The 57,671-nt window shown below is 45.6% G+C and carries 32 protein-coding genes and 2 tRNA genes (1 of these 34 running past the window's edge); 12 read left to right on the plus strand and 22 right to left on the minus strand.

Features of this window, described 5'->3' with window-relative positions; all coding sequences use genetic code 11:
* The 7 genes from ICN19_RS09385 to ICN19_RS09415 all read right to left on the minus strand — a co-directional run.
* On the minus strand, positions 1-12,264 hold a 12,264-nt coding region (locus tag ICN19_RS09385; RefSeq protein WP_216247366.1), incomplete at its 3' end, for a DUF4347 domain-containing protein.
* Between the two features lie 33 nt (positions 12,265-12,297).
* Entirely contained in the window at positions 12,298-13,203 is a 906-nt protein-coding gene (locus tag ICN19_RS09390; RefSeq protein ID WP_216247368.1) for an efflux RND transporter periplasmic adaptor subunit, read from the minus strand.
* Between the two features lie 41 nt (positions 13,204-13,244).
* On the minus strand, positions 13,245-15,050 hold the full coding sequence (locus tag ICN19_RS09395; RefSeq protein WP_216247370.1) for a TolC family protein: 1,806 nt from the start codon (positions 15,048-15,050) through the stop codon (positions 13,245-13,247).
* A 340-nt stretch (positions 15,051-15,390) separates the two neighbouring features.
* Positions 15,391-25,758, minus strand: a complete 10,368-nt coding sequence (locus tag ICN19_RS09400; RefSeq protein ID WP_216247371.1) for a filamentous hemagglutinin N-terminal domain-containing protein — start codon at positions 25,756-25,758, stop codon at positions 15,391-15,393.
* A gap of 391 nt (positions 25,759-26,149) precedes the next feature.
* Positions 26,150-27,928, minus strand: a complete 1,779-nt coding sequence (locus ICN19_RS09405) for a ShlB/FhaC/HecB family hemolysin secretion/activation protein (protein WP_216247372.1) — start codon at positions 27,926-27,928, stop codon at positions 26,150-26,152.
* A gap of 251 nt (positions 27,929-28,179) precedes the next feature.
* On the minus strand, positions 28,180-29,976 hold the full coding sequence (locus tag ICN19_RS09410; RefSeq protein ID WP_216247373.1) for a ShlB/FhaC/HecB family hemolysin secretion/activation protein: 1,797 nt from the start codon (positions 29,974-29,976) through the stop codon (positions 28,180-28,182).
* Positions 29,977-30,103: 127 nt separating this feature from the next.
* Positions 30,104-31,525: a sensor histidine kinase gene (locus ICN19_RS09415; protein ID WP_216247374.1), complete on the minus strand. Its 1,422-nt coding sequence runs from the start codon at positions 31,523-31,525 to the stop codon at positions 30,104-30,106.
* Between the two features lie 126 nt (positions 31,526-31,651).
* On the opposite strand from ICN19_RS09415, the gene nadA reads away from it, so the two are divergent.
* Together nadA and nadC are read left to right on the plus strand one after the other, a co-directional pair.
* Positions 31,652-32,767, plus strand: a complete 1,116-nt coding sequence (gene nadA / locus ICN19_RS09420; RefSeq protein ID WP_216247375.1) for a quinolinate synthase NadA — start codon at positions 31,652-31,654, stop codon at positions 32,765-32,767.
* Between the two features lie 15 nt (positions 32,768-32,782).
* Entirely contained in the window at positions 32,783-33,637 is an 855-nt protein-coding gene (nadC, locus tag ICN19_RS09425) for a carboxylating nicotinate-nucleotide diphosphorylase (RefSeq protein ID WP_216247376.1), read from the plus strand.
* Between the two features lie 8 nt (positions 33,638-33,645).
* On the opposite strand, the gene ICN19_RS09430 is transcribed toward nadC, so the two are convergent.
* Together ICN19_RS09430 and ICN19_RS09435 are read right to left on the minus strand one after the other, a co-directional pair.
* A complete protein-coding gene (locus ICN19_RS09430; protein WP_076024163.1) occupies positions 33,646-33,984 on the minus strand; it encodes a DNA-binding transcriptional regulator in 339 nt (112 codons plus the stop codon).
* Positions 33,977-34,354: a type II toxin-antitoxin system RelE/ParE family toxin gene (locus tag ICN19_RS09435; RefSeq protein WP_072583586.1), complete on the minus strand. Its 378-nt coding sequence runs from the start codon at positions 34,352-34,354 to the stop codon at positions 33,977-33,979. The genes ICN19_RS09430 and ICN19_RS09435 overlap by 8 nt, the downstream gene beginning before the upstream one ends.
* A gap of 171 nt (positions 34,355-34,525) precedes the next feature.
* Between ICN19_RS09435 and ICN19_RS09440 the strand changes: the two genes are divergently transcribed.
* Positions 34,526-34,720: a DNA-binding protein gene (locus ICN19_RS09440; RefSeq protein ID WP_216247378.1), complete on the plus strand. Its 195-nt coding sequence runs from the start codon at positions 34,526-34,528 to the stop codon at positions 34,718-34,720.
* A gap of 34 nt (positions 34,721-34,754) precedes the next feature.
* On the opposite strand, the gene ICN19_RS09445 is transcribed toward ICN19_RS09440, so the two are convergent.
* From ICN19_RS09445 to acs, 11 genes are all read right to left on the minus strand, one after another.
* Positions 34,755-36,134 (minus strand): TAXI family TRAP transporter solute-binding subunit, encoded by a 1,380-nt coding sequence (locus tag ICN19_RS09445; RefSeq protein WP_216247380.1) that lies wholly within the window; start codon positions 36,132-36,134, stop codon positions 34,755-34,757.
* Between the two features lie 62 nt (positions 36,135-36,196).
* Entirely contained in the window at positions 36,197-37,855 is a 1,659-nt protein-coding gene (nadB, locus tag ICN19_RS09450) for an L-aspartate oxidase (RefSeq protein WP_216247383.1), read from the minus strand.
* Between the two features lie 40 nt (positions 37,856-37,895).
* Positions 37,896-38,174, minus strand: a complete 279-nt coding sequence (locus ICN19_RS09455; RefSeq protein ID WP_216247385.1) for a type II toxin-antitoxin system RelE/ParE family toxin — start codon at positions 38,172-38,174, stop codon at positions 37,896-37,898.
* The gene (locus ICN19_RS09460) at positions 38,174-38,401 is read right to left on the minus strand and encodes a ParD-like family protein (RefSeq protein WP_216247389.1); all 228 of its coding nucleotides are present in this window, start codon (positions 38,399-38,401) and stop codon (positions 38,174-38,176) included. Before ICN19_RS09460 ends, ICN19_RS09455 begins: the two co-directional genes overlap by 1 nt.
* A gap of 110 nt (positions 38,402-38,511) precedes the next feature.
* Positions 38,512-41,406: a formate dehydrogenase subunit alpha gene (gene fdhF, locus ICN19_RS09465; RefSeq protein WP_216247391.1), complete on the minus strand. Its 2,895-nt coding sequence runs from the start codon at positions 41,404-41,406 to the stop codon at positions 38,512-38,514.
* 40 nt (positions 41,407-41,446) lie between these two features.
* The gene (locus tag ICN19_RS09470; RefSeq protein ID WP_216247392.1) at positions 41,447-43,249 is read right to left on the minus strand and encodes an NAD(P)H-dependent oxidoreductase subunit E; all 1,803 of its coding nucleotides are present in this window, start codon (positions 43,247-43,249) and stop codon (positions 41,447-41,449) included.
* A gap of 193 nt (positions 43,250-43,442) precedes the next feature.
* Positions 43,443-43,667, minus strand: a complete 225-nt coding sequence (locus ICN19_RS09475) for a hypothetical protein (protein ID WP_216247394.1) — start codon at positions 43,665-43,667, stop codon at positions 43,443-43,445.
* A 10-nt stretch (positions 43,668-43,677) separates the two neighbouring features.
* Positions 43,678-46,098 (minus strand): DUF748 domain-containing protein, encoded by a 2,421-nt coding sequence (locus ICN19_RS09480; RefSeq protein ID WP_216247395.1) that lies wholly within the window; start codon positions 46,096-46,098, stop codon positions 43,678-43,680.
* A gap of 38 nt (positions 46,099-46,136) precedes the next feature.
* The gene (locus ICN19_RS09485; protein ID WP_216247397.1) at positions 46,137-46,442 is read right to left on the minus strand and encodes a YciI family protein; all 306 of its coding nucleotides are present in this window, start codon (positions 46,440-46,442) and stop codon (positions 46,137-46,139) included.
* 99 nt (positions 46,443-46,541) lie between these two features.
* Positions 46,542-46,632 (minus strand) — tRNA-Ser (locus tag ICN19_RS09490).
* Positions 46,633-46,689: 57 nt separating this feature from the next.
* Entirely contained in the window at positions 46,690-48,663 is a 1,974-nt protein-coding gene (gene acs / locus ICN19_RS09495) for an acetate--CoA ligase (RefSeq protein ID WP_216247399.1), read from the minus strand.
* Between the two features lie 187 nt (positions 48,664-48,850).
* Between acs and ICN19_RS09500 the strand changes: the two genes are divergently transcribed.
* From ICN19_RS09500 to ICN19_RS09520, 5 genes are read left to right on the plus strand one after another with little or no spacing between them, the layout of a single operon-like run.
* Positions 48,851-50,374 (plus strand): fumarate hydratase, encoded by a 1,524-nt coding sequence (locus tag ICN19_RS09500; RefSeq protein WP_216247401.1) that lies wholly within the window; start codon positions 48,851-48,853, stop codon positions 50,372-50,374.
* A gap of 40 nt (positions 50,375-50,414) precedes the next feature.
* Positions 50,415-51,221: a glutamate racemase gene (gene murI / locus ICN19_RS09505; protein ID WP_216247403.1), complete on the plus strand. Its 807-nt coding sequence runs from the start codon at positions 50,415-50,417 to the stop codon at positions 51,219-51,221.
* Complete coding sequence (locus tag ICN19_RS09510; protein WP_216247405.1) at positions 51,218-51,907, plus strand: energy transducer TonB; 690 nt, start codon at positions 51,218-51,220, stop codon at positions 51,905-51,907. Before murI ends, ICN19_RS09510 begins: the two co-directional genes overlap by 4 nt.
* A 5-nt stretch (positions 51,908-51,912) precedes the next feature.
* Complete coding sequence (locus ICN19_RS09515; RefSeq protein WP_216247408.1) at positions 51,913-52,605, plus strand: MotA/TolQ/ExbB proton channel family protein; 693 nt, start codon at positions 51,913-51,915, stop codon at positions 52,603-52,605.
* A 2-nt stretch (positions 52,606-52,607) separates the two neighbouring features.
* Positions 52,608-53,021 (plus strand): biopolymer transporter ExbD, encoded by a 414-nt coding sequence (locus ICN19_RS09520; RefSeq protein ID WP_216247410.1) that lies wholly within the window; start codon positions 52,608-52,610, stop codon positions 53,019-53,021.
* Between the two features lie 23 nt (positions 53,022-53,044).
* Here the strand turns inward: ICN19_RS09520 and ICN19_RS09525 are convergent, their stop codons facing one another.
* Together ICN19_RS09525 and ICN19_RS09530 are read right to left on the minus strand one after the other, a co-directional pair.
* On the minus strand, positions 53,045-53,512 hold the full coding sequence (locus tag ICN19_RS09525; RefSeq protein ID WP_255537000.1) for a hypothetical protein: 468 nt from the start codon (positions 53,510-53,512) through the stop codon (positions 53,045-53,047).
* A 20-nt stretch (positions 53,513-53,532) separates the two neighbouring features.
* Positions 53,533-53,621 (minus strand) — tRNA-Leu (locus ICN19_RS09530).
* Positions 53,622-53,746: 125 nt separating this feature from the next.
* Here ICN19_RS09530 and ICN19_RS09535 point away from each other — a divergent pair.
* The 4 genes from ICN19_RS09535 to purU all read left to right on the plus strand — a co-directional run.
* Positions 53,747-56,206: a penicillin acylase family protein gene (locus ICN19_RS09535; protein WP_216247413.1), complete on the plus strand. Its 2,460-nt coding sequence runs from the start codon at positions 53,747-53,749 to the stop codon at positions 56,204-56,206.
* An 86-nt stretch (positions 56,207-56,292) separates the two neighbouring features.
* Complete coding sequence (locus ICN19_RS09540) at positions 56,293-56,697, plus strand: surface-adhesin E family protein (RefSeq protein ID WP_216247415.1); 405 nt, start codon at positions 56,293-56,295, stop codon at positions 56,695-56,697.
* Positions 56,675-57,055, plus strand: coding sequence for a hypothetical protein (locus tag ICN19_RS09545; protein ID WP_216247417.1), 381 nt, complete (start codon positions 56,675-56,677; stop codon positions 57,053-57,055). The genes ICN19_RS09540 and ICN19_RS09545 overlap by 23 nt, the downstream gene beginning before the upstream one ends.
* A 74-nt stretch (positions 57,056-57,129) precedes the next feature.
* Positions 57,130-57,671, plus strand: the 5' portion of a protein-coding gene (gene purU, locus ICN19_RS09550) for a formyltetrahydrofolate deformylase (RefSeq protein ID WP_216247420.1). The gene runs 313 nt beyond the window's last position; the window shows 542 of its 855 coding nt (coding positions 1-542); its start codon is at positions 57,130-57,132; its stop codon lies beyond the right edge, outside the window.

Raw genomic sequence — 57,671 nt, forward strand, 5'->3', positions numbered from 1 at the left:
GTCATTTGGCAGGTTAACTGCATCAGTGCTACCCACTACTCCGTTGACTGGAGTTGGTGGTGTCAGTGTTGCAGGCGTGATTCCAGTTGGATTGGTAGAAGTAAATTGAGTGCCAGTACCATCATCTAGGATAGTTCCTAAACCAATAGCCGCTACACCGCCAGTATTCGTTGCTACTAAATTGAAGGTTTCGTTGTTATCTGCTGAAGCGTCATTAGTGATCGCAACGCGAACTAGTAAAGCGTTGCTACCACTAGGAATTTGTACAAAGCTACCTGGCGTGTAATCAACCCAAGCAGTGCCATTGAAGTACTGTAGAGCTGTAGCGGTATCAGCGCCCAATGTGGCATTGAGGCTCGGATTAGTCGTAGCAGCCAAAGCAAGGCTGACATATTGACCAGTAGTTCCCGTTACGGTAAAGACTGCGTAAGGCGAACCTTCATTAATGACGAGGTTATTTACAGCGAGTGGACGATCGTCGTTTGGCAAGTTCACAGCATCAGTACTGCCCACTACTCCGTTGACTGGAGTTGGTGGTGTCAGCGTCGCAGGGATTAGCCCGGTTGGATTGGCAGCAGTAAATTGAGTGCCAGTACCATCATCTAGGATAGTTCCTAAACCAATAGCCGCTACACCGCCAGTATTCGTTGCTACTAAATTGAAGGTTTCGTTGTTATCTGCTGAAGCGTCATTAGTGATCGCAACGCGAACTAGTAAATTACCACTGCTATCCAAGTTCACCGCTGCACCGGTGTAAGCAACCCAAGCAGATCCATTCCAATATTGCAGCGCTGTACCGGTATCTGAGCCCAATGTGGCATTCAGGCTCGGATTTGTAGTTGCCGCTAGAGCCAAGCTAGCGATTGCTTGATTGGCTGCACCTGATACTGTAAATACAGCATAAGGTGAGCCCTCATTAATAACGAGACTATTAACACTTAGAGATTGAACCACCCCTTGATCATTATCTAAAACTGATGGCAAGCCATTGGTGCTGGGAGTTTCTGGCGTGCCAATAGTATTGCTGGTGCTAAATAAAGACCCAGTACCATCATCTTTAATAGTGCCAACACCAGTAGCAGTTGTGCCATCGGTATTGCTTGCTAATAAATTAAACGTTTCAGAGTTGTCAGAAAAACCATCATTCGTGATAGCAACACGTACCAACAATGTCGTTCCCGTATTTGGGATCTGAACATAACTACCGGGCACATAGGTTTGCCAAGCAGTTCCATCGAAGTATTGCAAAGTTGAACCATAATCCGATGAACTCGCCGTGCCATTGGCCGTCGAAAGTTTGACATACTGCCCTGCTGCACCGGTGACTGTAAATACTGCATAAGGGGAACCTTCGTTCACCGTCAAACTATTAACCGCTAGAGGGCGATCATCACACAACTGAGTCAAACTTGGGTTTGTGAGTGTAATAGGTTCAACGCAAGCCTCAGCTAAATTACCCAAGAATTGGGTTTGAACATATTGTGTACGATCAGTAGTAGTTCCGTCAGCAAATGCACCACCTGGATTATGGCCAGTAGCACTAATCACGCCAGAACATCCGAATAAGAGAACAGAACTAAAGTGGCCGCCAGTCTCCACGGTAAAGGCTGCTTGGCCCACGATCGAACCCGCTGGGGCTGTTGGAATTAATAGGTAGTAGTTTGTACTCGCCGTGGAGATACCAAGCATACTTCGACTGTCTGCCCCTGCGGCTAATACGCTGCCATCTTTAAGAATCATATTAATGGCAGAGGTGCCATAAGATGGGTATATCGCACTGTTCTGCGCACTAAAGAACTGCACATTACCTAATGAAGTTCCCGCTGCACCAGTGGTGTCACGCATTGTTGTCCAAGTAGGCACCGCCCCAATACTGCCCTGACCTGCTGCTCCAGCTGGGTTCGAGCCGCATACGTAGACATGACCATCGCTACCAAGCACGAAATACGTCACATCACTCATACCAATTTGTACAGCCTTGACACCTGCCGGTAATGGACTTGCCATAAGGGTTGCAGTTATTCTCGTACTAACACCGGAGCCATCACCTAAATACGTACGCGCACCCCATGTATAAAACTGACCAGTGCTTGCGCTATATGCAAATGCAGTATTCTGGAAATACTCTATATCCGTAATGCCTGTAATTACGGCGCCATTAGCATCTACTACTTTAGTGAAATCACCCGTACTTGGATGACCTGAGTCTGCTGATGCCATGGTTACTGTACGAACCGTACCATCCTTCATCAAGAACAAAACGCCTGTATAGGATGCCGTCATGGACTTCACATCAGCCGCAACAAACTCCGTCGGTGTGGCAATTTTTTGGAAGGCATAGCTTGCGTTATAGCTTGATGACAAGCCAACGCCTGGAGTACCCCAAGCATACAAGCCATCAGTGGTCAACATGACGAATTGATCGTATCGCGTCGAAGGAACGGCTACATCGATAATGGTGCCGGTGTAATTAAAGCCATTTGCGGCATTAACCAAGATCGGAATGGTGACATTACCGCCAGTTGCTGAGGCATTCTCACCCGCGACGTAATAACCACCATCAGCGGATTTATAAAATGCGCCGTGGAATCCAGAAATAATGTAGCGCGACTTATCAAAGTCGGTTTGACGCCAAGCATCTAGTGCAGCCTGTTTTTCTGCAGCAGTAGTTGCATTTGCAAAAACTGCTGATGCGTCAACTGGTGTAACGTCACCGGTATAAATAGTGCCAGTGCCATCATCCATAATGGTTGCTGTAGCAGAACCTCGCAACTTGCCATTTGGATCGGTAACATTTAAAGTAAACGCCTCAGGACCTTCATAGGTACTTTGATCGTAAAGGGCTACTCGAACCAATAGATCGGCAGTAGTGGGGATCGTGATAACAGATCCACTGGTATAGTTAACCCAAGCACTACCACTCCAATATTGCAATGTGCTGTTTAGATCATTGCTGCCGCTGTCGGTAGCACCGATAGTTGCGTTACCAATAGGTCCGCCTGCAGCATACGTAGTGGCAACCAGACTTAGTTTGACATCTAACCCATAACCGCTATCCACTACAAAAGTGGCATAAGGAGAGCACTCATTAACAACGATGTTGCTGATTGTGACTCCCACCACAAGATCATTATCCAGCGCTACAGGCAAGTCACTTTGACTACCGATTGCATCAGCAACGCCTGTTGTATTGTTAATGCTAAATAAACCGCCCTGAGCATTATCAAGAATTGTTCCTGTGCCAGCGCTAGTGTTACCGCCCAAGGCAGTAGCTACTAATTTAAAGGTTTCGGCATTCTCGAGAAGATCGTCATTAATGATTGCAGCACGAACAAGCAGTTGACCGTTACTACCTGCGTTCACCGTGCCGCCTGAATAAGTAACCCAGCCAGCACCCCTGTTGTACTCTAATGTAGTTGATAAATCAGTTCCTAGCGTGGCATTGGAGCTTACATTAGTGGTGGCAACCAAAGACAAGTTAGTCACTGGCTGATTTGCAACACCCGTCACAATAAATACTACATATGGGGAATCTTCGTTAACGCTAACACTATTTACAGTCAGAGTTTGATCATTGTCCCTGGCTATTGGTGCGCCATTAGTTCCTGGTGCATCCGCTGCACCAGTTACATTGGCGCTACTAAATAAATCTCCCGTTCCATCGTCTTTGATAGTTGCAGTACCAATAACTGCAATCGTGCCAGTATTGGTTGCTGTTAAGGTAAAGGTCTCTCCATCATCTGCAAATGCGTCATTAGCGATAGTTGTTCGCACCAATAAGGTGGTGCCAGTGCCCGATGCACCGGCTGGTATTTGGACATAACTACCGGCCGTATAAGTTTGCCAAGTTGTGCCATAGAAGTATTGCAGGCTCGTAGAACCAAAGTCTGCGCTACTAGCCGTCCCAATAGCTGATGCAAGTTTTACATACTGTCCAGTAACCCCTGTTACTGTAAATACAGCGTAAGGCGATCCTTCGTTTACCGTAAGATTATTAATACTCAGCGCACGATCATCATTAAGCAGATTAGTGGCATTCGCTGCAAGTACCACACCACTCACTGGGGTTGGCGGTATTGCTGTAGCAGGCGTTAATCCCGTTGGATTAGCAGAAGTAAATAAGGCTCCACTGCCATCGTCTTTAATGGTAGCAGTGCCAGTTGCTGCACCCCTTGGATCGGTCACGGTCAAAGTAAAGGTTTCGCCGTTATCGGCGAGAACATCATTAACAATTGCTAACCGGACTAGCAACTTGCCATTACTATCAAACTTAGTCGTGCCATTGGCATAAGCTACCCAGGCCGTTCCATTCCAGGATTCCAATGTAGAACCATAATCAGCGCTCGATGCTGGATTGGTTGAACCACCATCCAAAGTTAAACTAGAGAGAACTTGATCTGCTGTACCGGTTAAATTGAAAACGGCATAAGGAGATGCCTCGTTAACTATGATGTTGTTAATTGTTAGCGGTTGAATTCGATCGCTATCTAATGTTGCTGGTAGACCATTTGTGCCAGCCGTCTCTGCAATACCCATTGTATTGGATGCACTAAACAAACTTCCAGAACCATCATCATTTATGGTCGCTACACCTGTAGCTGAAACATTACCAGTAGTTGTCGCAATGAGGTTAAAGGTTTCACTGGGATCCCAAATCGTGTCATTAATAATGGTTGTGCGGACCAAAAGCTTGCCCGCGCTCGCAATTTGGATGAAATCACCAGTGTTATAGGTCTGCCAAGTGCTGCCGTCAAAGTATTGCAAGCTTGAACCATAATCCGCCGAACTGGCGGTGCCATTGGATGTTGCAAGCTTAACAAGCTGACCAGAAATACCCGTTACTGTAAATACAGCATAAGGCGAACCTTCATTCACCGTGAAACTGTTCACGGTTACCGGACGATCATCATCGGGCAAACTAGCTGCATTAGCAGAAGCGACTACGCCATTGACTGGCGTTGGTATCGTGGCAGTTTCAGGAATTCCATTTGCTGGGTTGCCAGCTGTAAATAGCGTACCTGTACCATCATCCTTAATAGTGATTGTTCCTGCGGCTGTCGCGCCATTCCCCGAGCTAATATTCACAGTAAAGGTTTCGGTACCCTCATTGAGCATGTCATTCGTGATTGCTACACGCAACAAAGTTTTGCTCGCAATAGACATGTTTCCGTAGACGGCTGCCCATGCACTACCATTCCAATACTGAAAGCTGGTTCCATAATCTAATGAAGATGCTGTGCCAGCAGTAATTGAAATACTAAAAAGACCGTCGTAGTTATAAGTTGTGTTTGAGCCGCTTTTGCCACCAACTACACTAAATACCGCATATGGTGAACCTTCGTTAACCACTACACTAGTGATTCCAAAATCTCTGTCAAGGGTAGCCGGAGCCCCATTCGTGCCGGGCGCATCCGCTACACCAGAAATATTACTAATACTAAATAAACTTCCGCTACCATCATCCATGATGGTAGCGATCCCACCGATGCTATTGAAAGTGCCGTTTGTATTTTGAGCAAGTAATTTAAAGGTTTCACCATTTTCGCCAACTGAGGCGCCGGTATCATTTTTAATTTCGACCCGAACGAGTAAAAAATCGCCATTCGGTATCTGGACAAAACTACCCGCTGTATAGGCCACCCATGCAGTGCCGTTATAGTATTCCAAAGTAGAACCCGTATCAGTACCAACTGTTGCTGTTACTGAGGCCAAACTCAAGCTAGTGTATTGGCCAGTGACGCCAGTCACTTCAAATATTGCATACGGTGAGCCTTCGTTCACTGTCGGGCTGGTCACACTTAATGTGCGGTCATCATTCAGTAGAGTTGATGCATTGGCAGCCAGTACCATACCCGTAATTACTGGCGTTGCTGTAGCTGGTGTATTACCGGTTGGATTTCCAGATGTAAATAGTGTGCCAGAGGCATCATCTTTAATCGTTGCCGTGCCCGTTGCAGTTTGGTTTGCTGAACTTGATATCGCTGTCAGAGTGAAAGTTTCACCATTATCAGCGGTAGCATCATTAATGATGGCCGTCCGAACTAATAAAGTACCAGAGCTATCTAAATTCACAGTACCGCTGGTATAGGTAGTCCATGCAGTCCCGTTCCAGTACTCCAAGCCTGAACCAGTTGCCGCGCCATAATCTATGCCACTACCCTGTGCCGGCGTAGTTGAACCATCAACTAAAGCAAGACTAGACAAAGCTTGACCGATCTTACCTGTTAGCGTGAAGACGGCATATGTAGAGGCCTCATTCACAGATAGGTTGTTGACCGTTAGTACCCGATCATCATCTAAAGAAATTGGTAAGTCGGTTTGGCTTCCAAGTGCATCAGGCGTACCTGTGGTGTTGGTGATACTAAATACGTTACCTGTAGCATCATCTTTAATCGTAGCAATACCAGTTGCCGCACTACCATCTGAATTTGTAGCAAGCAAATTAAAGGTTTCGCTACCCTCGACCAAAAGATCATTGGTAATTGCGATACGTACCAATAATGTTGTGCTATTTGCTGGAATTGGGACATAGCTGTTGGTCACATAAGTTTGCCAAGCGCTACCATCATAGTATTGCAAGGCGGAACTAGTATCTACTCCAACCGTGGCTGTGCCATCGGTTAAAGATAGCTTCACATATTGACCAGTAACACCGATCACAGATAGGATGGCATAAGGTGAGGCCTCATTTACCGTGACGCCGCTCACACTTAAGATGCGATCATCATTGCGCAAGCTGGCTACATTGGCCGCCAGTACGACGCCCGTTGGGGCTGCCAATGTAGCAGGAACACCAGCTGATGGACTAGCATCTACAAATACTATGCCCGTACCATCATCCACTATAGTGACAGTTCCCATTGCATTACCACTGGCAGTGTTTACTGCCGTGAGTGTTAGGGTTTCGTTGTTATCAACAAAACTGTCGTTAATAATTCGTGTACGAACTAACAACTTACCAGTACCGTCAATCGTAAGGCTGCCGCTAGCGTAGGAGGTCCAAGCTGAACCACTCCAATACTCTAAGCCCGTACCGCTTGCAGTGCCGTAATCAATTCCAGCGCCTGTTGCTGGATCAACTGTACCAGCCGCTAATGTTAAGCTAGTGATGACTTGAGTGGCGGCACCGGCAATCGTAAATACAGCATAAGATGATCCCTCGTTCACCGCTAGACTACTTACTGTCACGGGGACTGTAGTGCCCGCAGTAAACATGAGGCCTGAACCCTCAGCAATGGTTGCGGTTCCCGTCTTCATCACGCTACCTTCAATATCAGCAATATTCAGGAAGAAAGTTTCGTTCGGATCAACTACTGCATCTGTTTTGATTGGGACACGTACGTTTAGTTTTGTACCTGCTGTGACAGTTAAAGCGGCATTGGCGGTATAAGCCAACCAAGCTGAGCCTGTCCAATATTCCATAGTGGCGGTGAAGTCGGTGCCTGCAGTTGCGGTGCCCGCAACCAAGTTCATCTTAATTGTCTGTGTAGTGGCAATATCAATCACGAACACAACAACTGGTGAAGTCTCGCTCACCGTTACATTGTTTATCGTGATGCCAGTGTCATCACATAACTGAGAAGGCGTAGGATTAGCTAACGTAGTTGTTGCAATAGGTGCGTCTGCTATACCTGTTATGGATGTCGAGGTAAATGTAGCAACTGTAGTGGAAGTTCCAACGGAGCCAGCTGGTTCGCCAGAGTAACTCACCACATCAGAAGTGCCGTACGTCATAGCCGCACTAAAATAGCCGCCAACATCGATTGTGTAAACCTGCTTTCCCGCAATTGATCCCGCAACTACTGTAGGCTTAGTAATATTTCCAGTGGCGGTAGTACCTAATTTATTTCTAAGGCCGCCACTACCAACTGCTAATGCAGTGCTATCTTTAAGTATTAATGCAATTGCATCACCGCCGTTATTATTTTCTGCGCTATTTTGCGCGTTAATAAATTGAACACTAGTTAGCGAAGTACCTACCGCGCCAGTAGTGTCGCGCATCGTTGTCCAACTGGTGAGCGCTGTGGTGTTGTTTTGACCGGCAGATCCACTCGCATTAAGGCCACATACGTAGACCTTGCCATCGCTACCCAATACAAAGTAAGTTCCATAGCTCGCACCGATCTGAACTACGCTAACACCCACAGGAAGTGGATTTGCCATTTCTGTGGCCTGCGTACGAGAGGTAGATGCAGTGCCATTACCTAGATAAGTAGTTGTTCCCCAGGTGTAAAACTTGCCAGAACTAGCACTATAAGCAAAAGCAGCAGTTTTAAAACTTGAGCCGGCAGAAAGCTCTAAATTAGTAATGCCAGTGAGTGCATTTCCGGTGGTATCCACTACCTTAGTAAAGTCTCCAGTAGCCGGATGTCCTGATGGATATTGGCTGTCAGTAGTCACTGAACGAACCGTTCCATCCTTCATCAAAAACATCGTGCCAAGATAGGACGTTGTCATTGATTTAACATCAGCCAGAATAAAGTCGGCCGGTGTAGTAATTCTTTGGAAGCTAGTGTTAGTGGTTAAGGCCGTTGGAATACCAATATCTTCAGCACCCCAAACATATAAGCCTGTAGTTGTCAGCAATAAGTATTGATCTGTAGAGCGACCAGAAACAGCAACATCAATTATCGTACCAGTGTAGTTATAGCCATTTGCAGCATTAACCAATAATGGAGTTGCTTGATTAGCGCCAGTTGGGGAAGCATTTGCTCCCGAGACGTAATAAGCACCATTATCAGCCTTAATGAATGCGCCTTGATTACCTGCAACAATGGCATTTGATTTATCTATTGTTGCTTGGCGCCAAAGCTCCAATGCAGCCTGTTTTTCAGCTGCCGTGACTGCAAGTGCATACGCAGCTGAAGCATCCGTTACGGTTGCATCACCGGTAAATAAACTTCCGGTACCGTTATCCATGATGGTTGCAACACCGTAACCAATAGCATTACCACTGGCATCAGCAACCTTGAGTGTGAATGCTTCAGGACCTTCGTAAACTTCTTGGTCATAAACTGCTACACGTACCAACAAAGTGGTATTTGTAGGCGTAGTAATTGTGCTTCCATCTACATAGTTAACCCATACGCCACCATTCCAATACTGCAATGTATTGTTGATGTCATTTGCACCATCATCAGTTGCGCCGATAGTGGCATTTTCTGTAGTCGCACTTGCAACATAAGTCGTTGAGACTAGACTGAGCGTAACCTGCTTACCAAAAACTTGATCGATTGTAAATACCGCATAAGACGAACATTCATTCAGAACAATAGGCGTAATGGTGGCAAAGGTACTTCCAGTTCCGTCCTCAACAATTGTCGCGGTACCCGATCCTAAAAGAGCGCCTCCAGCAGCACCAGTTAGAGTGCGCGCCTGTAACGTGAAAGTTTCAGCACCTTCAGTAACAGGCGTTACTTCATTGATGATAGCTATTCGCACGCTCAGTGTTTGACCGGCGGTCATGCTGATACTAGATCCGGCAGTATAAGCAACCCAGGCTGCTGAAGCCGTATCCCAATACTCTAGACCCGCACCAATATCAGTAGAGGATGCAAACCCTGTACCCGAGCCAAGGACTGTACTCAGAAATACCGCTTGTGTATTTGGTGATGTAACGCTAAATGCCGCATAAAGTCCGGTCTCATTGACCGTTACATTGCTTACTTTTACGCGATCATCATTTGGAATGCTTGTGACATCAATAACTGCTGTAGCTGGCGATGATGTTGTGGCTAGACTCACGCCATTGACGCCTGAAACTCCAGTTGCAAACATAGTGCCTGTGCCGTCATCCATAATGGTTGCAGTACCGACCGAACCAGTTCCAGTGGTTGGTGTTGCAGCCATGCTTCTTGCCGTTAGGGTGAAAGTCTCACCAGCTACAGCCTCGAGTAAAGCATCATTGTTAATGGCTACACGAACCAATAAATTGGCAGATTCAGCTTGTGTTGCATCGCCATCACTCGGAATCTGTGCATAGCCACCCGCTGGGTAAGCAACCCATGCCGCGCCATTCCAGTATTCCAAGCTATTGGTGTAGTCACTATTGGCCGTAGCCGTGCCAGCTGCCAATACAAGACTTACATACTGACCTTCTTTGCCGCCAACTGTAAATACGGCATAAGGCGAACCCTCATTTACTGTAAAAGTATTAATGGTTAATGCACCATTAAATGGCAAGCCTGTACCATCATCCATAATGGTAGCCGTTCCAATAGTTGCTACCGTGCCAGTATTTGTGGCGGTCAGCGTAATGGTTTCGCCATTATCAGAAATCACGTCATTGGTAATGGCTACCCGTACTAACAAAGTACCTGTAATGGGTATTAATACAAAGTTGCCAGCTGTATATGCCTGCCATGCTGGCGTTGCCGCAGTGGCATTGAAAAATTCAAACGCAGCTGTGTAGTCCGTGCCAGATGTTGCAGTACCGCCTAATGAAAGCTTGGTATATTGCCCTGCTCCACCCGTAACAGTAAATACAGCATAAGCACCAGATTCCGTGACTGAAAACCCATTCACCGAGAGTGGGCGGTCATCATTCGGCAAACTACTTGCGCTAGCAGCTGCCACCATATTGTTAGTGATCGTTGGTGCCGTTGCCACAACTGGGGCGCCGCTTGTAACAGTACCTGTATAAAGAGCTCCCGTACCATCATCATTAACCGTTGCTGTCCCCACTACTGCTACACCGCCTGTTGGTGTTACGGTTAAGGTGAAGGTTTCACCGTTATCTACAACAGTGTCATTAGTGATTGGCGTGCGAACCAACATACCTGCCGTGGTTCCAGTACCGGTTGTAGTTGCGTTAAAAGCACCCGTATAACTTACCCAAGTGGTACCGCCATCCAAAGAGTATTGAAGGTTGGTAGTTGTAGCGGAGCCAAAATCTGTGCCACTATCCGTAGCAGTAATACCAGTTAATGCCAAAGTCATATTTTGACTCTGCACAGCCTTCACGGTAAAGAATGCGTAAGGCGATCCCTCATTCAATGTAGGACTGGTTACAGTAATATCATTATTCTTCGCAGCAGCAGAATCGACTCCACCAGCCGCAGTAAAGATCGTTCCCGTACCATCATCCTTGATGGTAGCTGTGCCAACTACAGCCGTTCCACTAGTTGGCGTTACCGACAAAGTAAATGTCTCACCATTTTCTGGTGTCACATCATTATTAATAGGTGTGCGTACCAAAAGTCCAGTAGTTAAACCGGTACCGGTTAATGTGGCGGCGAAAGAAGCGCTATAACTTACCCAAGTAGCACCACCATCAAGCGAGTACTGAAGATTTAGGGAGGCTGTAGCTGATCCATAATCAGTTCCAGCGCCTGTTGCAGTACCAGCAGTCAGCGCCATAGTCATGGTCTGGCCCTGCGAAGCCACGACAGTAAAGACTGCATAAGGTGATGCTTCGTTCACAGTAATGCTGGTCACTGAAGTTACACCTAAGTCACTCTGCCAATCACTAGCGACCAAGGCTTTAGCATCGACAGCTCCGCTTGTTGTCTCTAGCACCCAGTTGCCATCTGAACCGGTGACGTCCGTTGATGCAGCAATATCTGCGCCAGTGAAAGTGGCCAATGCATTGATCTCTGCTTGGCCATTACTATCATTAGTGACATTACATCCATAGAGGAGTAAATCACCAGCTTCATTCAGACTAGTTTTGACACTATTCCAAAGGGCTGCATTTTGATCTAGGGCATCCAAGCTTAAGACTTGGTCTTTGAGACTGATCCAGCCCGGTCCACCATGGGAGAGGATATGGATGGCATCGTAATCAGCGTTGTGCTGCTGCAGGAATGACGTCAGTTGCTCTACTTCGTTTTGAGTCGGATCTAATACTAGTAGCGCTTTATCGGGAGCAATGCGACTGATATTGGCTAACAAACTTTGTAGGTTCTCTAGCGAACCATCTATGACGATGAGCTCATTGCGATCGCCTGCTGGCTGAGCAAGAGCTAAGGCACCGTCAACCAGCCCAGAAAGAGAAGCTACTGCTTCAATCTGGTTTTTATCAATAGCAATTGGAGTATCTGTTACTTTTGCAACTGTATTAGGTGTTGCTGTATTGGCTTCTGGTGAAGCTGTAGCTTTATCCGTTAGCGCATTCTGAGCATCTTTTGTGGCATCTATTGCGGTAGCAACTGCAGCACCGTCAAAGAGCATTCGTGGCTCAAGGGCAATCAGTCTAGGCTTACTAGCCGATTTATATTGTTTTTTTGCCTGAATGCTTTTGTTGCCAGTGGTGCGTTTGCTCATTGTCTTTTACTTACGAATTTTTATTGTTACGATTTATTTGCTATTAGTACTTTTATTGCCGGTATTGCTTGATGCGCTATTTGCTGTACTTGGTGCGTTGGTGACATCTGGATTACTTGTGGTTTCAGGTGGATTAATTACCAACACTCCACTCATACCAGCGCCAATCTCTTTGAACTCACCATCAATCACAGCGGCAACCTTGATGGTTTGACTCACCGGGTCAATCTTGCCGTTAACGCGAGTAATTTTTGCTGGGTAGGACTTGCCTGTTTCATCCAACTTAATCTCAAATTTGTAACCTGCAGTTAACCAAGGCGACCATTTGGATGGCGCTACAAACTCCAACTCCAATGCACTGTTATCCAAAATATCGAGGAGTGGCTGTCCTGCTTGAACGTATTGCTGTGCTCTTACTTTTTGCTCAACAATCAAGCCACTATAGGGAGCCAACACATTGCAGCGTGCCAATACTGATGCGAGCTCATCATTTTCAGCTTTCGCTTTGAGGTACTCTGAATACGAGTTCTCATACTCAATGCGCCCTACCGAACCTAATGCCAATAATTTTTTATTCGTTTGGTAATTGCGATCAGCAATACTTAAAACTGCTTTGGTTTTTTGATATTGAGCTTGTTGGGTAGCACAATCAAACACTACCAGTACTTGCCCCACCTTAAATGCTTGACCTTCTTTAAATGGCAGCTCAGATATTTTGGCGCTTAATTCTGAGGCTATTGAGTTATAGGTAACCGCTGATAATTGCGCACGGATATCTTGCTTTCCAGCATCCAGCGCAGACTCATCCATGCTGACTTCTTGCGAGGCAGGGGCTACTTTGTCGGAGTTCGTAAAGACATGCCATGGTCGCCACTCGATCATCACAATTACAAAAACTACAGCAACCGCTGCGGGCCAAAAACGCTTTACGTTAATCATATAAACCTATCAAAATCTGGTATTTAATGTTTGCAATGGGATTACTTATTTTTTGCAATCACAGCGGCATCCTGTGAAGAGCTAGACTCACGGCCGGCCGGAGCTTTTGGATTTGGCGCTGTTGATGGAGATGGTTTCCATGCCTTGAATAAATCCCCCGCTTTTGATGCCACATCACCCAGTGATGCACTATCAGCAGCAGTAGCAGCGGCAGAGCCTGAAGGTGTCTTCCATGCCTTGAGCATGTTGCCTACAAGTGAATTCACCTCACGAGTTGCAGGACTATCAGCAACGTTGACCGCAGGACCTGCTGGTGTAGGTTTGGTTCTTGGAATATTAGAGGTTGCACTAGCTACTGGTGGATCAACCGGAACAGCGGGCAATATTCCAGAGTTCCACTCTTTAAATGAGTCTTTTACCTTGGCGGTCATTTCAGTCAAAGTAGTCTCATCTAAGCTATCAAAATGGGGCTCCATTCCGGTAGTAGCCTGCATCTTGCCGCTTGCAGCAAATAATTGAGACAGCGCCTGATACTTACGTAACTTACTCACAATGTAAGAAGCATCGGCGGCGACTTTTTCTGCTTGGCTTGCAGCGCCTTCTTTGTACTTGGCTGCAGTCACCTTGGCAATACGACCATCCACAGCGTCGATCTCTGAGGAGCGTGCATACAAACGACTGCTATTACCCAACTGAATCTTGGAGAGGTGTACCTGGCTAATAATCGCCATCTGTACCATCATGCGTTTTTGCGCAGCAAGCTCTTGGTTTTGCTCAGCTAAATTAATGGTTGCCGGAGCGCTTAGCAGATTCCATAAATTAAAGCTAACGTTAGCTGCACCCTCTACCCAATTCTTATTGATGTAGTAGGTGTTATTCGAGGTTTGCGGCCCGATGTTAAATGTTAGTCCTGGGAACAAACGCAGCATTGATTTGCGCGTTTCCTCTACAGCAATACGGGCGTTATAGATACTCTCTTTAAGGTCTGCATTGGCAACGATTGCGCGCACCTCAAACTCTTCTGTCTCGGCATGGTTATAGGCATTTGGTACAACCAAGCTATCTGGGTCTTCCAGCTTCAAATTTGCTTTAGCAGGCAAATTGATTAATTGATTCAACTCCACTTTGGCGGTAGATAACTCTAGATCAATGGTTTCTAAAATCTTGATGTTATCGAGTAATGCTTTTTGATATTTCAAAGCATCCAGAGGTGGTTTTAGACCTCCGCTCTCTACCTTATTGGAATTCTTTAAAGCCACATTGGCTTCGGCAATAGTGCTTTCAATATCTTTCTTGAGTTTTTGGGCGGCGGCGGCACGCAAGTAAGCGGCCTGAATATCTTGCACCAAAACGTGCATCGTTCTTCTGCGACGCTCAGAAGCAACAATAATGCGATCGGCATTTTGACGCGCATTGAAGTAGCTCACACCAAAATCCAAGAGACTCCAGCTCAGCATTAATCCAGCCTGACCATACTGCTTATCAGAGTTTACGAATGGCTCAGCAGATCCAGATGGGTTACCTGAATAAGCACCAGTAGCATTTGTAATGAAATAGTTATTACGATAGTTATATCCAGCAGAAGCCAAAACCTTAGGCAACATGTCATATTTGGAGACATCATAGGTACCCAGTGCAATTGCTTGCTCTAGTAACTTAGAGCGGTGGTCTAAGTTGTATTTAAGGCCGCGGGCAACTGCTTCATTGAAGGTTAATAAATCACCCACTGGCTCAACATCCTTTTGCGCCTTAACTCGGTCTTCTTGCAATAACGCTTGCTGCTCACTAATCGTTAGTGGCTTTGGCATAAAGCTACAACCAGACATGCCGGCTGTAATCAAGGCCATAGAGACTGCAATAGTTTTTCTTTTGAAATTCTTCATATTGATAACAAGTGGGTAAATCATTAAAAAGGTAAGTCTGCGATGGAAATAATTGATAATTCGTCGATTGATACAAGCAACAAAATCAACTACTTTTCATCATTTTTTTGGTAGAAATTGATGTTAATTTAGGTAAATTTCCATTGGTATCAGGCGATCGGCTGTTTGCCTAAAGGCTAATAACTTTTGCCCTTATGCCTATTGGGATTCGACCATTGGGGTGGAAAATAAAAAATAAATAATTGATCGTTTACCAAAAATTCGATGGTGCTTAGTGCAAGGCAATAGATCTAGGTAATAGTGCTTATTTGGTAACAACCATTACCTTATTACTTAAAACGGAGTTACCCCGGGCAAGTGTCAGCTTCACGGTAATTGGTAGTGTTACCTCTGAAATCTTCGGAATGGCAAAAGTTCTATTCGCTGCATTAAATCGAATGCCTGCTGGCAAGCTCGACCCATCTTCAAGAGAAGCTTGTAATGTCGATCCATTTGGCAGCATTAATAATTTATGACCACTAAAGGATGCAGGTGCTCCAGCAACAGATACGTGCTCGCCAGTCATCTCAATCAATTCTTGGGTAGTTTGATCTGGCACAGGGAACTTCATCGATCCAGATGACGGAACTGGCAATGCATGCAGATATTCACCAATGTTGTCGTTATCGCGAACATACAACATCTCACCCTTAATCAAGTGATTTGGCTGTGCTGGTGTTTCAGCACTTTGCACTATGGTTTGAGTAAATTGCTGGTGCGCAATCAAAACCATATTGTTGAGTTCTTGAGGTGCCTGCGTATTTACTGCTGGTGCTTCAGTTATCTCAAAAGGAGCATCCACAAACGTCACTATATAGTTCGGGTTATCAGCAGACAAACTCGACTTATATATTCCTAGTGTTGATCCGCTACCTAATCCAGATAAACCCAGATTATCGCCAGCAGCAACACCAGATTGAGTGTACTTCTGTGTTTGAACTGCTCCATTTGCGGATACAGTTTCCCCAATAGCAGTTACTGTAGCCAGCGCTTTTGCCACAGGAATAGTGCCGCCACCATTGCCTGTTGCCACAATCGATGGAGTAACGCCATTGCCCCCTGCCGCAACAGCGCCTGTACCTACTAGGTTTGAGCTAACGACATAATAGTCTCCACCGTTATACCCAGCTAGCGTTGTACCGTTATTAGTAATCGTCTGTGTACCTGCATTTGGAGAGCCTAGTGTCAAACTAGTAGCACCAGTTACCGTTGTGCCTGCAATCACACCGCTCAGTGCAGTTGTGTTTGGAACATTAGTTAAACCGGAATAAGTCATTGCGCTTGGAGTCGCAAGAGCGGTTAGTGGTGCTTTATCAATAACAAGCGAACCGTTGACATAGGTAATGTCATAGTTTGCGATACCAGAACCTGTTGCATTAGAAAGTGCATCAACATATATGCCGGCATGAGTACTAGTTGCAGAACCCGATACCCCTGTTAGAGTATCCGTTCCGAAGAGGGTGCCGGTACTGGTATAGCCATTGGTATAAGAGGTATTGTTAAATGTAATACCAGTAGTACTATCTCCAGTAATCGTCAAAGGCGCTTTTGCGATTGTTGCAGAGCTCGATAAATTGGGTACGGATAGCGTGTAATCAGAATTATTGATTGCTAGGCCAGAAACTGTGGCAGTTTGCGTCCCAGCATTGGGACCATTAAACGTAAACGTTCCAGTTGCTGAAGTGGATCCTTGGTCAACCGGAAGAAGTCCATTTAAGGCTATCGTACCAGTGGCAGTGGTTGTGCTGTCATAGGGCTTGCCAGCAACTTGCGCAACTCCAGTAATTGCTAACGGTGTTATTGCAATTGAACCATTTGTAATGGTGACATTGTAATTACTCAATACGCCTGCACTAGCAACCGCTGACAGAGTATCCGTCACAGTTCCATCAGATACATGCGTTGCTTGCGCACTTCCAGCAACTGTAATTCCCTCGCTATTGACTACGCCACTCAATGTATAAGTATTGGTTTGGGTGTTACCGTTATACGGCGATGTTGTCACTGCACCAACAATACTTAAGGCTGCTTTTGCCACAGGAATAGTGCCGCCACCATTGCCTGTTGCCACAATCGATGGAGTAACGCCATTGCCCCCTGCCGCAACAGCGCCTGTACCTACTAGGTTTGAGCTAACGACATAATAGTCTCCACCGTTATACCCAGCTAGCGTTGTACCGTTATTAGTAATCGTCTGTGTACCTGCATTTGGAGAGCCTAGTGTCAAACTAGTAGCACCAGTTACCGTTGTGCCTGCAATCACACCGCTCAGTGCAGTTGTGTTTGGAACATTAGTTAAACCGGAATAAGTCATTGCGCTTGGAGTCGCAAGAGCGGTTAGTGGTGCTTTGCTGATGACAATACCGCCATTGTTATAAGTAATAGAGTAATTGCCTATTCCAACACCAGTTGCACCAGAAAGATTATCTGTATAAGTACCAGCATGAGTTTGCGAAACTAGACCAAGAACGCTGGTTACGGTGTCATTGCCCAATAATCCAAGTTTTGTGTAGGTGTTTGTACGCAGCGTGTTATCAAATACAAAACTGCCTGTGCCGCCTGAAATCGTTAATGGTGCCGGCGTAATAACTACTGAGCCACCACCGTTGCCGGTTGAAACAATATTGGGGGTAACTTGATTGGTGCTGGTGTTAGCCAGATTAGAGCTGATGACAACGTAGTCTCCTGCATTAGGACCAGATAATGCAGTGCCATTATTGATAATAGTTTCTGTACCAACTGCTGACCCAGATAAAGACAGGCTTGTTGTTCCACTCACTACAGTACCACCAATAACGCCAGATAAAACAGTGGTATTTGGTACAGCAGTACCACCAGAATACATAGGAGAATTTGTCGGAGTTGCAATGGCAACTAGTTGAGCAGGAGTAATGGTAATTCCGTGAGGAATGTAGGTAATAGCGTAGTTAGTCAAACCAGAGCCTACCGCACTCATTGCAGTGGGAGATCCGTCCGTGTAAGCCCCTACATGCAACCCTGCTCCCAGCCCCGTAACACTCGTAACGCTATCAGTGCCCTGTAGTTGCGATGCACCGACGGTATAGGTATTGGTACGCGTTGTATTGTCAAATGTATAAGTAGCGGTGCCGCCAGTAATTGTGAGCGGCGCTTTGTTCACTGTCAGCGTACTAGGGACAACGGTGACGTTGTAGTTAGAAAACCCAGTGCCAACCGATCCAAGCAGGCTATAAGTTGAAGCACTTGCATTAATTGCCCCGATAGCAGTTCCAGAATAAGTAACGCCACCAAGACCTGACAAAGTTTGACCGTTCATCAGACCTGTAGGCACCGCTGTTGCACCTGCAGCAGTAAACGCAGCTGCGTCATATGTTTTGGTAACTGGATTAATCGCTATGATTAAGTTAGCTTGATTAATAACAGCAGTATTCACAATGGTTTGAACTGCAGTAAATTGCCCATTTGAAGTTACAATATCGCTATTTGTATTGCTAATTGCGCCTACATAAGTGCCAACGTTAGTTGTAGCGGTAGCGCTTGTAGTTGGGTTAATAGTAATTTCACCTCCGCCAACAATGCCATCGGTGTAGGTATTGCTAGTTCCAGTTTTGAGAGTTAGGTTACGCAAACTAACCCCATCACTAGTTACATACGATACCGATTCAATCGAACCAGGAACCACTGTTCCATAGGTGCTTGTGGTTGGATTCATCTTAATCAGCACTGTTCCAGCCGGAGTAATGGTAAATACTCCGGGGACATAACTAATAGCATAGTTAGCTAAACTGGTGACTCCAGTCGGGGTAGCATTAATAGCATAAGGGCTTCCTGCCGCTGTCTCACCAGCTGCTCGTCCCACGCTGTATGTAAAGCCGAGACTAGCTGCAGTATCACTTCCTTGCAGACCTGTTAGTTGAGCAGTTAAGACAGGATCAGTTTGAGTAACTATCTTACCGTTGTTGTCGGCAGTCACCACCAATGCAGCCTTCTGAATAGTTAATACTGGGGCATTAGCAGTGGGAGTGTAATTGCCAGCATCAACTCCAGCAGTTGAATAGCTTGCTGTGTAAGAACCCGCGTTTGTAGCGCTTGGAGTCCCTGAAACTACGACATTATCTCCAGCAATTAAACCCGTCACAGACGGAGCCGCTAACGATTGAGCCGCTCCGTTATAAGTCGTTGTTACAGATGTTCCTGTAATAGTCAAAGGTGCTGGCGTAATGTTAGCAGTTGTCGTTGCGGTAGTGCCGCCGGAAAGTTGATAATTCCCTGCCCCTGGTCCGCTAATGCTAATTCCAGAAATCAGTACGGTTTTTCCATCTGCAACATTCTTATCTGAGAAGGTGCCGGTTAATGTGGATGTATTAACTACAACAATTCCAGCACCAGTATCAGCAGGTAAAACGCCTGAATAAGAAACGTTGCCAGCATTTAATGTGGCTGCCGTAGTAGCGTCATACTGCTTGTTATTCGCGGTAATACCGCTAATAGTAATGATGGCTGGAGTAATTTTTAGGTAGCCATTTGTTAGAGTAGTTACGTAATCAGAAGCCGAACCCGTTGTGAATACAATGCTTAAATTGTCATTAATAGTGCTAACATTTTTTGCGCTAGCCTTGCCTGAAACCGTAATGACATCATTAGTCTGCAAACCCGTTGTTGTATAGGTGTTGACTTTGGTTGTAGCATCATAGGTAAACGTTGATTGCGCCCCCACAATACTCAAGGCTGCAGGTGTAATTCTCAAACTTCCATTGGTAATAGTGAGGTTGTAATTAGATAAATTAAAGCCTGTAGCGCTTAAGTTATCGGCAATTGCACCCTGCGCAACATGGGTCGCTACCGCATAGCCAGTTGCACTTGCCGTATTTATATCGTTGCCCACCAACCCAGTAAATACTGCTCCAGTATTGTTTTGAGCACTTGAGTTGTAAGTCAGGGTATTCACTTGCCCTACTAGGGTTGCGTTCACCTTACTAATATTCAAACCGCTATTGATATAGGTAATTTCGTAGTTTGATAAACCAGATCCAGTAGCGCCGCTTAGCGAACTTGTATAGACGCCTGCATTAGTTCCAGTAGCAACACCCGATACACCAGTGACCGAATCGGTCAAACCTAGCAAACCACTGGTAGTAAAGGACCCGGTTTGAGTGGCGCCAGTGTAAGCAGAGTTCGCTGTTGTAGATGTTATTGTTAAATTTGCTTTGCCAATTGTTAGGGCACCATTCACATAAACAATAGTGTAGTTAGACAACCCAGACCCAGTGGCTCCGCTCAATGAATCATTGAAGGTTCCTGCGTTGGTTCCCGTCGCAATACCCTGAACGCTATTGGCAGTAACAGCATCAGTTGTTCCCAGCAAACCAGAAACCGTATAAGAGGCGTTGGTTTGTGAATTGGCGTTATACGTAGTCGTTCTATTGCCACCAGTAATAGTCAAGGTGGCAGGATTTACGGTAACGACGCCTGGAAGATAGGTGATTGCGTAATTTGATAAACCCGATCCAGTCGCTAGTGAAGCCACATCAGCATAGGAGCCAACTTGCGCAATACTTGATCCAGATAAAGTAGTCCCACCAGAGCTAAGGGCACGAGTAACACCTGCCACTTCATCACCGGTAGACACTCCACCAATACTGGTAACTAATCCTGAAACAGAAACTGATGCACCAAGCAATGCGCTATAGGTAGAGGTGCCGTTGTACGAACTTATTCCGCCAGGGGCAGTTATTGTCAGAGCTTTAGGAGTTATGGTGTAGCTATTTTGATTGACTACCGGCGTGACAGTCACCGCACCATAGGAAGATAGGATGGCGCCAGTAGTAGATAAATCTGTTAAAGATTGAACTAAATTGGAATTACCGCCAACCCCAAGATTTGCGGAAAATCTTAACGAAGCCAGTACTTGTGAAGTGGAAGGCACAATAACCCCAAATCCTGCCCCACCCCCACCAGCCGATGTCACAGTAACATTGGTTGGATTAGTAATCCAATTCGTAGCTGTAGCGCCGTTGTAAGCGGTACCGTATTTCTGCTGATAGACGCCAACAGTAATTGTGATTGGCCCGCCGCCACTAAGAATATTACGGTAATTGACAGTATTTACCGTGGCGACATCTACTGAACCCATAACACCACCAATATTTCCGTATGAAACATTGCTGGTAGTTGAGGCATTGGAAGAATCGATTCCCACGGTTGCCGCAACAAAGTCGGATGAAGTACTAGGAGTTCCGGCGATAGATTGGGGTTGTGACGTAGAGAGCGCAATTACTCCACCGCCAGTATTAACTAATGTACCAAGAGCAGTGATTGAGCCATTGGTTACTGTACCAGCGGCAACTCCTAGTCCACCAGTAATACTCATGCCACCCGACCCAGAATCAGAAACGTTACCTGTTGCAGTGTTGCCTGTTGAAGAGATAACTACACCATTTGCACCAGTATTAGAAATGGCGCCAAGCACAGATACCGCACCAGCAGTTCCACCCGTTGAGGATGAACCAGAGCCAATAATGCTAATGCCACCAGCCGAGGTGATGGTACTTGTGGATGTTAAGTTAATCGATGATGCTGTATCGCTTTTTGCCGTCAAACTTACAGGACCAATATTTGCAGTTATAGCGGCAGTGTCGTTAATGCCAACACCTGTTCCAGAGGCAATAGCATTAATTCTCACTCCAGTGTTTCCAGCAAGCGTACCAGCAGTCACGGCGCCAGTAATCGTTACACCATTTGCGTTTGCAATAGTTGCTGTAGCATTAGAACCATTGGTATTGTCTATGTTGACATACCCAGTGACTGAAATTGCGCCGCCGCTATCAATAATCCTTGCACCATTAGCCTTTTGTACGAAATTAACTGCAGTGCTTCCGCCCGTCGCTACAGTTACTACACCGTAATTCACAATTACACCTTTATTGGTTGCACTTGTTGAATCATAAGTAATTGAACTAGCAACGCCCGTATTGTTTTTGGCGACTGAAATAGTATTGAAGGCAACATACATCGGCGCATTTAGTGATGTTAATTTAATGTCGCCGCCGCTAGCATTGTTGGTTACAGAACCAAAACCCGTATTGGTGCTGTAGGGCGACGCAGCATCAGTACCAAGCACTAGCGCATATCCCGCCCCTACTGTGCCAGGAATTGCTGAACCCAGGAATGAAACCGCTGTTCCACCACTCGCATAGTTAGCACCAGAATTGATAACATAACTTGTGCCTAAAGATTGGATTCCATAATAAAGGGTATTAGTGTCAACTACCGAGTTAGATGAGTAGCCAGCGATATTGATTTGATTACCCGTAATAGTCATATTGCGAGTGCTAGCGCCGTTATTAAAGAAAGTGCCCATGTAGTTAGCGCTTGCGCCTGATACGCCGGTAGGCCTTACTTTTCCAGTGATATTAACAACTCCGGAAGTGCTGTTAATTGTGATTAAGCTATTGGTATAGACGCCGGTAATATAACCACTAGTGATTGGCGTAAAGGTTTGGGTGCCAGTCACATTGATGTCTTGAGTAGCGCTAAGATTGCCCTCAACCCAAACGCCAAATCCACCAAGCGTAGTGTTCGCATAGCCATTAGCACCCTTCAGAGTAATGTTTTTGGCGGTAATTGAATCACTATTTCTCACGCCAGACTGAGCATCAGTAGCGACCACGTTGGCGTTGTACCCGGGTTTGATAGTGCCGGCATAAATCTGGCCATTCAACTCGGTAATGAAGCCGCTAGTTGTGCCATTTACGGCATAAGTGTTATCAAAGGTCACATCACCTGTAACATTAATCGCAGCGGTAGTGAGCGTGCTTGTTTTAGTACTTTGAATTAATCCACCGGCAGATTTTGCAATGATGTTCACCGCTGATGTACCAGTAGCAGTAATGCCGCCAGAAAGCAAAATACGCTGGTTTGATCCAGAAGTATTGTCTAGCGTTAAGGTTGCAGCAGTTCCAGAACTATTAGCAAACGTTAAGGCAGCAGATTGGGTAATCGTACCGTTAGTAATAATATTGACAGACGTACCAGCATTAATAGCGGCCTGAATGTCGGTATTTTTAATGTTAGTTGCTCCCGCAAGCGCCAATGCAGAAGCAAGTGTTGCTCCAGTTCCACTTGATGCGGTAGTAGTGATAGTTACACTAGTTGGATCTAACAACCACTCAGATGCCTTAACAATATTGCTTTCAGTCCCGAGCAAATCACCCGATGTTTCCACTCTGCTGCCAGTCAATGTGGAATTGCTGATTGCCGTAAGCGCTGAGATTGCACCAGTTGAGTACCCTTCGCGACCGATGACAACCATGCCATTCGCTGCAGTGATGCTGGAATTGTTAATTTGAATTTGGTCACCGAATACGACGATATTGCCGTTTGGTGCATTGATACCAGTTTGGCTATCAATAATGATGGTGTTGCTGGTGATGCTGTTATTACTGTTAATTGTTACTGCTGATACTAAATCTTGTACAAAGTTGAGGAGAGCTTGTGGGGCTGGAGGTGCTGTCGCAGGTGGCGCCAGGATTGTGCCGTTACCCAGATTGTTAATCTGTCCTAAGTTAAGTGCTCCGCCCTGACTTAACCCTTCTGTACTAATTAATGCGCCAGTTAAGTTGGTTTCAACTTTACCCGCAATAATAATATTGCCAGCGTTTCCAGATTTACCTAATGAATCAACAATGCCGTTAATAGTTGTTTTGCCGGCCGTTGAAACAATATTAATTGCTCCCCCATTTTGACCATTAGCTGAAATATAACTATTGGTGTTGATCGTAATATCGCCTGTTGCCAGGATATTAATTAATCCACCATTGCTGGTGTAAGTATTTCCATCAGCGTTTAATGTGTTTTGATTATTACCGCTATTTCCATTTCTGCGATTATTGGCAGTGGTGGTATTAACTGAATTTAAAGTGCTTGAATTCGTATTGCTTGAGTTGTTTGAATTATTACTACTATTTCCGTTTGAATTAATATTACCTAGAATATTAATAATCGCGCCCGCCAAATAAATATTGGAATTAGATCCGCCATTGGTATTGATAGAGCCATTGATATTAATGGCCTGGGCTACTGCGTAAACTGATCCTGCTGTGATGTTGCTATCAACATCTATCTGGCCATTGGTGGCAACCAGGTTTAACGCGGTTGCTGTATTTCCAGAGTAGATATCTGCCAGTATGCGGATAAGGGGGCTCTGACTCTGGGTACAGCCACTTGTTGTACATGCACTGCCTGTTGCATCCAGAGTAACGCTAGTGGTGTTAAGCGCATTACTGATGCTTGCTGCTGCTGCACCATCAATAATGAGTTCAACTGGGTCAATTACCCATCTACCAGATCTACCGTTGGAACTTGAAGTATCAACTATAAGTCCTTGTTTTATATCAACTATACCCTTTGAGCTGGTCTCAATAGAGCCGCCGTTACCACCCTGAGCACCGCCTCTAGCATACAAGCTACCGGCCACCGTTGTTCTGGTGCGTGACCAGATGTTAATCGTGCCGCCATTACCGTTTTGGATAGCCGAAGTGTCGATAATAGCCTTTGAAGCTACTGTAACTTCATTTGCTAAGTTATTGTTTTGTATTGCTTTAGTGATATTTTCAACACTTTGCTCATTGGTGTAATTCACACCAATGCAGATATCACCACCTGCTGTTGCGCCTGTAGCGCTAGTTCTTGATCCACTTGCCAGAGCAATGTTATTACCCCTGAGGCTAACTTTTCCGCCTGCATTTTGTGCAGAATTGGCTTCAATTACGCCGCTTTGATCGATTGAATCCGCAGTTAATGTAATTTTTCCGCCAGCGGTACTAATATCCGAGGCTGAAACAGTGCCAGTGTTCCTTACTATGGAACCCATGAGATTTTGAGCGGCATTTGCAGCAATAATCACCTGCCCGCTACCGGCATTAATCAGTAATTTATTCGAAATCAAGGAATTAACTACTGATGCATCTACTGAAACATTAACAAATTGGCTTCCAGAGAATTTAAGAGTAACTTTTTGACCAGAAACTAATGCAATCGCATTATTTCCACTCATCGTTGCAGTAATAACACCCGAATTTTTAACTTGGGGCGCCATTAAAGCAATATAACTATTAATATTATTACCAGTTATATTGCCTTTATTAATAATTTTGCCTGTATTACCACCTTCATATACTTGAATATCCTTTCCAGCCATAAAATCTGCTACTGAGGTATTCATCGTAGTTGCAACCATACCGCCGACATTTACTTCGGCGCCCTTTCCAAATACGATCCCATTATTATTTACGAAAATAACCTGACCATTGGCATTTACTGCGCCATTAATCATCGATTTTGAAGCGCTATTTACGTAATTTAATGTTGCTGCTGCAGAATTGGGTTGATTAAAGTTCACCTTAGCCTGTGAACCAACATCAAAACTATTCCAATTAACCACTGCTCTTTGGCTAGTTTGGTTAATGTTCATCGTATTTCCAGATGTGGCAATTGTTGCTGTGCCAGCGACCACTTGACCACCTGTTGGCAGCGCATTCGGCGCAGGCGCTGCGGCAATGCCCTGATGGGAAAGACCGGCAATAGCTAAAGCCGCCAATAACTTAGCGGCTTTTAACTGCGTTCTGTGCGAAGGATGCGTACTACGTGTAGTCAAATTGAGAATTTCTCTAATGGGCTAGAGAATTTACTGGAAAAAAATCATGCACAAAATCCTACGATCGTAGGAGTTTGTAAATTTATTTAATATTTTTTTATTTTTTTACTTCTTTATGTGCAGCATTTCATTGATTTGCCTTGCTGCCGTTCAGAAGGAATTGACGCACCTCTTGTGATCACTTAGTGCTAGCTAGCTTCATAATATTTTGTAAAGTTTTGATGATTTATTGTAAAGTTTATGAGCTCAATAAGATAAGGTTTGTCAATAAATGGTGACGACTCTCAGACCATCTTGGCAGCTGAGCACAGGGAGTGTTTGGGACGCCAAAAGCTAAAAACCCCGCATTTATGCAGGGTTTTTAGCTTTATTACACCAAGATTCGGGTAATTTAGAAGTACAAGCTACCTTTGATCCAACCTTGGACTGATCTGTACTGATTATCCGTGTTTAGCTGCAGGCCGCTGGAGTTATACAAAGGATTGCTACCCACTCTCCATGCAAGCGATCCAGTCAGTTGCACTTTTTGGTATTGGTACTTAGCGGATAAACCCGATGCATACAAAGAATAGGTATTGCCGGCATTGGTTCGGCCTTGCCAGTCGTTATAAGTACTAATGTATTGCTGAATTAGGCCAGCATCAAAGAAGGCGCCCAACTGCAGGTCCTGTACAAGCGTATGGTTAATCTCCAATGAAGCTACGGCACCCTGAGAGCCCCCGCCCTGCGCTACTGGATAAGCGCGCACACCATAAGGACCACCTAAATAGAGCTGCTCAGCGCTATTTAAATTCTTATTCGCGAGCTGACCATAAACCGAAGCCACCAAATTAGTCTTCTTGATCGGCAATGGTTTAGTAAGTGCGCCATTAACCCCAATCTTGCCAAAGGCTCCTTTGGTAGCAGCCCCTTGGGCATCGTTAGTTGCTTGATTGGTGTTATTAATGGATAAACTTCCAACCGTTGCTGTTAAGCCCCAACTAGCATATGCGTTATCAAGCAAATTACCACCGTTAAGGCCAGCGGTTAAATTGTTAATTTGATAATTACTGCTTTGAATACCGTTAACTTGGTTGTTGTAGTTTTTATTCTCAAAGTTAACCGTCACGTTTTTGTTAGATCTTGCCGTTCGCTCTAGAGCGTACGTTGAGTAAAGGCCATAAGTTTGGGCGGTACCCTGTGAAATCGTTGGAGAAAAGCTGCTTAAGCTTTTGTAATCCAAGGCACTAACACCAGCAGACACCCTCCAACCGTCGTAACCTAGTGGCATGCCGTATTTGAACTGTCCATATACGGAACCTTGGGAGCCAATGGCGTCTAGGGTAGCTTGATCACCATTGCCGCTAGGGTTATTTAAGCTTAGGCTGGCTACTGCTTGAGCTGGGCCAGTGTTTGCAGCACCGTAATTTGTTAAGTCAACTCTGCCTGCAAATAGACCAGTATCTTTAGCGTTAATCTGAATATTGCTAGTTTCTTCCTTGTCGCCTTCGCTTAATTCGCCATCCACTTCACTTCCTGGGATCTCATTCAGGATAGCTAAGCTGCGCTCTAAGCCATTGAGGTCAATAAAGCCACCCGGTGGATTGGTTTTACTCACAAACTTAGTGATCACCTCCGGTTTAAGGCGACTTGCAGCTGCCTTATCTAACTTAATAATGACTTTACCTACTTTACCCTCAATGATTTTGATCTGAATAACACCGTTCTTTACATCCTGAGGAGGAATAACTGCCTGAGCTACCCAGCCGCGCTGAGCATATAAACCAGTAATGGCATCGGCAGCTTCTTTGATTTGATCTAGCGTGAGCTGACGATTGATGAAAGGCTTCAGAACTTCTTGCGCTTGATCTTGATTGATCAAGGTCATTCCAGTAATCTTAAAGCTGGTAACTTCAATTGCTTTAGCTGCCGTTTTCGGCTTACTAGGTTTTGCTTGCTTCTTAATTAGTTGTTCTGGCGCAACAGGTGTTGCATTGCGCTCTACTTCACGCTGCAACTGTTGCTGCAAAGCGCCAGCATCGGGGCCTGATTGCGCAATTGCAGTTGAACCATATCCAATGAGCATTAATCCAGCAACAGCCGCCAAAGCCTTATGGGCTGAAGGGGGAACGCTCGTTATTTTTAAACTTACAGTATCTTTATATATTGCGTAGCGATTTAAGTCGTTCATTTTGCTATCTTTTTTATAGGATCGGCATATTACAAATGCAAATGAAACGAATGGTAATCCTACGAACGAACAGTCGCTATAGAGCTAATTATTTATGGCTGGAGCGGCACTCATTCATCGCCTATTTTGTTCGACTCAAATATCTACCTTTTTGCTTTCGCAATAAAAAAGACATCGAATATTGCTCGATGTCTTTTTAATGAACTTACTAAGTTTGAAATCTGTTTTGAACTTTAGCTTTGGCCTGAGAGTTAGAAGTTATAGCTGCCAGTTATCCAGCCTCTTGGTTGAGTAGTGGTGCCATCTGTATTCACTGGTTGGCCATATTGGTTATAGAGCGGATTTTGTCCAATTTTCCACGCAACAGATGCTGCGATATTCCAACCCTCATAATCCCACTTGGCACCAAGACCGGCGCCCATTAATGAATAGGTGTTGTTGGCATTTGTTACATTATTTGGACCCTGCCAGTTGGGATACATATTCTTATATTGCTGCACTACACCGGCATCAAAGAAAGTAGATACAGTAAATTTTTCCTGTAATTTATGACGCAGTTCTAGCGTAAAGAGTCCGCCCTGAGAGCCGCCGGATTGGGCAACCGGGTAGGCACGTACGCCGTATGGGCCGCCTAAATAAAACTGCTCTGCAGAATTCAAATTAACCGAAGCAAATTGTCCAGAAATCGCTGTATAAAGGTTAGTTGCCCCATCCTCAGTCAACTCCTGGGTTCTACTTGCAGCAAGAGTGGTTTTAAAGAAGTTAGATGGGGTAATGGACTGGTAAACCTGTGGGTTTGTGCCTGGTACGTAATACATACTGTAATTGTTACTCTGACCTTGGTATGCATTTTGATTAATACCCAAAACATCTAGGTGACCCAACACCAAAGTGACAGACCCCGTATTTACCGCACCATAACCGAGGCCATCAATCAAATTCCCGGATAAGCCGGCCGATAGATTGTTGATGTTGTAAGCAGAGGTCAAAGTATTGCTTGCAGAGTTACGATTGTTGTAGCTCTTGATGTCGTAATTAACAGTACCGTTTAGATTAGCGCCTTGGGAGCGCACTAATGGATACGCAGCACTTACGCCGGTAGTCCACGCATCGCCAGTACCACCGATATAAGCATAGTTGCTAACGTTCTTATAGTTTAAATAAGTGCTAGACAAGCCCAAACGCAGTCCATTTGGGGAAACTGGCAAGGAATAGGCGCCTTGAACATATTGAGAGCCCTCTGATGCAATACCGTTCAAAGAAATTGAATCTCCATATCCTGCGGGATTATTTAGGGTCAGAGCAAAAACACCCTGATTGGCGCCAGTAGTTCTACTACCGTAGTTATTGGCCTCTACCCGCCCCTGCAGAATGCTTGGCTGTGTGAGTTGCAAACGAACATCGACTTCACCGTCTTTTTCACCTTGCTCTAACTGGCTAGATGCCATAACGCCAGGTGTTTCATTCAAAATGATGATGGCACGCTCAAGGTTTTGCATATTGAGCGGGTCGCCTACACGATTGGAGTAAGTAATGTACTCGGCTGCCCGCTCTTTACCGAAGCGGGTTGGGCCTTGAGGCATATCAACTGTAACCTTACCTAGCTTTGCTTCGGTAATGAGAATCTTCACTACCCCATGGGCAATCTTCTGTGGCGGTAGAATTGCTTGAACCGTGTAGCCCTTCTTACGATAAAGCTCAGCAATCGCATCACAAGCGTTTTGCAAGTCTTCAAATGTGACAGGCTTGCCAATCCAGGCCTTTAATAAAGCCTGCACTTCAGCCTCGGGGAGAATCTTCACGCCCTCTAGCTCAAAACTGCTAACCGTGAAGCGAACTTCACCTTCTTTTGCTTGGCCAGTTGGACCAGACACACCACGCTCTGGCTCAGGCAGGGCCAAAGGTGACGGCAAAGGTAATTGCTTTTCTAAACCTTGCTGTAATGCGCCGGCGTCGACTTGAGCAAAAACAGAAGGAGATGACAGAAGGCTAATTGCTGTTAAGGCAATGAGAGATTTTTTGGTTGTAAAGATATGCGTCTTGGACATCAGAATTTATGCCTAAATGAAGAACCTAATACTGCTAAGTTCTTGAAAAATAATGCATAAATTTACTGGTTTATGGGGTAAATTCCCATTAGCCCAAGGGTGAATAATTTGCTAAGCGCCCAGCTTCTTAAGCTTGCAAAGGTATTTTGATCGTAAATAGCGAGCTGCTACCAGGTATGCCGTCGTACGTGATCGTTCCACCGTGTCGACTCACGATATTCTTGCACAGCCATAAACCTAGGCCCATCCCCGTCTTTTTTGTAGTGCTAAGCAACTCAAAAAGGCTGGACTGAAACTCCTCAGGAATTCCACCGCCATTATCGGCTATAGAAATAATGGCACTTTGATCCTCTTTGCGCGCTTCAATAGTGATCGTAGGCTTTGGCGGATTTGATTCATCAATCGCCTGGATCGCATTATTTAGCAAATTGATCATCACCTGCTCCATTTCACCAGGCCCAACATTAAGAACAAGCCCTTCATCGACATGCAATTGAATTTGAATATTTTTTGACTTGAGGTCTGGATTAGCAATGTGAAGGACCGTAGCGATTAGCTCCCCAAGATCTGAGCCTTGAGTCTTAATATTACTATCAGTAAATATGGACCTTAAAGAGCGCACAATCGTAGTGGCACGCTTGTTATCAAACTCTAAGGAATCCAATATCTCAGCTCCAAGCTCAGAATTTAACTCACCCTTTTTAAGCTTCATTTTTAAAAACTGAATATTGAGATCACTTGCACCAAGTGGCTGATTTAACTCATGGGCAATTGAGGCTGATAGCGCACCTGTGGCAGCCGTTTTATTGGCCTTCAAGAGATTGACAATCAAAGCCTCACGCTCCTGCAATAGCTCAGTGATCTTTGCATTGTCTTTCTTTGTCTCGGAGTTTTCGATCACTAATTTTTCCGACCAGTACCCCACGATAGATACATAAGATAGCGCTGTAAATGTGACTGCAAAGCATCTTAGTAAGGTGCTTAAAAATGGCTCTTGATATAAATTAATATTGGATGCGGGCGTATCAAAAAAGACAAGCCATAGACGCGTCAATCCGAATATCAATTCAGCTGCGGATGTAAACATCAAGAAGCTCAGCTGAATTTGCCTTTCCTTCTTACGAACTTGAAATAGTTCCCACAAAATACATAACAAACACGCAATCACGCAAGTAAGGACAAATAGAACCCGATATTGAAAATTTCCAAATAATCTGAGGTATTCAAAAGCGCCCGCAAAAATAAGCAATACCAAAGGCACATAGCGGCTTATTTTTTGTATTGAATGGCCATTAAGGGTGAAGCAGAAAAGCGTGAGGTAAAGATACCCTCCAAAGAAGCAGACATTTGCTACTGTCAGCAATATGGGGCTTATGGTTGATGCAGCAGCAAAAGATAAAAAAGAAACTATATGTAGAACAAGTGCAATTAACCAATAACCATTAGTAGATGCCAATCTGCCTTTTCGAATATACGGAATAGCTGAGATCAATAATCCGCTTAAGAGCAGTGAGAAAACAAGGAAGAGTGCTTCATTAGCGAATTTCATAAATGTGAATGCTACATGCATTCTGGGCAAGCCAGGTATCAATAGATGGCCGCAATACCCAAAAATAGAGCATCAAAGGGCTAAGAGGGCCTCTTACAAATGGGATTTGCTGAGCTAAAATTACTTATGAGCTCACCTATTGCCTTTGATTACCCCCAGCAAGATGCTGCTGGCGCCACTTGTACCGCCCAGGCTTGGGCCAAGACACCTCCTCAGCTTCATGGCGCCGAAAAGGCTGCCGTCATTGCCCGCATCAAACAATTATTGGTTGAGAAAGATGCTGCTTTAGTCGCCCACTACTATGTTGACGGTGACATTCAGGATTTGGCGATAGAGACTGGCGGCTATGTTGCCGACTCCTTAGAGATGGCGCGTTTCGGGAAAAATCATTCGGCAAAAAATCTGATTGTTGCTGGCGTTCGCTTCATGGGCGAGTCGGCAAAAATACTTAGCCCTGAAAAACGCGTGTTCATGCCCGACCTCGATGCAACCTGCTCACTTGATCTTGGTTGCGATGCTGGGGACTTTGCTGCCTTTAGAGCTGCACATCCTGATCGCGTTGTCGTGGTCTATGCAAATACCAGCGCTGCAGTCAAAGCTCAAGCCGATTGGATGGTAACGAGCTCTTGTGCTCTAGCGATCGTGCATCAACTCAAAGTTGAAGGTAAAAAAATCTTGTGGGCACCCGATCGTCATTTGGGTCGCTACATTCAAGAACAAACTGGCGCTGATATGTTGTTATGGAATGGTGCTTGCATTGTTCATGATGAATTTAAAGCGGTGGAGCTTGAACTTTTGAAGGCCGCTCACCCTAATGCCATGATCTTGGTTCATCCAGAGTCTCCGCAAGCAGTCGTTGACCTTGCAGACGTTGTGGGCTCTACCTCCGCTATGATTAAAGCTGTGGTTGAAGGCACCGCTACTGAGTACATTGTTGCTACCGATAACGGCATCTTGCATCGCATGCGTCAACTAGCCCCCAATAAGAAGCTGATTGAAGCGCCAACTGCTGGCAATAGTGCAACGTGCAAGAGTTGTGCACACTGCCCTTGGATGGCCATGAATGGCTTACAAGGAATTTTGAATTGCCTAGAAAACGCTTCTGGTGAAATCTTCATCGAAGAACCTATTCGTGTTGAGGCTTTAGGCTGCATTGAGCGCATGCTCGACTTCACTAAAAATCATCCGGACCTCTTAGCAAAAGCGCAGCATGGTTTTGTAAAAAATATTGGCGCTGCTTAATCTTTATATTTATATATGTTTGAATACAACGAAACCCTAGAGCAAGCTCGCCAACGCAATATTGCAGATGCATTGATGGAAGATATCGGCACTGGTGATTGGACTGCAAAGCTCGTCCCCAGTAAGCCTGTTAAAGCTCAGTTAATCGTTCGCCAAGAAGCCGTTCTTTGTGGTGTAGATTGGTTTGAAGGCACGCTGAAGAAACTCGACCCGAATGCGAAAGTTACTTGGCATTACCTAGAGGGCGACATGATGAAGCCCAGTACCAAGGTTTGCGATATTGAAGCTGACTCACAAGCCCTACTCTCCGCTGAACGTACTTGCATTAATTTTCTACAAACACTTTCTTGGACGGCTAGTATTACTCGCCAGCACGTTGATGCGATTGCCGGCGCTAGCCCGAATCCAAAGGACTGCGCGGTATTAGATACACGTAAAACCGTTCCTGGATTACGTCAGGCCCAGAAGTATGCAGTGTTAGTGGGTGGTGGAAAAAATCAACGTCTCGCTCTTTGGCATGGAATTCTCATCAAAGAAAATCATATTGCTGCAGCTGGTAGTGTTACGGCAGCCCTAAAGAATGCTCAAGCACTGAATGCTGGAGTGGATATTCAGATTGAAGTAGAAAACTTTGCTGAACTTGAAGAGGCTTTAGCTGCTGGCGCTAAAAGCATCTTGATCGATAACTTCAATACCGATCAAATGAAGCAAGCTGTTGCCATTACTGCTGGGCGTGCTTTACTGGAAGCCTCTGGTGGTATCAACCTAGACCAAATGCGCGCCATTGCAAGCACTGGTGTTGACCGCATCTCTCTTGGAAAACTCACCAAGGATGTACATGCGGTTGATTTCTCAATGCGCATTTTGTAGCAATTTGGCTATACCAATAGCACTTGAATACCCTTAGTTTCAATTAGCTGAAGTAGCTTGGCAGCGGCACCACTAGGGTGTTTTCCAGAACCTGTCGACTCCCATTTTTGAACTGTAGAGACGCTTACATTTAGTAGTGAGGCAAAAATGGATTGACTCATTCTTGCTTGATGAATGCGTATATCTGTCACTTTTTTAGGTGTAAATAAAGGTGGCTTTTCTAAGCAAAGGGTCTTCATTTTTGCATAATCATGCTTAGTTAAAAGACCGTGCTCCTCCAATGCCTGCGCCATTTCCAATAACTCGTCAAGCACCCTTCTATCTTCAGATTTTAATTTTTTACTCATTGCAATTTAGCTCCTTCAATATCCCAGCCCTAACTAGTACCCGCAATCTATTTCTATCTGCCTTTTCGAATGACTTAGCAATAATCGTTGCCGCCTCTTGCTCCACATTGCTAAAGTCAGAGCCGGGATAACTCTTTTCCCTGCCAACGATAAAAATAATTGCTTCCTTATTTTTCTTGGCAACAATAGTGCGAATGCCCCCACTTTTGCCCTGACCTGGAAGTGGGATTCTCTTTTTACATACCCCACCACCTAAGTCAGCCTCATAAACTCCTCGCTCAATCTCTCTAGCAGCATTACAAAGTTCTATAGCTCCAATAATTTTTCTTGCCCAACGATCGAATGTTTTTGTTTTTAAGACTATTTTCATAGTCGATATTTTAATGTATAGCACTCAGTGCTATAACATTGTATCCGACAATGAATTAGGGTTGCAAGTAGCCGGCTTTTATAGAAGAATTCCGTGCAAATCTATAGAGTTAAATCACACAAGCTATGCGCGTCATGTTAGAAGCCTGGTATCTACAACGCGAGAGGGAAGATGAAAAACAAAACTACAAGCCCCTATGATGTGGCAGAACATTTGCGCACACCCAAGGAGATGGCCCTCTATCTTCAAGCATGCATCGAGGAATCAAATGGAGATGTTGAATTTATAGCAAGAGCATTGGACGATATAGCTAGAGCCCAAGACGCAACCCTGGAACCCAATGGGCCAGGGCGTCCTGAGATTTAATACATTTATTACGCTTGCGAGCAAGCGCACTAAATTACCCTTCCCTACCCTTGTAAATGATCTGCTTCTCTAGGGCATTACGAATAAATTCAATATTGCTTCGCAGGCTATAGCATTCAGCAGTGGCTAGCTTTGCTGCTTTTGATCTAAGTATTCTGCGCTCCATCTCATTAAGCACCTCGATATATTCACTGCGACGATTAGGGTCAAAGGTTTGAATCGTGTTCTGCTCAAATTTATCCAACTCTTTATAAATGGAGTTAATTTGCTTCTTAGCCAGGTTGGTTCTATATGTTGGAATTGACTTAATAATCGGATAAGCAAAAGCAGCAAAGGGAAGCAAGAGGAAGAACATGCGCTCTAAGAACTCGGCAAGCCAAAATGGCAAATACTTCATTAATGTCGGAGCGCCTTTTTCATAGAAGAACTTTGCCTCATCACTCAATGGGGCCTCGGTATTCATATAGGCCGGAAATTCTCCCGCTTTAGAAAAATAGGATTTGTTACCGTTAATTTCTCGGGCAGCCTCGAGGAATAAAACTTGGATAGCAGGATGCAGGCGGTTATCTATTAAAAGATTAGTTGTAGTCGAAATTAACTGTATAGGGTGATCAGGAATATTTTTCCCAAGATCAAAGCCGCCCATGGGTGCAGACACTTCCTCAAAATAAGGCAATAACCGAGTGTAGGCATCTGCGCGCGTAAACGAAGTTAACTTAATATCTGGATTTCTAATTAACTTCTGCACATTTGGTGAATCAAAACCATCCACCAAAATAACGGCATCAATTTCGCCGCGTACTAAGGCATCAATACCTTCAGCATTGCCAAGTCCGAGTAAATTAGGGGCGTCACCATTCAAGCCATTGAGTTTAAAAATATTCAGCGCCTGAGTCCGCGTTCCACTCCCTACCGGGCCAATATTTATTCTCAGTTTGGCAATATCTCTATCAGATACGTGAATGCTTTCATTGAAGGCATTCTTGCGATAGAACATCCATACCGGCTCATAGTCAACACTGCCGAGGGATTCCACACCAGAGAGATTGTCTACTGCAATCATTCCACCCTGAACAAGGGCCGCTTGAATTGGATCCTTGCGATCAATTAAATGCTGTAGATTTTCTTTTGACCCATGGGTCTCCACCAGTTCGAGCTTAATTCCCTTTTTCTCAAAATAGGTCTTATATTTTTCACCCAAGACTTTGTAGGAGCCACCGGTTCCGGTTGCCATTAATACTTTATTCGGTGGCGCAGGCTTTGCATACCAAACCAGGATGGATAAGGCAAGAATTAATAAGAAAACAAGTGGCCAGACTTCTCTTAAAGCACTAAACCAATTCTTGATTTCATCTGCAGCGGTTTGATACACCGCAGAGATATGTTCGTAGACTTCTTCTTTAAAGCTGGCCATGAAATTCCTTGTGATATAGAGTTAGCTTATCACCAAAAACCAGGTTTTATAGAGCAAGAAGCTTAGGAGACCGTTTCGCTCTCAGCACCCTCTGCTTGAGGGGTCAGAATGGTTGGGTAGGACACAGCCCAAGTGCCTGGATAGTCGCGACTGTAATGAAGGCCACGACTTTCCCTACGCATGAGGGCTGAACGCACTATCAGTTCCGCACACTCCAATAGGTTTCTGAGCTCAATGAGATCTCGTGTGACCTTAAAGTTGGCGTAATACTCTTGTACCTCGTAGCGCAGCAGCTTAATGCGATGTAAGGCCCGCTCAAGACGACGATTGGTTCTCACGATACCTACGTAGTTCCACATGAGTGAACGGAGCTCATCCCAGTTATGGGCAATAACGACTTGCTCATCTGCATCCTCAACCTGGCTCTCGTCCCATAAGGGCAAACTTGGCATGACTGGGGTTTTTAAAGAGGAGATATCTTCAGCGGCGGCCTTACCAATGACTACACACTCTAGCAAGGAATTACTAGCCAAACGATTGGCGCCATGTAGACCGGTATAGGTTGCTTCGCCAACTGCATAGAGTCCCGGCAAATCAGTACGCCCTTTGAGATCGGTCACCACACCGCCACAGGTGTAATGCGCAGCAGGCACAACCGGAATCGGCTCTTTGGTGATATCCAAACCGAGACTCATGCAGCGTGCATAGATCATCGGGAAATGTTCTTTAATAAATGCTTCACCCAGATGAGTAGCATCAAGATGAACATAATCCAAGCCGTGCTTCTTCATTTCGAAGTCGATTGCTCTTGCAACAATGTCACGTGGGGCTAATTCATTACGATCATCATGCTCCGGCATGAAGCGAGTACCATCAGGCAACTTCAGCAAACCACCCTCACCGCGCATGGCTTCAGTAATGAGGAAGGTGCGATCGCTCGGATGATACAAACATGTTGGATGAAATTGAATAAATTCCATATTGCCTACGCGGCAACCTGCACGCCAGGCCATAGCAATGCCATCACCAGTCGCGGTATCTGGGTTGCTGGTGTAGCGATAGACCTTACCAACGCCACCTGTAGCTAATACCACTGATTTTGCTTCGATGGTTTCTACACGATTATTTTTAATGTCGAGTGCATAAACCCCATAACAACGATTAGGTTTGCTGCGTTGAGTCTTAACATCTAACTGACGATTGGTGATGAGATCGAGTGCAATCCAATGCTCCAAGATCTGAATATTTTTATGCGCCCTGGCTTTATCCAAAAGCACTTCATGAATGGCTTTTCCGGTAGCATCAGCAGCATGTGCAATGCGACGATGACTATGTCCACCTTCTCGGGTCAAATGCAAACCCATAGGGCCAGATTTATCTTCTGTAAATGGAACGCCCCGCTCTACCAGCCAACGAATCGCATCAGCGCTCTCTTCAGCGATATAACGGGCAGTAGACTCGACCACAAGACCGGCACCCGCGTCCAAGGTATCGGCCACATGAGAATCAATACTGTCATGTTCTTTATCAACGACCCCAACAATGCCGCCTTGTGCCCAAGCTGTAGCAGCTTCCCCTAAACCCCGTTTAGCCATGAGAATCACCGGCTGAGACTCAGCCATATGGAGAGCAACAGTCAATCCGGCTAATCCGGCCCCAATAATGAGGACGGGAAGCTCGGCTTTTGTGGTGGTGTTTACGGAGGGTTTAGAACTGGCCATAGAAGGATCATTCTAAAGGTCGTCAGAGATATTCGCTTATTTATCGCTTAATGTCTCGGTAGAAGTTTTCGTGGGAGCCTATGGACTCCAAGTAAATTAGCCTTAGACCGTCATCTATTGAATACCCAAGTAAATAAAGCTGATTGCTGCTTCTAAACTTAAATACCCATAATTCAGATAAGTCGCCCTTCTTTTTTTCCCCAATCGTGGGTTTTTTAGCCACCTGGACTACAGCGTCATCAACATCCTTGGCGGTTATGTCGTTTAATTTTTTGTATTGTCTTAGGAATCGGCGTGTTTGAGAAACGTCATACGCCATCAAAGCTTCCTGGTGCGAGGGATAAAGGGGGTAGATTGCTCTCTAGGCTCAGCTAATGAAGCAAGTGACTCCATAATGAAAGCAACCGGCAAGTCCGGGTTATCAATTGCTGCCCTACCCACTTTTGCCCAGAACTCGATTTGCCCGGCGATGGTTCGATGCTCCACCTTGGCCTCTACCTTAGCCAATTCATATAGGTTATCGTCAATTCTCACCGGCATACCCATAAAGCCTCCCTTTTAGCCCATTTTACTACAAAAGTAGTAAGGAAGAAAATGGGGTTTAAATACAAAAAGGCTCCTTGTCGGAGCCCTTTTGTGATTTTCTAGATAAGCAATCAGACGTTAGACATTACCTTGGATCCGCCTGGAGCATTCGTGCCATAGCCCATAATCTTGGCTACTTGACCGCCCTTAGCAAGCTTCACGGCGCAATACTTAAACTCCGGAATTTTGCCAAATGGGTCTAGCGCTGAATTGGTAATCAAGTTAGCAGCAGCCTCATAGTAAGCAAACGGAATAAAGATTACGCCTCTCGGTGTGCCATCATCCCTTCTCACGTGGATACCGACTTCACCACGACGAGACTGAACAGTAATCACATCGCCAGCAGATACACCTAGCTGGGTCATATCTTCACCATTCATAGATACGGTAGCCATAGGCTCAATCGCATCAAGCACGGTAGCACGACGCGTCATACTGCCGGTATGCCAATGCTCTAACTGACGGCCAGTAATCAATACAAATGGGTACTCGGCATCAGGACGCTCATTTGCTGGAATGATGTCGGCCGGAACCAACTTCACCTTACCATCCGCTGTGGCAAATTGATCATCAAACACAATTGGGCGACCCGGATCTTCAGCGGATAAACATGGATAAGTCACGCTAGATTCTTTTTCTAGACGCTCCCAAGTAATACCCTTGATAGCTCCATGCATTGCTTGACGCATTTCGTCATAGACCGCAGCAACACCGGCGTCAGGACCTTGATAGTTCCAATTGAGACCCATACGCTTAGCAATCTCTTGGATGATCCACAAGTCTGGCTTTGCATCACCCGGAGGATTAATGGCTTTCTTGCCCATTTGCACCATACGGTCAGTATTGCTTGCCGTACCCACCTTCTCAGGCCAAGCACTTGCAGGCAACACTACGTCAGCCAATAGCGCTGTTTCTGTCATGAAGATATCTTGTACGACCAAATGCTCTAAAGATGCCAATGCATGACGAGCATGATTTAAGTCTGGATCACTCATCGCAGGGTTCTCACCTTCGACATACATGCCACGAATCTTGTCCGGATCAGAATCAGGAGCTGTGATCTTATGCATGATCTCTACTACGGTGTAGCCAGGCTTTTTATCAAGCGGTGTATCCCAGAACTTCTCAAACCAAGCATGCGCTTCAGGGTTATCAACACGTTGATAGTTCGGGAACATCATCGGAATCAAACCGGCATCGCTAGCCCCTTGCACGTTGTTCTGACCGCGCAATGGATGTAAACCTGAACCTGGCTTACCAATTTGGCCAGTGATACTCACCAAAGCAATTAAGCAACGTGCATTATCAGTGCCGTGAACGTGCTGACTGACACCCATGCCCCACAAAATCATTGCTGATTTAGTAGTTGCAAACTCTCTAGCTACTTCACGCAATGTTTCTGCTGGAATACCACAGATTGGCGCCATTGCTTCAGGGCTATAGCCCTTGATGTTTTCTTTTAAGGCTGCAAAATTATTTGCACGATTTTCTACGAAGTCTTTATCAACCAAGCCTTCTTCAATAATCGTATAGATCATGGCATTGAGCATCGCCACATCAGTGTCTGGCTTGAACTGCATCGTACGCCAAGCATGTTTGCTGATTTCTGTCGCACGAGGGTCGCACAACACAATTTTGGCGCCGCGTTTAGCAGCATTCTTAAACCAAGTGGCTGCCACTGGGTGATTGGCGGTTGGATTGGAGCCAATCAAGAAAATCATGCTGGAATGCTCAACGTCATTCACTTGATTACTTACAGCGCCTGAGCCTACACCCTCTAAAAGCGCAGCAACTGATGAAGCGTGACATAGACGTGTGCAATGGTCTACGTTATTACTACCGAAACCGGTACGCACCAACTTTTGGAATAGGTAGGCCTCTTCGTTGCTGCCCTTTGCTGAGCCAAAGCCAGCCAACACTTTTAAGCCGTGTTGATCTTTAAGTTTCTTGAGGCCTCCAGCAGCAAATTCCAGAGCCTCTTCCCAACTTGCTTCACGGAAGATATCTGACCAGTCTTGCTTACCTTCTAGGATGGACTCATCCTTAGGAACACCTGCTTTACGAATGAGCGGCTTAGTCAGGCGTTGTGGGTTATGGATGTAATCCATACCAAAGCGACCTTTAACGCAAAGGCGATTGTGATTAGCTGGGCCATCACGACCTTCAACGCTGACAATTTTTTCATCTTTAACGTTGTAAGTGATTTGGCAACCAACGCCACAGAATGGACAAACGGAATCCACTTTGCGATCGACGGTTTGCGAACCAATCAAACCTTTTGGCATGAGCGCACCAGTTGGGCAGGCTTGGACACACTCGCCACAAGCCACGCAGGTACTCTCGCCCATCGGATCATTCAAATCAAATACGATCTCGCTATGACCGCCACGCATCGCGTAACCGATCACATCGTTCACCTGCTCTTCACGACACGCACGCACACAACGATTACATTGAATACAGGCATCCAAATTGACTGCCATCGCCGGATGTGAAATATCGCTGCTGACTTTTTCACGGCGAATTGCTTTGAGCTCTGGTCGAACTGTGACATCCATGCGTGCTGCCCAGGTGCTGAGTTCGCCATGTTGATTTTTTTGCTCTTCTTCCTTACTGTCTCCAACCCACTTAAATCCTTCGTCTGGCATATCTGACAACAACATCTCCAGAACCAATTTTTGACTCTTGATTGCGCGTTCGCTATTAGCCTTCACTTCCATGCCAGGAGTTGCGCTTCTGCAGCAGCTTGGTGCTAGGGTGCGTTCACCATTAATCTCTACTACGCATGCACGGCAATTGCCATCTGGGCGATAGCCGTCTTTGAAGCACAGATGCGGAATATCAATACCATGGCGTTTAGCAGCCTTGAGAATCGTTTCACCTTCATAAGAAACGATAGTTTGGCCATCTAGCTTGAACTCAACGGTTTGTAATTCGAGTTCTTTTGGATTTGTGGGTGCGTTCATGTTTGTCTCGTTATTCCCTGATTTTTATTAAGGTACTTCCTTATTGAACTTCTTCAGGGAAATATTTATGAATACAACGAATAGGGTTTGGTGCCGCTTGGCCAAGACCGCAAATAGAAGCGTCAACCATCACCGTGGCTAAGTCCTCTAAAGTCTCTTGATCCCAAGATTTAGCTTGCATCAACTTAGCGGCTTTACCTGTACCCACTCGGCAAGGCGTACATTGACCGCAGCTCTCATGCTCAAAGAAGTGCATGACGTTGAGTGCCATATCGCGTGCTTTATCTTTATCGCTAAACACCATTACTGCAGCAGAACCAATGAAGCAGCCATAAGGTTGCAAGGTATCAAAGTCGAGCGGAATGTCATTCATTGTCGCTGGCAAGATGCCGCCTGATGCTCCACCAGGTAAATAGCCGTAGAACTGATGACCATCTTGCATGCCACCGCAGTACTCATCAATCAACTCTTGAATCGTGATGCCAGCAGGAGCCAACTTCACGCCAGGCTTCTTCACGCGTCCGCTTACGCTAAAGCTACGTAGGCCTTTGCGATCATGGCGACCAAAAGAACTAAACCACTCAGGGCCACGCTGAACAATGTCGCGCACCCAGTAGAGGGTCTCAAAGTTATGCTCTAAGGTTGGGCGCCCAAACAATCCGACTTGAGCGATATATGGAGGACGCATACGCGGCTCACCACGCTTGCCCTCAATACTTTCGATCATGGCGGACTCTTCACCGCAGATATAAGCACCCGCTCCACGACGCAATTCAATCGTAGGTAATTTAAATGGTGGATTGGCCTTTAGCTTTGCCAACTCAGTCTCAAGCAACTCTCTACAGCCATGGTATTCATCGCGCAAGTAGATGTAGCAAGCATCGATACCGACTACGTTAGCGGCAATTAATAAACCTTCCAAGAAGCGATGTGGATCGCGCTCTAAGTAAGTACGGTCTTTAAACGTTCCTGGCTCGCCTTCGTCAATGTTCACAGCCATTAACTTAGGAGCAACTTGGTCTTTCACAATGCGCCATTTACGACCCGCCGGAAATCCTGCGCCACCTAATCCGCGTAGCCCAGAATTTTCCATGGCCTTAATGATGCTCTCGGCATCTTTCTTACCTTCGTGGATTTCTTTAGCAAGTGCATAACCGCCTTGCGCACGATAAGATTCGTAACCTACATAATCTGGAGAAAGGGCTTGCATCTCGCCTTGCGGTGAAACACCCTGCTCCGCTAATGCAGCAGGCTCAAACACAGCATCATCTTTAGCTATTGGCTGTGTGGTCAACTTGTTTTTTACAGCAGCAGAGACTTTATCGGTTGTAGCAAAGAGCACTGGGTACTGATGTACCACCGCTACAGGCGCCTGCTCACAACGCCCAACACACGGGGCTGCAATAACTTTGATATTCGAATTACCCAAGATGCCTGGCATTTTTGCTAGCAAATTTTGTGCGCCAGCCAACTCGCAAGCGATGCCATCGCAAACACGAATAGTGATGTCAGCAACTGGATCATTACCGCGCACGACTTCAAAGTGGTGATAGAAAGTGGCAACTTCATATACCTCTGCCATTGGCAGATTCATTTCCTTTGCTAAGGCAACTAAATGACGATCATGCAAAGCACGGTACTCATCGTTGAGCTTGTGAAGATTTTCAATAAGCAAATCTCTGCGATGCGGTGCATTTCCAATCAGTTTGCGCACTTCTGCAACAGAGGCATCATCAGCTTGACGACCCTTCAACTTGCTCTTACGACGAATGGTTTCCCTCAAATCATCTGCCGTTGCAACAGCAACCGCTTTGACTTCTCCAGAAGGCTTTGGATGATTCATATTTTGTAGTCTCTAATTTTTATATTTATTGCTTTGCACGAATGCAGAGTTTTTCCCATCTTGCCTACCAAAAGTCCTGCTAAGCCAAATACTTAGCAAACCAGCAATACGCAAAATAACGCTTTATTTTGGGTTATTTAATACCCCAAGTCCTTGACGGCGCTCAAGGACTTGAATTCAGGGTTTACCCTAGTTATAGAAGGGATGGAGAAGGCTTGTCGCCAGGAGGAAGTGAGTAATCCAACTTGCGCTCATAAAGGCGTGCTTTGTAGCAATCCTGATAGCCTTTGCTGCCAATTTGCCAGCCAATTGAAGTGCAGTCGTCTTGAGCGGCTGATTCAATGGAGCCGCAGCCAGTCAGACCTAAAACGGAAAGTACTGTAAAGATAGAGAAAATGCGCATTTTTGTTGAATTCATGACCTCAAGTCTACTTGATTCTGACCTCAACATCGAGTGGAATACCCTCTTTTCCTGCCTCAACTGTTTTGACCGCCCCCAGCTGAATGCGGTCCTTAAGGCTGGCGTCGGATTTGGTCATCAATCCGTAAGCAGTCTTGGCTCTAGCACTAGCCAATTCTTTTAGCTCGGCTTCAGTAATTTCTATGCCGGCAATCAGCTCATTGTGCAATTGCTCGTTACGCTGCTCGCTATACGGAAGCGTCAAAAGACGCTGCCCCAGCTTAATGCGCCCAATGTATTGAGCATAGGCAGACTTTAATCCTGACTGCACCCTGGGGTCAGATAAGCTTGGCGCAGGAATTGGCTCTCCTGGTATCAATTTAAATCCAGCATCTTTCAGAATGGCTGAGTCCGCTTTAGCCCTAGCAAGCTCTTTTCGATCTTGCACGGGATCATAGGTGCCAATAATCTCCAAGCTCGAATTGGGCCTCTTGATCAGATACTCTCCAAACTTCTCTAAACGATCCTGGTCGACCGCTAAAAATACCGCCTCGCCTGGAACGGCATTTACGCCCTCTTCACCACCAATACCAATCAATGCCGCTAAAGCTCTGAATGGTGCAGTAGCAATATTGCTTAAAACATTACTAATGGCCTGCCATACCAAGCCACTAGCACTAAATTCCGGAGAGTCGACATTGCCCGCAATTTTGACGGTGACATCGATGGTGTCATCAGAGTCTTCAAGCAAGGCAATTGCTAAACCTAATGGTAATTTTTTACCAGTAAAGTCTGGCACTTCATCACCCAGTACAACCTTCTTGATGATGATCTGATTACTACCGTTTAACTCGCCATCTTTTGCGCGGTAATTTAAGTTGAGGTTTAAGCGCCCACTCGCAATTTGGTAACCGGCAAATGTCATGACCGCAGGATTGAAAGCGCTTAAAGGCAAATTGCGGAACGTCATCAAGATGTCATGGTTACGACGTGGGTCATCAAAAGATGCTTGTCCTTTTGCTCGCATACTTCCGGAGCCTGCAACAACACCATCCATAGCAACAGTGGCAAAACGCCCGGGAATATTACTCACCCCTAAGAGAGTGGCATTGAATTTCTTCACATCCGCCTTGAAATGCGGACGCATCGCCAGGTCTGAGAAGAATACTTCACCATTCTTGAGGTTAGTGGAACGAATATCTAGATTAAATGAGGAAGCGTCCTTTGGTTTAGAGCTATCAACTGCTTCAGTTTTTTGTTCGCTTGCAGGCTTAGAAAACAATCTTCGGAAATTAGAAAATCCTTCTTCATTGATTTCAAATTGAAGCGTTGGTGAGTCAACAATCAACTCATCAATTGAAAGGCTATTGATGGGAGCTTGTTTTGATTTCAGGCTTTTATATTCAAACTGACGAATATCAGCCATCTTCCAAACAATCAGAGGATATTTTTGATCTTTCTCTAGAGCTGCCAAATCTGAAATATGAATGTCGCCTGCAACGATATCGGCATCAGGTCCAAACTTCATGGTGAGCGCTGAATTAATTGCGCCGCTTTTACCTATTAACTCTTTATTGGCCGGCAAGAGCGCAACGAGGGGAGCGATTGCCAGATTCTCAAGATCCAGCTTACCCTCTACAGCTTTTGAGTCTGTATTAAAGTCCCAGTGAGAGCGAATAGCGCCATCATCTAACTTCACATTCAGTTGCACACCTAACTTACCGGGTTGAGGATTATCCAATCCACCTGTAACGGCTACGCGCTGATAAGTAATGGTTTTGTTAATGCCAGGAACTAAGACTTGTAGTGCGCCAAGATTAAAGTCGTATTGACCACGGACACCTGTCACCACACCCTGCTTGTCGTAGTTGGCTACATCAAGCAACTTCATCGTAAAGGGCTTAAGCTCCTCCTTCAACTTCGTGGAGTCGTCTAACAAACTTAATGAGGCAGAACTCACTAGCAGCTCATCAATTGATATCTTGAGCGGTTTATTGGGCTCACCGGGATCTTTGGGTGGCATTGCTTTCTCAATAGCAGCAATAAATTCCTGCCAATTCCAGCTTCCTGAATGCGCGCCCTTAGATAGCCTCTTCTCTACCAGTATTTTTGGCTCGACTAATAAGATCTCATCAAAGCCCAGTTCACCCAGGGCCAATTTTGTCCATTTGACAGTGATGGATAGCTTTTTAAATTCCAGTAATTTTGCGCCACCTGACTTTGCTATATGAAGTCCATCTAGCTCTAATTTCAACCTTAATGGTGAAATGCTGAGATCTTGATAGGCAACCTCATAACCAATCTTGGCAGCAAATTCTGAAGCAGACTTTTTGATGAATCCAGGGACAAGGAGTTGAGCACCCGCCCAAAAAATAATGATGCAGGTGAGTATCAAGACACCAAACCTGATCAGCCATTTTTTGAGACGAGGTAATTGAGTTAAAAACATTCAATGCAATACAAAATAATCTACTAAGTTACAACAAATTATTGTGCAGGTGGAAAGCCAGCCTTTTGAGTCCACATATTATTAAAGACATTGATGATCGGCTTCTCATACACACCTGCTTTGGTGTACGGCTCATCTTTTAACCATGCATCCACATCCGCTCTACTCGGAAAGTCAATTGCAATCAAACTGCCCAAAGTGGTTTTTCCGTCTTCAGAAGTCAAGGGTCCAGCAAAAGCCATGCGATCAGCCATTTTGGCTAAATAGGCGCGGTGCTCAGGGCGTACTTGTACGCGCAAGTCAGCAGTGCCGGGACGATCCATTAATAACATTGTAAAAATCATATTTTCTCCTTTGCTTGGTTCTATTTTTAATGCCTAACTAACTAGATACTACGGGAAGTTACAAAAGAAAAACCACCCGAAGGTGGTTTAGGTATTACATGGCGGAAGGGGCGGGATTCGAACCCGCGGTAGGCTATTAACCTACGCACGCTTTCCAGGCGTGTGACTTAAACCGCTCATCCACCCTTCCGGAACCGATGATTATACGATTGCCGAAAGGGTTTCCTCTAAAAGCTTGTTTAGGGGCTTACAGAGACTCTTTGAGCTGGTCCAAGATGTGTGGATTTTCAAGGGTTGAGGTGTCTTGAGTAACCTCTTCGCCTTTAGCAATCACACGCAAGAGACGGCGCATGATCTTGCCAGAACGGGTCTTAGGCAAGTTATCACCAAAACGAACGTCCTTAGGCTTAGCAATCGGGCCAATCTCTTTACCAACCCAGTTACGCAATTCCGTAGCTAGCTTTTTAGCCTCTTCGCCTGTTGGGCGACCGCCTTTGAGCACTACGAATACGCAAATCGCTTCACCGGTTAATTCATCTGGGCGACCTACTACCGCAGCTTCAGCAACCAATGGGTTTGCAACTAAGCAAGATTCGATTTCCATAGTTCCCATACGGTGACCAGAAACGTTCAACACGTCATCAATACGGCCAGTAATAGTGAAGTAGCCAGTGTCTTTGTTACGGATTGCGCCGTCACCTGCTAAATACAGAGTACCGCCCAACTCTTCTGGGAAATAGGACTTCACGAAACGATCAGGATCATTCCAAATCGTACGAATCATAGAAGGCCATGGACGCTTCACAACCAAGATACCGCCTTGACCGTTAGGCACATCAACACCAGCTTCGTCAACGATCGCTGCCTGAATACCTGGCAATGGCAATGTGCATGAACCCGGAATCATTGGTGTTGCACCTGGCAATGGAGAAATCATGTGACCGCCAGTTTCTGTTTGCCAGAAAGTATCAGCGATTGGGCACTTGGAGTTACCAACATTCTCGTAGTACCACATCCAAGCCTCTGGATTAATTGGCTCACCTACTGAACCCAAGAGACGCAGTGATGACAAATCGTAGCTCTTTGGATGCACAGCTTGATCATTACTAGATGCTTTGATCAATGAACGAATTGCGGTTGGTGCTGTGTAGAAAATAGATGCTTTGTGTTTTTGGATCATGTCCCAGAAACGGCCAGCATTTGGATAGGTTGGCACGCCTTCAAACACAATCTCAGTAGCGCCAACTGCGAGTGGGCCATAAGTAATGTAGGAGTGACCTGTTACCCAACCAATGTCAGCGGTACACCAGAACACATCGTTTGGCTTGATGTCAAAGGTCCACTTCATTGTGAGAATAGCCCACAAGAGGTAACCACCAGTGGAGTGCTGTACACCCTTTGGCTTACCGGTTGAACCGGATGTATACAGAATGAACAATGGATGCTCAGCGCTTACCCACTCTGGCTCACAAGTAGCTGCTTCATTAGCAACGATTTCTTGCATCCAAACATCGCGACCTGCTTGCATAGCAACATCTGTGCCAGTGCGCTTACTCACGATGACATGCTTCACCTTAGGGCACTCACCTGTTGAGAGGGCTTCGTCACAAATGGCTTTCAATGGCAATGCTTTGCCGCCACGGAACTGGCCATCAGCAGTAATCACAGCAACTGCGCCAACGTCCATAATGCGATCGCGCAATGCTTGTGCAGAGAAGCCACCAAACACAACAGAGTGAATAGCGCCGATACGAGCGCACGCTTGCATAGCAACAATGCCTTCAATGGTCATTGCCATATAAATAATGACGCTATCGCCAGACTTCACACCCATCTTACGAAGTGCGTTTGCCATTTTGCAAACGCGCTCCAGCATCTCTTTGTAAGTTACTTTAGTAACAGTGCCGTCATCAGCTTCAAAAATGATGGCTGTCTTGTCGCCAAGACCAGCTTCAACTTGACGATCCAAACAGTTGTATGACGCATTGGTTGTGCCATCTTCAAACCATTTATAGAAAGGCGCTTTGGACTCATCTAAAACCTTAGTAAATGGTTTTTTCCAATAGATGTTCTCTTTAGCAAGGCGACCCCAGAAACCGTCGTAATCTGTATTTGCTTCATCACAAAGCTTCTTATAGGCCTCCATGCCTGGAATAGCCGCACCCTTTACAAACTCTGCAGGTGGGTTAAATACGCGGTTTTCTTGTTTTAATGGTTCCATGCTTCACAGCCCTCTATCAAATAATCAATAATCTAAAATCCACTACAAATGCGAAAAAATGTCGCAAAATGACAGGTTTACACCCTCAAGACCTTAGAAGATAAGTGAAAACACGGGGGATTTGCTCTATGGCAAACCCTTAAAATAGGGCAAACCTTACTAATAATGTGGAAATAAGCACAAAACCATGACAAATATTAAACAAAATGACCTTATTCAGAGCGTTGCAGACGCGTTCCAGTTCATCTCCTACTACCATCCCAAGGACTTCATTACCGCCTTGGGTAAGGCTTATGAGCTAGAACAGGGTCATGGGGCTAAGGATGCTATTGCTCAAATTTTGACCAATAGCCGCATGTGCGCCGAAGGTCACCGCCCAATGTGTCAAGACACGGGTATTGCGGTGGTTTTCCTCAAAATTGGTATGAATGTGCAATGGCCCGATGCCACGATGAGCGTTACTGATATGGTGAATGAAGGTGTACGTCGCGCTTACCTGAATCCTGACAATACCTTGCGCGCTTCAGTATTAACTGACCCAGCTGGCAAACGTAAAAACACTGGGGACAATACCCCTGCGGTTATTCATTACGAAATCGTTCCAGGCGACGATGTGGAAGTGATTTGCGCCGCTAAAGGTGGTGGCTCAGAAAACAAAGCCAAGATGGTGATGCTCAACCCTTCCGACTCTATCGTGGATTGGGTTCTCAAAACTGTTCCTACTATGGGTGCCGGCTGGTGCCCTCCCGGTATTTTAGGTATTGGTATTGGCGGTACACCAGAAAAAGCCATGCTCATGGCTAAAGAGTCTTTGATGGAACCGATTGATATTCAGGATCTGATTGCTCGTGGCGCCAAAACCCGTGCAGAAGAATTGCGCTTAGAACTTTATGAAAAAGTTAACAAGCTTGGTATTGGTGCACAAGGCCTTGGTGGTTTAGCTACTGTTCTCGATATCAAGATCATGGAATACCCAACCCATGCTGCTTCATTACCGGTAGCAATGATTCCAAACTGCGCGGCTACCCGTCACGTGCATTTCCATTTACATGGTGATGGCCCTGCTAAATTAGAAAAACCTTCGCTATCTGACTGGCCAGACGTGACTTGGACTCCAGATATTCAAAAATCTAAGCGCGTGAATATGGACACCCTTACCGCCGAAGAAGTGGCGAGCTGGAAGCCAGGCGAGACTTTATTGCTCAATGGCAAAATTTTGACTGGACGCGATGCTGCTCATAAGCGCATTCAAGATATGCTCGCCAAAGGTGAAGAGTTGCCGGTGAGCTTTAAGAATCGCGCAATCTACTATGTCGGACCGGTTGATCCAGTGCGTGATGAGGCAGTTGGTCCAGCAGGCCCTACTACCGCTACTCGTATGGACAAGTTCACGGAGATGATGCTTGCTAAGACAGGCTTAATCACCATGATTGGTAAAGCGGAACGTGGTCCTGTAGCAATTGAGGCGATTAAGAAACATAAGTCGGCTTACCTCATGGCAGTTGGCGGCGCTGCTTACTTGGTTTCTAAAGCGATTCAAACCTCAAAGGTTGTTGGCTTTGCTGACTTGGGCATGGAAGCGATTTATGAGTTTGATGTCAAGGACATGCCGGTGACGGTTGCCGTGAACTCAGAGGGCATCTCTATGCACGAGACTGGACCTAAAGAGTGGCAAGCCAAGATTGCTGGTATTCCAGTCAAGGTGGCTTAATTACTGAATTAGTAATTTATCTATAGACACCGGCAATTCATTGGCACTCATCGGAGTATTTGATTCTGGCGTTGGAGGCCTATCCATTTTGGATGAGGCTCTGCGTCAGCTTCCACAGCATGATTACATCTATCTTGCCGACTCTGCGAATGCGCCCTATGGTGAAAAATCCAGCGACTGGATAACGAAGCGTAGTCTTGTACTCTGCCGCCATTTAGCAGATCAAGGCTGCGATGCCATTGTGATTGCTTGCAATACTGCTACGGCTGAAGCAATTAAACAAATTCGCGAGCAGCTATCTATTCCTATTATTGGTGTTGAGCCCGGCATTAAGCCAGCAGCCATGCAGTCGCAGAATCATATTGTGGGAGTCTTGGCGACAGAAGCAACACTGAAAAGCGATAAATTCAACGCCTTATTGGCAACATTGCCAAGTGATTGTCTGTTCATCAAACAAGCTGGTGCTGGCTTAGTACCCTTGATTGAATCCGGTAAAGCTGATGGTCAAGAGACGCTAGAGCTGTTGGCCAAACATCTGGAACCAATTCAGGATGCCGGCGCTGACACCATCGTGCTTGGTTGTACGCACTACCCTTTCCTCAGAAAAGCCATCCGCAAATTGCTTGGCGAATCTATCACGCTAATTGATACAAGCGATGCGGTTGTCAGACAACTAAAGAGACAATTAGATGCTCTTAAGCCTAGCGGTTCTATCTCAGAATTTGGATCAGTACTTTTACTCAGCAGCAAGAATGAGAATTTACTGCTATCGATGGCACAAGATTTAATGTCAGCCGACTTGGCATCGCACGCAGTAGAAGCACACATTTTGGGTGAAGTTCGATGAGCGCTTTACTAAAAAAATTAGATGCTCATCTACCGTTTAATAAAAACGAACGCATCATCATTGGTATCGTACTGATCTTGCACGCTTTACCTGCGTTAGAGTTTATACATCTCAGCAAACGTCCTCCTCCAATGGACGATACGCGCGTCATGGCAAATTTAGTGAGTCCAGAGGCTAGCAAGACTCAACAAGCCCCAGCTGCTACTCCACCAAAACCCAAAGAAGAGAAGAAAGTAGCAAAAGAAAAACCTCAAGAAAAACCGGCAGAGAAACCGAGTCCTACACAGGCGCAACAGCCTCCACAGCAACAAAACCAATCTCAGAGTAAATCGGAGTCACAGCCACAGAATGCAGCGGTAGCCCCTGCAACCAGTGGGGGTGCTAGCGGAACTCCGATTCAAACGGACATTGGTAAACTAGTCGTGGTTTATCAGCCTGATGCCGATGCTTATTACCCCTCTTTTTCGAAACGCTCCGGCGAACAGGGAACCGTTGTAGTCCGTTTGATTATTGATGAAACAGGTAGCGTAGAAGATGTAGCATTACTGCAATCAAGCACATTCCCTAGATTGGATCGTGCTGCTTCTGAAATTGGTAAACGCTATCGCTTTAAACCTTTTGTAGTAAACGGCTCGCCCCAACGAATTTCAACTAATCTCTTAATTAAATTTAACCTCAAGAATTAATCAATATGAATACACCATTTGGCATAGCAAATCTTTGGCTTGAAGGCGATGCGATTACGAGATTCGTAGCAATTGCTTTACTTACCTGCTCCATTGTGACCTGGGTAATTTTGCTCACTCGACTTTGGGATCTGCGTAATCTTCGCAAACTGAAACCTGAGCTTGAGCAATTCTGGCGTGCCACTTCATTTGATGATGGCCTAAAAGCATTTAGCAACCATGCATCTAATCCCTATTATCAAATTGCGAAGTTGGCGACCAAGGCATCAGCCCATCACCAAAATCAATCCTCCAATCACCGTGAATTACTGCAAACACTGAACTACTCTGAGTGGATGGCTAGAAGCGTTAAGAACAGCATTGATACCATTGCTGCTGGACTACAAAAAGGTTTGACCTTCCTGGGCTCTACTGGCGCGATTGCTCCATTCATTGGCCTCTTCGGAACAGTTTGGGGCATCTACCATGCACTGATCGCCATCAGCAGCTCTGGTAGTGCACAGATTGATCAAGTTGCAGGCCCCATTGGTGAGGCACTCATCATGACTGCTTTCGGTTTAGCGGTAGCTATCCCTGCGGTTCTGGCATTTAATGCTATTAATCGTGCCAACAAATTATTTGTGGCGGACTTAAATCGTTTTGGTAATGACTTATTAGCCTACTTTGTTACTGGTGCACGCGTTAACTCCGGGGAATAATCATGTCTTTTCATATTCAAGACGACCAAACCGACGACAGCATCATGTCGGAAATCAACATGACGCCGATGGTGGACGTGATGTTGGTGCTACTGATTATTTTCATCATCACCCTTCCTGTCATTCAACAGGCAGTGAAGGTGGAATTACCTAAGGCAAACAGTGTTCGCAATGAAGTGAAGCCGGAGTCAGTTCAGCTTTCAATTGATGCCAATGGACAAATCTTCTGGAACAGCACACCAATTGATCTCAAAACTTTTGATGGTTATGCAGAGAAAGCTGCTCAGAAAGAGCCGCAGCCAGAAATTAACCTACGGGCCGACAAATCAGTCAAGTATGAGTATGTGGCGCAAGTACTGGCAGCCTCGCGCCGCGCCGGCCTTACTAAATTGGGATTTGTGACTGAACCCAACTAATTCTCGTTTGCTTATATTTGGATTTATTTAGCCTTATAAGGCATTTTCGAGAGCAAGCAAGTTTCTTCGCTGGTGTGGGTACCATTGCCAATAGTTGCACCCAAAATACCGCCCTGTATTTTTTCCACCTTCTTAAACTTGCCCGTGACTGGATCAAGAGTAATGTTGGTAATGACGCTACCTGCAGGATAAGCAACACCCATCACCTCTTCCGGTTGAAACTTGGCTTCTATCAATATCAAAATATTCGGACGCGCCAGAGTAATACTCTTCACCACCTGGGATCCAAATGCATCGGACTGGTCTAGATCACGGTCATCTAAAAATACTTTGGCTTTTTGACTTCCAGAAGCCAGCATAAGCTTCATTGCATACTCTTCGGTATAACCCTTTTCAGTACGCTTGCAATTGAATTCCATAACATCAACGCCCCATGCGAGTGCAGGAGCAATCGTCAAGCAAGAGCAAATGAGAAGTTTGGGTAAATTCATAAATGAGGTATGAGTGTCTTTGGTGCCCGAGGCCGGAATCGAACCGGCACGACTTTTTTGAGTCGGCAGATTTTAAATCTGCTGTGTCTACCGATTTCACCACTCGGGCTCGCACTAAATAATAAAGCCGTGCTAAATAAATCAAGACAGGGCAAATTTTAGCATGCAAGCCCCTAGAGCCCCTTTTGCCCTACTAGCTCAGGCTAGGCTAGGCAAAACAACTAAAATATCCTAATGAAATTACCGGGAAAATCCACTGGACTCAACAAGCTTTTGCGGGCCAGCCTATGGCTTGCTGGACTATGTTCAGCAGTCGTCTTGGCAATAGTTATTGCCTACCTATATTCCGCCCAATCCAATATCTCCGGTAAGCGGACCATTAAAAGCCTTGGCGACTCCATAGTCATCTCTTTTGATGAGGTCGATATTCCCCACATCAAAGCCAAAAGTCAGGCAGATGCCTACTTTGCATTAGGTTACCTTCATGCCAATCAGCGCTCATGGCAAATGGAAATGAATCGTCGCATTGCCAGCGGTCGACTCTCAGAAATTCTAGGCAGCGATACCGTCAAAATTGATCGCTTTGTACGCACCTTAGGCATCAAGCGTGCGGCAGAACGTCAATTTGATCGCTACCCCGTTTCTGCTAAGCGTTTATTACAAGCCTATGCAGACGGTGTGAATGCAGGTAACGCGCAACTCGGATGGGCGCTGCCGATTGAGTACTTCTTGACTGGATCAAAGCCAGGTCATTGGTCTCCAACCGATAGCGTTGCCTGGATGCTCATGATGGCTTATGACCTTGGCGGTAATTGGCATAAAGAATTACAAAGGCTCGAGCTTTCCCAGTACCTGAGCACTAAACAAGTGTGGGAAGTTATCCCACCGAATGAACCTGGCGAGCCTGTCAGTAATATGGATTTCTCCAAGCTCTACAAAGAGCTCAAAGTGTTTCATCCAAGCCCTGGGCCAGCTGAAGCCAAGCCTGCAAATTTGCCAGCGACTGAATTAAGTCAATGGGATCAGCTGGGCGGGAAAGATGGCATCGGCTCAAATAACTGGGCTATCAGCGGAAAGCTGAGCACCTCCGGCAAGCCATTACTGGCCAATGATCCACACCTAGGGCTATCCGCGCCAGCCATTTGGTACTTTGCCCATCTTGAAGCGCCGGGGTTGAATGTGATTGGCGGAACCTTGCCTGGAATCCCAGCCGTAGTCCTAGGCAGAACAGATAAGTTTGCATGGAGCTTCACCAATACCGGCCCCGATGTGCAGGACTTATACATCGAGCAAATTGATACAAAAAATCCTGGCATGTACCGCGGTCCCGATGGCCTGCTTCCTTTTAAAGTTCATCAAGAAATTATTGATATCAAAGGGGCTCCATCCCTTACCTTTTTGGTAAAAGAAACTAGGCATGGCCCCGTTATCTCAGACTCCTATGCGCGCGCTAAACGGACAATTGATGCCAATCGCTATGCACTAGCGCTCCGCTGGACAGCGCTTGATATAGAAAATCAATCAGTTGCTGGTTTATTAGAAATCAATCGCGCCACTGATCTCGATCAATTTAAGCAAGCACTACGTAAAAATTATGCCCCTATGCAAAACGTAGTGATGGCAGATACAGAAGGCAATATTGCATATCAAGCGGCTGGTATTGCGCCAAAAAGACAATTGCATCATGGCTTATACGGCGTGGCACCTGCCCCTGGTTGGGAGAGGCAATATGACTGGAATGGGTACGTTCCTTTTGAGCAACTTCCTGCCAGCAGCAATCCCGAGCAAGGCTGGATTGCCACAGCTAATCAAAAAATCATTGCGGCTAATGACCCCAATCCATTAACCGGCGACTGGGAAATGCCAACCCGATACAACCGCATTGTCGATCTGATTAAATCTAAGAACGTTCATTCATTTGATGATATGAAAACGATCCAAGGAGATACGCTCTCGCTGGGTGCCACGCCATTGCTTGAGCTCTTTAAGTCCAGCCAGTCCTCACATCCCTTGAGCACTCAAGCTATGGAGATCGCTAGAAATTTTGATGGCGACATGAGGGTTGATAGCGCAGGGGCTCTTATTTTTAACGCCTGGGTAGACCAGCTGACGCGCAATCTTTTTTCACGCTTGAGTTATTTGTTCACCGAGAATTACGGCGCAAGAAACTATCGTGCGCCACTATTGAATCAGTTGCAAAATCCAAACAGCCCTTGGTGCGATAACCCTAAAACTGAAAAAATTGAATCGTGTTCAGAATCAGCAAACCTTGCCCTAGATAAAGCCTTGGATTATTTAAGCAAAGAGTATGGCAATGATCCCAAATCCTGGACATGGGGCAAAGCACATATTGCCATCTCCGAGCATCGACCATTTAGCAAAGTTCCTTTGTTAGGAAGCTTATTTAATATCAAAACCCCGTTCCCCGGCGATAGCTTTTCAGTCAATGTAGGACGACTGGAGCTTTTGCTTTCAAGAAATCCCTATGAGACACTGCAGGCCCCCAGCTTACGGACGGTTTATGATTTATCAGATCTAGAAAAGTCCGTCTTTATCTATCAAACAGGCCAATCTGGGTGGGTACAAAGCAAGCTGTATCGCAATATGAACGCTTTGTGGGCTAACAATGAATACCTCCCATTGCAAATGAAGTCTGAAAAGATCAGCCGCCAGCTAGAATTGAGTAATAAGTAGCCTGCCCAAGTGATATTGGCAGATAAACGCGGGCTAGTTAAAATGGAACAACAACGTCAACAGTCATTACCAAGGATTCAATACCAATGAAATCGATTACCGCCCTACTTACTCTGTTCGCCGCATTATTTGTCAGCGGAAATGCTTCGGCTGCTTGGCAGGAGATTGGTAAAAATGATCAATCCGTTGTTTTTGTAGATACTGCTACTCTTCAAAACCAGGGCAATGTAGCGCAGATCATGTCGATGTTGGACTTTAAAAAACCCGGACAAGATCCGCAAACCAAAGAAAACGTCAACTCGATTATTGGTTTGAATGAATATGATTGCAGCACAGGGAAATACCGCCCGCTTGAATTTAAAGTCTTTACTGGAAACCGCGGCAAAGGCAAAGTAGTGGTAGATCAAAAAACTCCTGACAGCATTTTTGAAGCCATCCCAAATGGTTCATGGGCCGCTGGAGTATTTAATGTTGCGTGTCGCAGCAAGTAAATATTCCCGTCGGGGGTTTAAGACCGCCCTCTGTTTTAGCTTAATCTGCATCATCGGTTTATTGACTGCCTGCGCTGCGCCATTAGCAATGCTCAGTAGCTCGGGTACTGCTGTGGCAAGCTCTGCAGGGACTGCTGCAGTCGCCAACCCTGGGACTGCAGTAAGCCTAGCCTCAACCGCCGCTACAGGAAAGTCGCCACTCGAGCATGCCGCCTCTGCAGCAACCAAAAAAGAATGTAGCTTCTTTAATGTCATTGACTCCAAGCCTATCTGTATTGAGGTATTTTTACCCACAGTGACAGATAAAAGTGAGCCGCTATTGGGTCCGGCAGACACTAACAGTAGCGCAGCCAAGTAATGCCCCTTTACATACCCCTCCTAGGGTAAACAGACTAAAATTGACACTTATTAGCAAAGAACTGACGATTGAATATGGCTACAGAAAATTACTACCTCACGCTTACCTGCCCCAACAAGCCCGGAATTGTGGCAGCAGTCTCTACTTATATTTTTGAACTGGGTGGCGACATTGAAGAAGCCCAACAGTTTGATGACAAGGCCTCCAAGCGATTCTTTATGCGGGTGAGTTTTAGCTGCCCTGCGAATGCAGACTCTTTGAGAGCTGGATTTTTAGAAATTGCCAAGCGCTTTGAGCTTACTTGGGAATTGCGTGCAGTAAAAGACCTCAAGCGCGTATTAATCATGGCCTCAAAATTAGATCATTGCTTAGTTGACCTACTCTACCGTTGGCGCATTGGTGAGCTACCGATGATTATCTGCGGCATTGTTTCTAACCACCCTCGTGATGTCTATGCCAGCATTGATTTTGCTGATATCCCCTTTTATCACTTACCTGTCACTGCAGAAACGAAGCCAGCACAGGAAGCCAAACTCTTAGAGATCATTGCAGAGACTAAAGTAGATATGGTGATCTTGGCTCGCTACATGCAGATCTTGTCTGATGATTTATCAAC

The organism is Polynucleobacter sp. AP-Capit-er-40B-B4 (assembly GCF_018882245.1).
In the GTDB taxonomy this organism is placed as follows: Bacteria; Pseudomonadota; Gammaproteobacteria; order Burkholderiales; family Burkholderiaceae; genus Polynucleobacter.

Bases quoted from the DNA above. Each gene is read 5' to 3' on its own strand.
- ICN19_RS09410 (WP_216247373.1), bottom strand. From the start codon at position 29,976: ATGTCCAAGACGCATATCTTTACAACCAAAAAATCTCTCATTGCCTTA.
- ICN19_RS09520 (WP_216247410.1), top strand. From the start codon at position 52,608: ATGTCTTTTCATATTCAAGACGACCAAACCGACGACAGCATCATGTCG.
- acs (WP_216247399.1), bottom strand. From the start codon at position 48,663: ATGGAACCATTAAAACAAGAAAACCGCGTATTTAACCCACCTGCAGAG.
- ICN19_RS09535 (WP_216247413.1), top strand. From the start codon at position 53,747: ATGAAATTACCGGGAAAATCCACTGGACTCAACAAGCTTTTGCGGGCC.
- ICN19_RS09480 (WP_216247395.1), bottom strand. From the start codon at position 46,098: ATGTTTTTAACTCAATTACCTCGTCTCAAAAAATGGCTGATCAGGTTT.
- ICN19_RS09390 (WP_216247368.1), bottom strand. From the start codon at position 13,203: ATGATTAACGTAAAGCGTTTTTGGCCCGCAGCGGTTGCTGTAGTTTTT.
- ICN19_RS09540 (WP_216247415.1), top strand. From the start codon at position 56,293: ATGAAATCGATTACCGCCCTACTTACTCTGTTCGCCGCATTATTTGTC.
- nadC (WP_216247376.1), top strand. From the start codon at position 32,783: ATGTTTGAATACAACGAAACCCTAGAGCAAGCTCGCCAACGCAATATT.
- ICN19_RS09415 (WP_216247374.1), bottom strand. From the start codon at position 31,525: ATGAAATTCGCTAATGAAGCACTCTTCCTTGTTTTCTCACTGCTCTTA.
- ICN19_RS09460 (WP_216247389.1), bottom strand. From the start codon at position 38,401: ATGGGTATGCCGGTGAGAATTGACGATAACCTATATGAATTGGCTAAG.
- ICN19_RS09485 (WP_216247397.1), bottom strand. From the start codon at position 46,442: ATGATTTTTACAATGTTATTAATGGATCGTCCCGGCACTGCTGACTTG.
- nadA (WP_216247375.1), top strand. From the start codon at position 31,652: ATGAGCTCACCTATTGCCTTTGATTACCCCCAGCAAGATGCTGCTGGC.
- ICN19_RS09435 (WP_072583586.1), bottom strand. From the start codon at position 34,354: ATGAAAATAGTCTTAAAAACAAAAACATTCGATCGTTGGGCAAGAAAA.
- ICN19_RS09455 (WP_216247385.1), bottom strand. From the start codon at position 38,174: ATGGCGTATGACGTTTCTCAAACACGCCGATTCCTAAGACAATACAAA.
- ICN19_RS09515 (WP_216247408.1), top strand. From the start codon at position 51,913: ATGAATACACCATTTGGCATAGCAAATCTTTGGCTTGAAGGCGATGCG.
- ICN19_RS09405 (WP_216247372.1), bottom strand. From the start codon at position 27,928: ATGAACGACTTAAATCGCTACGCAATATATAAAGATACTGTAAGTTTA.
- ICN19_RS09445 (WP_216247380.1), bottom strand. From the start codon at position 36,134: ATGGCCAGCTTTAAAGAAGAAGTCTACGAACATATCTCTGCGGTGTAT.
- ICN19_RS09395 (WP_216247370.1), bottom strand. From the start codon at position 15,050: ATGGCCTTGATTACAGCCGGCATGTCTGGTTGTAGCTTTATGCCAAAG.
- fdhF (WP_216247391.1), bottom strand. From the start codon at position 41,406: ATGAACGCACCCACAAATCCAAAAGAACTCGAATTACAAACCGTTGAG.
- ICN19_RS09430 (WP_076024163.1), bottom strand. From the start codon at position 33,984: ATGAGTAAAAAATTAAAATCTGAAGATAGAAGGGTGCTTGACGAGTTA.
- nadB (WP_216247383.1), bottom strand. From the start codon at position 37,855: ATGGCCAGTTCTAAACCCTCCGTAAACACCACCACAAAAGCCGAGCTT.
- ICN19_RS09440 (WP_216247378.1), top strand. From the start codon at position 34,526: ATGAAAAACAAAACTACAAGCCCCTATGATGTGGCAGAACATTTGCGC.
- ICN19_RS09470 (WP_216247392.1), bottom strand. From the start codon at position 43,249: ATGAATCATCCAAAGCCTTCTGGAGAAGTCAAAGCGGTTGCTGTTGCA.
- ICN19_RS09510 (WP_216247405.1), top strand. From the start codon at position 51,218: ATGAGCGCTTTACTAAAAAAATTAGATGCTCATCTACCGTTTAATAAA.
- ICN19_RS09525 (WP_255537000.1), bottom strand. From the start codon at position 53,512: ATGAATTTACCCAAACTTCTCATTTGCTCTTGCTTGACGATTGCTCCT.
- ICN19_RS09475 (WP_216247394.1), bottom strand. From the start codon at position 43,667: ATGAATTCAACAAAAATGCGCATTTTCTCTATCTTTACAGTACTTTCC.
- ICN19_RS09545 (WP_216247417.1), top strand. From the start codon at position 56,675: ATGTTGCGTGTCGCAGCAAGTAAATATTCCCGTCGGGGGTTTAAGACC.
- ICN19_RS09500 (WP_216247401.1), top strand. From the start codon at position 48,851: ATGACAAATATTAAACAAAATGACCTTATTCAGAGCGTTGCAGACGCG.